This is a genomic window from Mesorhizobium sp. B2-4-14, from assembly GCF_006442155.1.
Taxonomy (GTDB): Bacteria; Pseudomonadota; Alphaproteobacteria; order Rhizobiales; family Rhizobiaceae; genus Mesorhizobium.
The window spans coordinates 113,939-170,409 of the sequence record NZ_VFVA01000009.1; the positions used below are offsets into that span (position 1 = coordinate 113,939).

At 62.9% G+C, this 56,471-nt stretch carries 54 protein-coding genes (2 of these 54 running past the window's edge); 32 read left to right on the forward strand and 22 right to left on the reverse strand.

Annotated features, from left to right (window positions below; all coding sequences use genetic code 11):
- Positions 1-977: the 5' portion of a S9 family peptidase gene (locus FJ938_RS10885; RefSeq protein WP_140693556.1), read on the reverse strand. The gene continues 1,147 nt to the left of window position 1, outside the view; 977 of the gene's 2,124 nt are visible here — the first part of the coding sequence; it begins with the start codon at positions 975-977; its stop codon lies beyond the left edge, outside the window.
- 22 nt (positions 978-999) lie between these two features.
- On the opposite strand from FJ938_RS10885, the gene FJ938_RS29410 reads away from it, so the two are divergent.
- On the forward strand, positions 1,000-1,242 hold the full coding sequence (locus tag FJ938_RS29410; protein ID WP_181169058.1) for a hypothetical protein: 243 nt from the start codon (positions 1,000-1,002) through the stop codon (positions 1,240-1,242).
- A 347-nt stretch (positions 1,243-1,589) separates the two neighbouring features.
- A complete protein-coding gene (locus FJ938_RS10895; protein WP_010915014.1) occupies positions 1,590-2,015 on the forward strand; it encodes a MucR family transcriptional regulator in 426 nt (141 codons plus the stop codon).
- 84 nt (positions 2,016-2,099) lie between these two features.
- On the opposite strand, the gene FJ938_RS10900 is transcribed toward FJ938_RS10895, so the two are convergent.
- From FJ938_RS10900 to FJ938_RS10910, 3 genes are all read right to left on the reverse strand, one after another.
- Positions 2,100-2,528 (reverse strand): SufE family protein, encoded by a 429-nt coding sequence (locus FJ938_RS10900; protein WP_140611242.1) that lies wholly within the window; start codon positions 2,526-2,528, stop codon positions 2,100-2,102.
- 100 nt (positions 2,529-2,628) lie between these two features.
- Positions 2,629-2,979 carry a DUF5330 domain-containing protein gene (locus tag FJ938_RS10905; RefSeq protein ID WP_140611240.1) on the reverse strand — a complete coding sequence of 117 codons (351 nt, stop codon included), beginning with the start codon at positions 2,977-2,979 and terminating at the stop codon, positions 2,629-2,631.
- A 120-nt stretch (positions 2,980-3,099) separates the two neighbouring features.
- Positions 3,100-3,363 carry a hypothetical protein gene (locus tag FJ938_RS10910; RefSeq protein ID WP_140693560.1) on the reverse strand — a complete coding sequence of 88 codons (264 nt, stop codon included), beginning with the start codon at positions 3,361-3,363 and terminating at the stop codon, positions 3,100-3,102.
- A 149-nt stretch (positions 3,364-3,512) separates the two neighbouring features.
- Between FJ938_RS10910 and FJ938_RS10915 the strand changes: the two genes are divergently transcribed.
- The 3 genes from FJ938_RS10915 to FJ938_RS10925 all read left to right on the forward strand — a co-directional run bounded on the left by FJ938_RS10915 (position 3,513) and on the right by FJ938_RS10925 (position 6,448).
- The gene (locus FJ938_RS10915) at positions 3,513-5,261 is read left to right on the forward strand and encodes a HAMP domain-containing sensor histidine kinase (protein ID WP_140693673.1); all 1,749 of its coding nucleotides are present in this window, start codon (positions 3,513-3,515) and stop codon (positions 5,259-5,261) included.
- On the forward strand, positions 5,236-6,015 hold the full coding sequence (locus FJ938_RS10920) for a peptidoglycan-binding protein (protein WP_140693563.1): 780 nt from the start codon (positions 5,236-5,238) through the stop codon (positions 6,013-6,015). Before FJ938_RS10915 ends, FJ938_RS10920 begins: the two co-directional genes overlap by 26 nt.
- Positions 6,016-6,100: 85 nt before the next feature.
- The gene (locus FJ938_RS10925) at positions 6,101-6,448 is read left to right on the forward strand and encodes a DUF1491 family protein (protein ID WP_140693566.1); all 348 of its coding nucleotides are present in this window, start codon (positions 6,101-6,103) and stop codon (positions 6,446-6,448) included.
- Here the strand turns inward: FJ938_RS10925 and FJ938_RS10930 are convergent.
- The gene (locus tag FJ938_RS10930; protein ID WP_140693568.1) at positions 6,426-7,454 is read right to left on the reverse strand and encodes a hypothetical protein; all 1,029 of its coding nucleotides are present in this window, start codon (positions 7,452-7,454) and stop codon (positions 6,426-6,428) included. The two genes, FJ938_RS10925 and FJ938_RS10930, sit on opposite strands and share 23 nt — an antisense overlap.
- 212 nt (positions 7,455-7,666) lie before the next feature.
- Here FJ938_RS10930 and FJ938_RS10935 point away from each other — a divergent pair, with 212 nt between their 5' ends.
- The gene (locus FJ938_RS10935; protein WP_140611229.1) at positions 7,667-7,852 is read left to right on the forward strand and encodes a hypothetical protein; all 186 of its coding nucleotides are present in this window, start codon (positions 7,667-7,669) and stop codon (positions 7,850-7,852) included.
- Between the two features lie 49 nt (positions 7,853-7,901).
- Here the strand turns inward: FJ938_RS10935 and FJ938_RS10940 are convergent, their stop codons facing one another.
- From FJ938_RS10940 to FJ938_RS10960, 5 genes are all read right to left on the reverse strand, one after another.
- A complete protein-coding gene (locus FJ938_RS10940; protein WP_140611227.1) occupies positions 7,902-8,471 on the reverse strand; it encodes a DUF1254 domain-containing protein in 570 nt (189 codons plus the stop codon).
- On the reverse strand, positions 8,464-9,048 hold the full coding sequence (locus tag FJ938_RS10945; protein WP_140611225.1) for a DUF1214 domain-containing protein: 585 nt from the start codon (positions 9,046-9,048) through the stop codon (positions 8,464-8,466). The genes FJ938_RS10940 and FJ938_RS10945 overlap by 8 nt, the downstream gene beginning before the upstream one ends.
- A gap of 111 nt (positions 9,049-9,159) precedes the next feature.
- Complete coding sequence (locus FJ938_RS10950) at positions 9,160-11,313, reverse strand: penicillin-binding protein 1A (RefSeq protein WP_140693570.1); 2,154 nt, start codon at positions 11,311-11,313, stop codon at positions 9,160-9,162.
- 225 nt (positions 11,314-11,538) lie between these two features.
- Positions 11,539-12,471, reverse strand: a complete 933-nt coding sequence (locus tag FJ938_RS10955; RefSeq protein WP_140693572.1) for a dimethylarginine dimethylaminohydrolase family protein — start codon at positions 12,469-12,471, stop codon at positions 11,539-11,541.
- 35 nt (positions 12,472-12,506) lie between these two features.
- Positions 12,507-14,096 carry an amidohydrolase gene (locus FJ938_RS10960; protein WP_181169059.1) on the reverse strand — a complete coding sequence of 530 codons (1,590 nt, stop codon included), beginning with the start codon at positions 14,094-14,096 and terminating at the stop codon, positions 12,507-12,509.
- Between the two features lie 83 nt (positions 14,097-14,179).
- Between FJ938_RS10960 and FJ938_RS10965 the strand changes: the two genes are divergently transcribed.
- The 19 genes from FJ938_RS10965 (at position 14,180) to FJ938_RS11055 (ending at position 34,885) form a co-directional block, all read left to right on the forward strand.
- Positions 14,180-15,076, forward strand: coding sequence for a LysR substrate-binding domain-containing protein (locus FJ938_RS10965; RefSeq protein ID WP_140611217.1), 897 nt, complete (start codon positions 14,180-14,182; stop codon positions 15,074-15,076).
- Positions 15,077-15,215: 139 nt separating this feature from the next.
- A complete protein-coding gene (locus FJ938_RS10970; protein ID WP_140693576.1) occupies positions 15,216-16,310 on the forward strand; it encodes an ABC transporter ATP-binding protein in 1,095 nt (364 codons plus the stop codon).
- 67 nt (positions 16,311-16,377) lie between these two features.
- Entirely contained in the window at positions 16,378-17,493 is a 1,116-nt protein-coding gene (locus FJ938_RS10975; protein WP_140693579.1) for an ABC transporter substrate-binding protein, read from the forward strand.
- Positions 17,494-17,504: 11 nt separating this feature from the next.
- The gene (locus tag FJ938_RS10980) at positions 17,505-18,338 is read left to right on the forward strand and encodes an ABC transporter permease (protein WP_140611211.1); all 834 of its coding nucleotides are present in this window, start codon (positions 17,505-17,507) and stop codon (positions 18,336-18,338) included.
- 5 nt (positions 18,339-18,343) lie between these two features.
- Positions 18,344-19,147: an ABC transporter permease gene (locus FJ938_RS10985; RefSeq protein ID WP_140611209.1), complete on the forward strand. Its 804-nt coding sequence runs from the start codon at positions 18,344-18,346 to the stop codon at positions 19,145-19,147.
- 167 nt (positions 19,148-19,314) lie between these two features.
- Entirely contained in the window at positions 19,315-19,722 is a 408-nt protein-coding gene (locus FJ938_RS10990; RefSeq protein ID WP_140693582.1) for a DUF3168 domain-containing protein, read from the forward strand.
- Positions 19,723-19,895: 173 nt separating this feature from the next.
- The gene (locus FJ938_RS10995; RefSeq protein ID WP_140693585.1) at positions 19,896-20,195 is read left to right on the forward strand and encodes a hypothetical protein; all 300 of its coding nucleotides are present in this window, start codon (positions 19,896-19,898) and stop codon (positions 20,193-20,195) included.
- A 72-nt stretch (positions 20,196-20,267) separates the two neighbouring features.
- Positions 20,268-20,933: a response regulator transcription factor gene (locus tag FJ938_RS11000; protein WP_056563567.1), complete on the forward strand. Its 666-nt coding sequence runs from the start codon at positions 20,268-20,270 to the stop codon at positions 20,931-20,933.
- Positions 20,917-22,344: an ATP-binding protein gene (locus FJ938_RS11005; RefSeq protein ID WP_140693588.1), complete on the forward strand. Its 1,428-nt coding sequence runs from the start codon at positions 20,917-20,919 to the stop codon at positions 22,342-22,344. The genes FJ938_RS11000 and FJ938_RS11005 overlap by 17 nt, the downstream gene beginning before the upstream one ends.
- Positions 22,345-22,531: 187 nt before the next feature.
- Complete coding sequence (locus FJ938_RS11010) at positions 22,532-22,969, forward strand: hypothetical protein (RefSeq protein ID WP_140693591.1); 438 nt, start codon at positions 22,532-22,534, stop codon at positions 22,967-22,969.
- Between the two features lie 128 nt (positions 22,970-23,097).
- On the forward strand, positions 23,098-24,237 hold the full coding sequence (gene ccmI, locus FJ938_RS11015; protein WP_140693594.1) for a c-type cytochrome biogenesis protein CcmI: 1,140 nt from the start codon (positions 23,098-23,100) through the stop codon (positions 24,235-24,237).
- An 8-nt stretch (positions 24,238-24,245) separates the two neighbouring features.
- Positions 24,246-24,689 (forward strand): cytochrome c maturation protein CcmE, encoded by a 444-nt coding sequence (gene ccmE / locus FJ938_RS11020; RefSeq protein WP_140693596.1) that lies wholly within the window; start codon positions 24,246-24,248, stop codon positions 24,687-24,689.
- 32 nt (positions 24,690-24,721) lie between these two features.
- Complete coding sequence (locus FJ938_RS11025; RefSeq protein ID WP_140693599.1) at positions 24,722-26,707, forward strand: heme lyase CcmF/NrfE family subunit; 1,986 nt, start codon at positions 24,722-24,724, stop codon at positions 26,705-26,707.
- Positions 26,704-27,171 (forward strand): cytochrome c-type biogenesis protein, encoded by a 468-nt coding sequence (locus tag FJ938_RS11030; protein WP_140611192.1) that lies wholly within the window; start codon positions 26,704-26,706, stop codon positions 27,169-27,171. Before FJ938_RS11025 ends, FJ938_RS11030 begins: the two co-directional genes overlap by 4 nt.
- A 147-nt stretch (positions 27,172-27,318) precedes the next feature.
- Positions 27,319-28,863, forward strand: a complete 1,545-nt coding sequence (locus FJ938_RS11035) for a Do family serine endopeptidase (RefSeq protein WP_140693602.1) — start codon at positions 27,319-27,321, stop codon at positions 28,861-28,863.
- A gap of 366 nt (positions 28,864-29,229) precedes the next feature.
- Complete coding sequence (locus FJ938_RS11040) at positions 29,230-29,904, forward strand: response regulator transcription factor (protein ID WP_181169060.1); 675 nt, start codon at positions 29,230-29,232, stop codon at positions 29,902-29,904.
- Between the two features lie 8 nt (positions 29,905-29,912).
- A complete protein-coding gene (locus FJ938_RS11045) occupies positions 29,913-31,394 on the forward strand; it encodes a HAMP domain-containing sensor histidine kinase (RefSeq protein ID WP_140693607.1) in 1,482 nt (493 codons plus the stop codon).
- Complete coding sequence (locus tag FJ938_RS11050) at positions 31,394-34,357, forward strand: bifunctional [glutamine synthetase] adenylyltransferase/[glutamine synthetase]-adenylyl-L-tyrosine phosphorylase (protein WP_140693609.1); 2,964 nt, start codon at positions 31,394-31,396, stop codon at positions 34,355-34,357. The genes FJ938_RS11045 and FJ938_RS11050 overlap by 1 nt, the downstream gene beginning before the upstream one ends.
- A gap of 51 nt (positions 34,358-34,408) precedes the next feature.
- Positions 34,409-34,885, forward strand: coding sequence for a hypothetical protein (locus FJ938_RS11055; RefSeq protein WP_140693612.1), 477 nt, complete (start codon positions 34,409-34,411; stop codon positions 34,883-34,885).
- 45 nt (positions 34,886-34,930) lie between these two features.
- Here FJ938_RS11055 and FJ938_RS11060 read toward each other — a convergent pair whose 3' ends face one another.
- Both FJ938_RS11060 and pepN read right to left on the reverse strand, forming a co-directional pair.
- Complete coding sequence (locus FJ938_RS11060) at positions 34,931-37,252, reverse strand: PAS domain-containing sensor histidine kinase (protein ID WP_140693614.1); 2,322 nt, start codon at positions 37,250-37,252, stop codon at positions 34,931-34,933.
- 206 nt (positions 37,253-37,458) lie between these two features.
- A complete protein-coding gene (gene pepN / locus FJ938_RS11065; RefSeq protein WP_140611178.1) occupies positions 37,459-40,104 on the reverse strand; it encodes an aminopeptidase N in 2,646 nt (881 codons plus the stop codon).
- A 230-nt stretch (positions 40,105-40,334) separates the two neighbouring features.
- Here pepN and FJ938_RS11070 point away from each other — a divergent pair, with 230 nt between their 5' ends.
- Positions 40,335-41,300, forward strand: coding sequence for a DMT family transporter (locus FJ938_RS11070; RefSeq protein ID WP_140611176.1), 966 nt, complete (start codon positions 40,335-40,337; stop codon positions 41,298-41,300).
- Here the strand turns inward: FJ938_RS11070 and FJ938_RS11075 are convergent, their stop codons facing one another.
- From FJ938_RS11075 to FJ938_RS11085, 3 genes are all read right to left on the reverse strand, one after another.
- Positions 41,301-42,113 carry a helix-turn-helix transcriptional regulator gene (locus FJ938_RS11075; protein WP_140611174.1) on the reverse strand — a complete coding sequence of 271 codons (813 nt, stop codon included), beginning with the start codon at positions 42,111-42,113 and terminating at the stop codon, positions 41,301-41,303.
- 118 nt (positions 42,114-42,231) lie between these two features.
- Positions 42,232-43,152, reverse strand: coding sequence for a uracil-DNA glycosylase (locus FJ938_RS11080; protein ID WP_140611172.1), 921 nt, complete (start codon positions 43,150-43,152; stop codon positions 42,232-42,234).
- Between the two features lie 50 nt (positions 43,153-43,202).
- Entirely contained in the window at positions 43,203-43,847 is a 645-nt protein-coding gene (locus tag FJ938_RS11085) for a hypothetical protein (RefSeq protein WP_140611170.1), read from the reverse strand.
- 220 nt (positions 43,848-44,067) lie between these two features.
- Here FJ938_RS11085 and FJ938_RS11090 point away from each other — a divergent pair, with 220 nt between their 5' ends.
- Complete coding sequence (locus FJ938_RS11090; RefSeq protein ID WP_140693617.1) at positions 44,068-45,747, forward strand: electron transfer flavoprotein-ubiquinone oxidoreductase; 1,680 nt, start codon at positions 44,068-44,070, stop codon at positions 45,745-45,747.
- Positions 45,748-45,849: 102 nt separating this feature from the next.
- The gene (locus tag FJ938_RS11095) at positions 45,850-46,446 is read left to right on the forward strand and encodes a DUF922 domain-containing protein (protein WP_140693620.1); all 597 of its coding nucleotides are present in this window, start codon (positions 45,850-45,852) and stop codon (positions 46,444-46,446) included.
- Between the two features lie 42 nt (positions 46,447-46,488).
- Here FJ938_RS11095 and FJ938_RS11100 read toward each other — a convergent pair whose 3' ends face one another.
- The 4 genes from FJ938_RS11100 to FJ938_RS29415 form a co-directional block, all read right to left on the reverse strand.
- A complete protein-coding gene (locus FJ938_RS11100; RefSeq protein ID WP_181169064.1) occupies positions 46,489-47,499 on the reverse strand; it encodes an endonuclease/exonuclease/phosphatase family protein in 1,011 nt (336 codons plus the stop codon).
- 131 nt (positions 47,500-47,630) lie between these two features.
- The gene (locus FJ938_RS11105; protein WP_246671561.1) at positions 47,631-49,091 is read right to left on the reverse strand and encodes an AMP nucleosidase; all 1,461 of its coding nucleotides are present in this window, start codon (positions 49,089-49,091) and stop codon (positions 47,631-47,633) included.
- 116 nt (positions 49,092-49,207) lie between these two features.
- Positions 49,208-49,402 (reverse strand): hypothetical protein, encoded by a 195-nt coding sequence (locus FJ938_RS11110; RefSeq protein WP_140611161.1) that lies wholly within the window; start codon positions 49,400-49,402, stop codon positions 49,208-49,210.
- A gap of 41 nt (positions 49,403-49,443) precedes the next feature.
- Entirely contained in the window at positions 49,444-49,599 is a 156-nt protein-coding gene (locus FJ938_RS29415) for a hypothetical protein (RefSeq protein WP_181165678.1), read from the reverse strand.
- 995 nt (positions 49,600-50,594) lie between these two features.
- Here FJ938_RS29415 and FJ938_RS11120 point away from each other — a divergent pair.
- Positions 50,595-50,789, forward strand: a complete 195-nt coding sequence (locus FJ938_RS11120; protein ID WP_140693625.1) for a hypothetical protein — start codon at positions 50,595-50,597, stop codon at positions 50,787-50,789.
- Positions 50,786-51,046 (forward strand): DUF982 domain-containing protein, encoded by a 261-nt coding sequence (locus FJ938_RS11125; RefSeq protein ID WP_140693628.1) that lies wholly within the window; start codon positions 50,786-50,788, stop codon positions 51,044-51,046. The genes FJ938_RS11120 and FJ938_RS11125 overlap by 4 nt, the downstream gene beginning before the upstream one ends.
- 60 nt (positions 51,047-51,106) lie before the next feature.
- On the opposite strand, the gene FJ938_RS11130 is transcribed toward FJ938_RS11125, so the two are convergent.
- On the reverse strand, positions 51,107-52,033 hold the full coding sequence (locus FJ938_RS11130) for a hypothetical protein (RefSeq protein WP_140693629.1): 927 nt from the start codon (positions 52,031-52,033) through the stop codon (positions 51,107-51,109).
- Positions 52,034-52,440: 407 nt separating this feature from the next.
- On the opposite strand from FJ938_RS11130, the gene FJ938_RS11135 reads away from it, so the two are divergent.
- Together FJ938_RS11135 and FJ938_RS11140 are read left to right on the forward strand one after the other, a co-directional pair.
- The gene (locus FJ938_RS11135) at positions 52,441-53,694 is read left to right on the forward strand and encodes a DNA cytosine methyltransferase (RefSeq protein ID WP_140693631.1); all 1,254 of its coding nucleotides are present in this window, start codon (positions 52,441-52,443) and stop codon (positions 53,692-53,694) included.
- Positions 53,691-54,872 carry a hypothetical protein gene (locus tag FJ938_RS11140; protein WP_140693633.1) on the forward strand — a complete coding sequence of 394 codons (1,182 nt, stop codon included), beginning with the start codon at positions 53,691-53,693 and terminating at the stop codon, positions 54,870-54,872. Before FJ938_RS11135 ends, FJ938_RS11140 begins: the two co-directional genes overlap by 4 nt.
- Positions 54,873-54,893: 21 nt before the next feature.
- Here the strand turns inward: FJ938_RS11140 and vsr are convergent, their stop codons facing one another.
- Both vsr and FJ938_RS11155 read right to left on the reverse strand, forming a co-directional pair.
- Positions 54,894-55,304 (reverse strand): DNA mismatch endonuclease Vsr, encoded by a 411-nt coding sequence (vsr, locus tag FJ938_RS11145; RefSeq protein WP_140693635.1) that lies wholly within the window; start codon positions 55,302-55,304, stop codon positions 54,894-54,896.
- A gap of 1,030 nt (positions 55,305-56,334) precedes the next feature.
- A protein-coding gene (locus FJ938_RS11155) for a hypothetical protein (protein ID WP_140693638.1) crosses the window boundary here: on the reverse strand, positions 56,335-56,471 show its 3' portion. The gene runs 193 nt beyond the window's last position; 137 of the gene's 330 nt are visible here — the last part of the coding sequence; the start codon falls outside the window, past its right edge — the gene reads right to left on this strand; the stop codon is at positions 56,335-56,337.

Below are 56,471 nucleotides of genomic sequence, written 5' to 3' on the forward strand. Positions count from 1 at the left end.
TCCAGCCAGTTGGCGCGGACCGGATCGCTTGCCGGCGCCGTCATGATCTTGAAGTCCTTCGCGCCATCGGCATTGGTCAGGATGAAGAAGATGTCGCCGCCTTCTTCCAACTCGTACTGAAGACCGGTCTCGCGCGCCGAAACCAGCTTGGGTTCGGCAAACGGATCGCTGGCGCTCAACAGGCGATATTCCGAGGTCTCGTGATCGTTGATACCGATCATGATCCATTGGTTGTTACGGGTGCCGTCGACATTCATAAAGAAGCCGGGATCGCTTTCCTCATAGATCAGGCGGTCGTTTTCAGGGGCCTGCCCCAATGCATGGAACAGCACCTTCGACGGCCGGTGGTTGGAGTCGAGACGCGTGTAGAAGAAACCGTCATTGCCCGCGTCCCACACACCCGAACCGCCGGTGGCGGCAATCTGGTCCGCCAGGTCCTTGCCATCGGCAAGATCGCGCACGCGCAGTGTGTAGAATTCAGAGCCCTTGTCGTCGAACGCCCACAAGAGCTTGCGGTGATCGGCCGAATGGTCGACGCCGCCAAGCCGGAAATAGGCCTTGCCCTCGGCTTCTGCGTCACCGTCAAGCAGGATCTGTTCTGCGCCGCCGTCGCGCGGCATGCGGAAATAGCGCGGCTGCTCGCCGCCGAGCTTGAAGGAAGAACCATAGGCATAAGGTCCGTCCTTCATCGGCACGGAGGAATCGTCTTCCTTGATGCGCCCTTTCATCTCCTTGAAAAGCTGCTTTTGCAGGTCGACCGTGTCTGCCATCAGCTTCGACTGGTAGGCGTTCTCGGCTTCGAGTTCGGCGCGGATCGCGCCATCGAGCAAGGAAGGATCCCTGAACATCTCCTGCCAGTTGTCGGCCCTCAGCCAGGCATATTCATCGGTTCGCGTGATGCCGTGATGCGTGTCGAAAACCGGCCTTTTCTCGGGTGTTGGCGGGGTGACGATCGGAAATCGGGGGAGCTTGGTCATTGCGTCTCGCTCTGGAAGTCTTTTGAAACCTGTTCGATATCGCCAACCAACCAGCATTGGGCAGCAGGCGGTTCGTTATCGCTGGCGTGAGGTCTGGCACGATCCGGTCAGGAAAGGCAACTTCGTCACCGTCCGGCCCTATGGCAAGTGCCCCGTGTTGATCGACCGGCATCGGTTGGCCCTGAGGCAGGCGGCGGACAGACATCGTAAGTTTGCTTCCGCAAGAAAAATCGATGGCAACCTGCGGTTTCGTGAAAAGATATGAACAACCAAGTTTGTCGGCGCGATGGCCAAGCAAACCGGAGCATTGAATGCCCGATCTGTGAGTTATCGCGAATGTAACGGTGCACTGACGCCACGTCAGCCCTTGCCGATCTGGCGGGCGAAATATCGAAAAATTACGCGATGCACGAAAGATTGAAGCTGATCCGGGAATAGTTGATCAACATCCCTGAATATAATGCAAAGAGCGAATTGACTTACTTGGTCCATGGTCGCATTGATATGCTCGCGACACGAATCGCAGAAGCTCTACCTGCACAAAATTCGCGCGATGCCCTACCTGTAAAAAAGGGCGTAGACCGACGTAACTCTTGTTGGGGCCTGAAGACCATGGATATTGTCGAAACACCTTCCAGAAACAATGATGCGCTGATCGAGCTGACCGCCGATGTGGTGGCCGCCTATGTCAGCAACAATCCCGTGCCGGTCGGCGAACTGCCGAACCTTATATCGGATGTGCATGCCGCTCTCGGGCGTGTGGGTGGAACCGCCGAACAGCCTCCTGCCGACAAGCAGAAGCCGGCCGTAAACCCGAAGCGCTCGGTTCACGACGACTACATCGTCTGTCTTGAAGACGGTAAGAAGTTCAAGTCGCTGAAGCGTCACCTGATGACCCATTATGATCTGACGCCGGACCAGTACCGCGAAAAGTGGAACCTTGACCCGAGCTACCCGATGGTTGCCCCGAATTACGCGGCGGCCCGCTCGCAGCTCGCCAAGAAGATGGGCCTTGGCCGCAAGCGCAAGGCGCGGTAACCCGCTCCTCGCAGACTGACATCAACGGCGCCTTCGGGCGCCGTTGACTTTGCGGGACGGCCGCATGGTACAGGATCAAGCTTGTCAGGCTGTCCGTTCGAGTGCCATCTCGGCATCGCGCTTGATGCGCTTGACCATAGAGCGAAGACCATTGGCGCGCTGGGGCGACAGGTGCTCGTCCAGCCCAAGCGCCTTCAGCGTCGCTTCCGCATCGGTTTTCTGGATTTCGCTGGCGGACCTTCCGGAAAACAGCGCCAGCATGATCGCGACCAGCCCGCGCACGATATGGGCGTCCGAATCGCCCGTGAAGGTGATGACTGGATCACTGCCCGGTCCCCGCTCGGTGGTCAGCCAGACCTGACTGACGCAACCTGGCACCTTGTTGGCGGCATTGCGCTCCTCGTCGGGAAATGGAGGCAGCGCTTCGCCGAGCTCGATCACGTAACGATAGCGGTCCTCCCACTCGTCAAGGAAGGAAAAGTCGTCTCGGATCGTCTGGATCGTGGTCGTCATCACCCGGATATAGTCACGCGGCGGCGTCGCGTCACGGAAAAAACAGGGACACCGCGGGCGTCGAGAGGGCAGACGGTCCGCGATGCGCCGTCGAGGCGGCTTAATTCCTTACTGGCAGGTTGACGGTCTCCGGCAGGACGATTTCGTCCGCCACGCTGCCGGTCGTCGTCGAGGTATCGGGACCGGCGGGCTTGTCGTCCAGCATGGCGGCGGCGATCTTGGCGGTCTCCTTGGCGCGTGCCGTGATGGTGTGCATGGCCGACTTGCCGGTTTCGCAGACATCGGGCTTGCGCTCGCAGATGCCGGCGATGTCGCCCACCGCGTCACGTGCCGCAAACAAGGCCTGGATCGGCCCGACGCTTTCCTGCCCCGGCTCGTCGGAACCGACGCTCAGCGGCAGCGCCAGCAGCACCAATGAAAACCAGAAAGCCATTCTTATCAGAAAGAACATGCCTTGCCTCTTGTCGTGACCGGATCATGCGTCACATGGCATGACCTCTTTTATGGGCAGGATCTTGGCATACGGCCACAAAGGACGGCTTGCAGGTTAGACGAAAATTTTCCTCAAATTTTAGGCAAATTCGAAACGAAGCGTTTTGCCGTGGATTTGTTTCACATCGGGTCGATTTTCGTTACCCTCTGATAACCATTTATCGGATTGTTTCCATTGTGGTTTTGTTGAATTCAGGCGGTTCTCTTCCCGCCGATGGTCCGCTGCCGCCAGGCGTTCCCGGATAACTCTCCATTTACTATGGCGGCATTTGCCCGGGTTTTCGACCGTCGCCATCCCGATATTTGCCGCGGGCCAGGCTTTGGTCGCCCCTGCCTTATCCATTCCTTAAACGCTGGATGCGAGTTTCAGAGCCAACCAAGATAATCTGCAAAAGCAGAGCTGTTCACGACGAGTGCGAGTGCGTTGAGTTGATGCCGATCAAGGCCAGATACGCTGAATTGCCCGGCGCGATTGCCGCCGGTTGCGAACGTATGGTCCATCCCTCCCTTCTCGAACAAAGCGACCGCGAGCGCCAGCGCCGGTTCATTGGCGTCATGCTGGCCGCGCCGTTCTTCGCCGCCGGTGCCGCGGTCACGCTGGTTACATCAGGCATGGGCGCCGCCGTGACCATCGCCGCCATCTTCGCGGCCTTCGGTCTGTGCTGGTTCGTCGCCTTGCTGGTGGCGGCGACCGGAAGGATGGTCGCGGCAGCACGGATCGCGCTGGTGATGGCGTCTGTTGCACTTGGCGGTCTCATCGCCGCCGCCGGCGGTTTGAGCTCACCTGTCGCCATGCTTGCCGTGGCGCTGCCATTCGAGGCCTGGTGGATCGGCGCCACGCGGCGTGCGGCACTTTTTGGGGCTGTGGCGGCCATCGCAGCCATTGCCCTTCAGCCTCTGGCCGCGGCCTTCTTGCCATTCGCGGGCGCGCAGATCGCCGCCTGGCATTGGCTGGTCCCGCTGGCCTGGGCGCTGACGCTTGTCCCGCGCATGTCGGCTTTTCCTGATAGCGTCGGTGCGGCCGATGCGGTGGATAGCGGCGATCGGCTGGAAGACATTATCGATGCGATGGTCCTGCGCGTCGCCCGCCACGGCGAGGTCCTGGATGCGTCCGCCAAGGCGCGCACCCTTTTGAAACTGCCGCCTGAACTGCTTTCGGGAACCGGCTTCTTCGACCGCGTCCATCTGTCGGATCGGGTCTCCTATCTCAGCGCCCTGGCCGACATGCGTGATGGCGCCCTGTCGCGCCGCGTCGAACTGCGCGTCAGGCTGCCCCAGAACGGCAACGGCCAAAATGACAACCGCCTGACGGCCGACAACTATCGGCCGTTCTTGCTCGAGCTGGTGCGCGGCGAGGAACAGAGCGACGTCTTCACGCTTGTCCTGCGCGAGAACGACGAGACCGCCCGGCTGCGCGAAGACCTCGCGAAAGCCAATGAGGCGGCGGCCGCCGCCGAGGTGGCCAAGGGGCGGTTCCTGGCGGTGGTCAGCCACGAACTGCGCACGCCGCTGAATGCCATCATCGGCTTCTCCGACATGCTGCTGCATGAGATGTTCGGCGCCTTCAAGGATCCGCGCCAGAAGGAATATGTCGGACTTGTGCGGGATTCGGGCCAGCATCTGCTGGCCGTCGTGACCTCCATTCTCGACGTATCGAGGATCGAATCGGGGGCCTACGCGACGGAGCCGGAGCCCTTCCGGTTCATGGAGGCCGTCGAAATGTGCCAGTCCATGATGCGGCTGCAGGCGCAAGCCAAGAACATCCACCTGCAGACGCAGATCGCACCCGACGCGGGCGACATCAATGCCGATCGCCGCGCCGTGCAGCAGATCCTTATCAACCTCGTCTCCAATGCGATCAAGTTCACGCCCGATAGCGGCGATGTCGTCGTCGGCGCCAAGCGGATCGGCTCGCGTCTGCATTTCTGGGTCAGGGACACCGGCATCGGCATTGCGGAGGAGGATTTCGCCAATCTCGGCAAGCCCTTCATGCAGATCCAGAACGACTATACGCGCCGGTTCGAGGGGACCGGCCTTGGCCTGTCGCTGGTGAAGGGGCTGGTGGCGCTGCACGAAGGCACGATGTCGATCGAAAGCATGCCGGGCGAGGGCACCACGGTGACCATCAGCCTGCCGGTCAATGGGCCGAAGGGGCGCCCGGTGAACCAGGCAGGGGTGCTGACAATGCCGGTGACGAGGGCGAAAGGGGACGGAAATGGCTCGCTCCGCAAAACAGGCTAAAGCGGTCAAACGCCGCAGCAACGCATTTCAGGACGGCGCCATTGCCATTGGCGGGATGATTTCGCGCAATCCTGTCCTGGTGGGCGGATCGACGGCATTCCTGGTGACGCTGTTTTATGTCTCGGCGAACGCGCTGTGGTATCAGCCTTTCCCGCATGCCGGGGCATTCTTCGCCACCCGCAACTTCCAGGGTTTTCCGCATACCGCCGACGAGCCGGAGACCACGATCAATATCGTTCGGCCAAATTCGGCGCCCGCACCGATGAAGGGCGATCCGGTGGTCGAGCAGGTGCAAGGCATATTGAAGGACCTCGACTTCTATCCCGGCACGGTCGACGGGATTTCCGGCCCCAACACGCGCAAGGCCATACAGGCCTATCAGCAGAAGGTCGGTCTCAACGCTTCCGGCGAGATCGACGCGTTGCTGCTGGATCAACTGGGCGCAACGCCGAAGACCGCTTCCGTGCCCAAACCGCAGCCGCGTCCCGACATGCCACCGGCCGCCGTTCCGGTATCCTTGCAGACGGGCGGCGAACAGATCAACGCCGCATTGCAGGGGCCTGATCCCCGCATCGTCAAGATCCAGGCGGGTCTGAAAGCCTTCGGCAATGACGACATGCAACTCGACGGCAAGGTCGGCGCCCGCACCAAGGCGGCGATCAAGGAGTTCCAGTCGCTGTTCGGCCTGCCGCAGACCGGCGAGCCCGACGAGATCGTCTACGTCAAGATGCGCGAGATCGGCCTCACCAATTGAGCTCCGACCGACAAGGCCCGAAACGACCGCTCGCCCAGCGAGGGAAATATCGATAGATAGCTCCGCCACGCTTTGCGGAGTTTTCATGCGCGTCACATCGGATCTGTGGGTCTCGGCCCTGTTGCGCCGGGTTTTCGGCGCCGGCGGATTTGCGGCCGTGGTCAATCGCGGCGCGACCGAGGCCGGCGCTGTTTTCGTGCTGGCGCGGGGCCGGCTGGGTGAAATGGCCCTTTACGGGCCGGCGCCGCAGACAAGTTACGATTCGGCCAAGCCGGACGACCGCTTCTTCAGCCTTCTTGCCGCGGGTAATGACCCAGCCGTGCTCGATGCCCGTCTTGAAAGGGAAAAGAAATTCGATCCCGACATCTGGGTGGTCGAGATCGAGGCGGGGACTGTTCCTGTCGAGGAGCTTATTTCCGTGAAGACGCCCTGAGGCCGGGCGCCTCGGCTTCGTCGCTGTTCGAGGCCTTGCGGCGGTCGCTGTTTGCCGGCGCGCCTTCGCGCACTATCTTGGACACCGCTTCGGCTTTCCATGCTCGCACCCTGTCCAGAGCCACGTCACGATGCAGCAGACGGTAGCGGTCGAGATAGGTGCGGATGGCCTGCGGATGCGGGAACAGGCTGGGATAGACGGCGACCGTGATCAGAAATGCCCGGTCTTCGCTCAGATCGAGCGAGCGCAGCGCCTCAAGCAGCGGGGCATAGTTCTGGTTGGCGGTCAGCGATCGCGCGGTCGAGAAATCCATATCGAGGGCATCGGCGAGCGCCGTCTGGAAGAACGCGGCGTTTCCCGTCAGCGCGGTTTCGCGCAGCTTGACATAGGTATCCGAGCCGGGAAACGCATCGACCTTCGCCGCCAATGCTTCGTCGCCGGTGCGCATCATGGAGCGCAGCCTGCGCCGCGCATTCTCGGCTGCGGTGCCGGGGGACTGTTTCGCGTGGTGTTCGGCCGCTTCCGCATTTACGGTTGCGACGGTTGGTGGCATGGCGATTTGCTCCTCCGGATCCCGCACCCGCACCAATGTCGGCCTTTCGAGCGCCCTGATCAGATCGGCGATGGTCGGGTTCAGGTCCCTGCGACGCGCGATGGCCCGGGCATGCGGCAGCCCATGCCGGCCGATCAGCGCGATCAGGTCGATTTCGCTGACGGCACGCGAGCGGATGAGCAACGGCGCGGCGATGTCGACCGGCTCCTCGCACAGGCGACGCACCAGCGCGGCCGGCGCATATTCGCATTCGGAGAGGGCGGCTGCCACATAGCGTCGCGATTCGACCGACACCTCGTCGAACAAAGGCAGCGTCAAATCCTCGAGCTGGCCGATCTCGCGGCGCGACGGACGGGTAAGCGAGCAGAACGCCGACACCGCGGCGCGGAACAGCCTCTCGGCCTTTCCCGATTCCGTTCGTATCGCGATTTGCCTGAAGTCCGAAGATGACACGAAGGATACGCCTGATAACAGATACACAGTCTTGATCATGCTCAACCGGGACCGTGTCGGTTTAGCGATTGCCTCGGTCAGAACTTTCTGGCCTGGGAACAAAGATCAAGTTAGCGGCGATCCGTTAGCGCTCCGTTAACCCTCTGCCGGCCTTAATGATATTTGGAGGCGTTGCGTTGTGCTCCGGGGAAACCGAGAGGAATGCGCGAACCATGGGCATGGTACTGTGTTTCGTGCCGCGTGCGGCACCAACCAATCGAGCCAAGCGAACCACCGAAATACCGGCGGCGGTGATCATCTTTCCCGGCATCCGTTATGAACGGTCCAATGCCGGGGAAGCGCGGCCAGCCGGGCCCGACAAGCCGGGGACGCCACGGACGCCGGCGCCGCATCACTGAGCTTTGCGAAAGCTGCGGCCTCGCCTGTCACGCTGGCCACGATCATGGCCTAGAAATCCTGCAGCTCGCAGGAACTCTGATCGAGAAAGCGTGACACGATCGGCTTCCAGCTGGCGTCCGGCACGAAGCTGCGGATGACGAAGATGCCTTCGTCTATGGGCGCTTCGACGAAGATCGCACCCTGCAGATTTTCGGGCAGGTCCCTGCGCACGTCGATCATCTGCGCCGGCGTCAGCACGACGGCATCCAGCTTGCCGCCCGTCGCCGTATGGTCGTTGAAGGAATAGACATTGTGGCCATTGCGGTCATAGACCGACACCGACCAGAAGGGCACGTTTCCCGGCGCCTTGATCCGGACCATGCCTTCCTCGAGGTCGAAACGGCAGGCCGCGGCATAAAACAGCGGATCGACCGATTTCACCACCGGCGCGCCGCCCGCCTCCGCATCGAGCCGGTTCATCCTGTAGAGGTCCGAGGCCATCGACAGTCGCGACCAGGCGTCGCGTTCGGAAAACTCGGGCACCAGAAGCAGCACGACGATGTGCACGATGCCGGCGCCGACGAGGCCGAGCAGGACGGCATGGAAAAGACGGCGTAGTGCGGCCCGGAAATTACGCATCACAGCCGGCCTTCACGATCCTGGGCAGCGAAACGTCCGACAAGCCGGTGCTGCTGGCGATCGGTGTGTCGTAGAAGGTCAGGACGAAATACATCCTTCCGGAACCGTTGGTCAAAAGCCAGTTGCCGGGCATCGGGTGATGGCCGACCGAAATGATCACCGAATTGTCGGGCTTGCGCAGCACCTCATAGGACTGAAGCGCGGCAAGTCTCGGTTTGCCGGTCTCGACGACGCCGAGCGATTGATCGGCGGCATAGAGTGTCCAGAACCGGGCGGTCGGAAATCCGCCCTCGATCTTGTAGGCGCATTCCCGCTTGAGCTGGTTGCCGGCGGCATCATCCTCCGCGACGAAGGACAGGCCCTCGGCGCGGCCGAGCGCAAGCACGCCCTCGCGCGCCACGCGCGCCTTGGAGTAGGGATCGGCGGCCGGGGTGCCGATGTCGGGGAAGGCGGTCCATTGGCCGATCCTGATCGCGCCGACGCCGTCCTGGACCTTCAGCGCATACCATACGCTGGCGCCCCCGCCGCCAATGGCTATGGCAAGCGAAAGCAGCATCAGGAAGGCGTTCTTGAGCATGAAGAGCCGGGTGCATGAAGGATTGCCGTTCGGGGATATCGCGACGCGGGGCCTCGTGGCAAGCGGGCGTGATGGATTTGCCAGTTCGCCTCGCCGGCGCTCGAGTCGATGTCACAGCGCCGAAAGCGTTTCGGGCGCGGGGGGTGCGTCGAGCTTGGGTGCCGCCTGGAACAGCTGCGTCATGTCCCTCAGCGTCTGCGTGGTCCGGCTGGACAGCACTGGCGGCCTCTCGGCGGCGTCGTCGGCCGCGGCCTGGTCCTCGCTCTTCTTCTGCGCTTCTGCCGCCTTGGCCGCGGTCTCCTCGTCGACGAATGGTTTGTCGATGCCGGGTATCGGCTTCAGGTCGATGTTCTGGTGCGCGTAGACCATCAGGCGCTGCCACACCATCGCCGGCAGCGAGCCGCCGGTCATGTTCTTGGTCGGGGTGAAATCGTCGTTGCCCAGCCACACCGCCGCCGTGTAATTGCCGGTGAAGCCGACAAACCAGGCGTCGCGATAGGATTGCGTGGTGCCGGTCTTGCCGGCGACGACGACGTTGGGAATTTGCGCGCGCCGCGCCGTGCCCATCACCGGCACGGCCGCCAGCATGGTATTCATGGATTTCAGCGCCTGCTCCGAGAGCACCCGGTGCGGCGGTGGCGCGTCCTTGGTCCAGTCATACACCACTTCGCCGGTGCGGGTGACGAGCTGGGTGATGCCGTGCCGGGAACCGACGAAGCCGTTCTGGGCGAACACGCTGTAGCCTGTCGCCTGGTCCATCACGGTCATGCCCGAGGTGCCGAGCACCATCGTCTTGTGCCCCTCGAGAGGGGACTCTACCCCCATGGCCTCGGCCATCGCCTTGATCGGAGCGATGCCGAGATGGTCCTTGGCCAGCCGCACCGGCACCGTGTTGATCGACTTGGCCATCGCCATCAGCAGCGTGATGTTGCCCGCCGACTCGCCGCTGTAATTGTGCGGCGACCAGTTGCCCCAGCTGATCGGGCCACCTGAGATGACGGAGTTGGGCGTGAAGCCATGCTCCATCGCCGTGGCGTAGACATAGGGCTTGAACGACGAGCCGGTCTGGCGCAGCGCCTTGGTGGCCCGGTTGAACTGGCTGGCGCCGTAGTCGCGGCCACCCACTATGGCGCGGACCGCGCCATTGGTCTCGATGACCACCACGGCGCCCTCGGTGACGTTATACTCCTTGCCGAACTGGCGTAGGTGGAACTCGACCGACTCTTCCGCCGCCTTCTGGATGTTGGCATCGAAGGTGGTGTGCGCCACCAGCGAGTGCTGGCCGGGCTTGGCGATCTTCTTGACCTCGTCGAAGGCCCAGTCGAGAAAATAGTCGGGGCTCTTCTGTTCGCCGCGGTCGACGACGTCGGCCGGATGCAGCCTTGCCTGCAGCACCTGGCCCTCGGTCATGAAGCCGGAATCGACGAGGTTGGACAGAACCACATTGGCGCGGGCGCGCGCTGCCGGCAGGTTGATGTGCGGCGCGTATTTGGTCGGCGCCTTGAACAGGCCGGCCAGCATCGCCGCCTCGGCGAGATTCAGGTCCTTGACGCTCTTGCCGAAATAGAAGTCCGCCGCCGCCTCGATGCCGAATGTGCCGCCGCCCATATAGGCGCGGTCGAGGTAGAGCTGCAGGATTTCCTTCTTCGACAGATTGGCCTCGAGCCACAGCGACAGGAAGGCTTCCTTGATCTTGCGCTCGAACGTGCGCTCATTGCTCAGGAACAGGTTCTTGGCCAATTGCTGGGTAATGCTGGAACCGCCCTGGACGACAGAGTTCGCCCGCACGTTCTCGAAGATCGCGCGCGACAGGCCGAGCACGTCGATGCCGTAATGGTCGAAGAAGCGACGATCCTCGGTGGCAAGCACCGCCTTGATGACATGATCGGGCATCTCGTCGACCGGTACGGAATCGCGCTGGATGATGCCGCGCTGGCCGATCTCGTTGCCGTAACGGTCGAGAAAGGTGACGGCGAAGTCGCCCTGGGCGCGCCAGTCGCCGGCCGTATCCTGGAAAGCCGGAATGGCCAGCGCCAGCATCACCACCATGCCGCCGGCGCCAAGCGTGAAGCCCTCGCTCAAAAGTTCGATGATGCCGCGGCGCCAGCCCTTCAGCCGGAAGCGCCGCGAGAAGATCGTCGCTGCTTCCCAGAACTGGCGCGCCTTGAAGCCGATCTCATAGAGCGAGGAATCGAGCCATGCGTCCAGCGCCAGAAGGCGGGAGGCGATCGGACCTCTTCTCTTGCGCGGTTCAGGACGGACCATTCAAAAACTCGGCTCGGCTGTGACGCGACCTGAAAACCGCAAGCGGGCAATTTCAGGGCGGCGCCCTGTCCCGACTATTCGTCCATTTTGCGCACGCTCACAAGGGCGGCGAGGACACAGCTGCAAGGTTTATCGATGGAAAGGGCAGGGCAGCTGCCAAGCGGAGCGCCCGCCCGCCAGATTCTCGATCCGGCGGGCGGGCGTGGTTCTGCCGTTGCCGGGCTGTCAGGCCGCTTCGCGCTTCAGCGCCTGTGCCATGCAATGGATGCCGCCGCCGGTCTTGGAGATTTCGCTCATGTCGACGGCCGCGACCTCGAAGCCACGCGCCTTGAGCTGGCCGATCAGCGTCTTGCTGGAGGTCGGCGCGATCACGCGGTCCTTGCCGAGTGACATGAAGTTGCAGCCGAGCGCCATCGTGTCCTGGAAGGGAACGTCGATGATCTCGTGGCCCTTGCCCTTCAGCCAGTCGACAATGCCGGGCTCGGTGCAGGCCAGGCACACTGCGGTGAGCTTTTCGGCGATCGGCACCACCATCAGGTCGATATGGACGTAATATTCGTCGATGAAGGCGATGCGCGTCTCCCAGCCTTCCTTCTGGAACCAGGCCTGCACCTGGCGCGCGCCTTCTTCTTGCGTGCGGGCGCCGCCGCAGCCGATCAGCACCACGCCGTCCTCGATGACGTTGAAGTCGCCGCCCTCGAAGGTGCCGGCGGTGACCATGTCGTAGATCGGGATGCCGAGCTTTTCATAGGTGCGGATGGCGGCGTAGTTCTCGCCGCGCCGCCACCAATTGGCCATGGCGGTGATGATCGCGCCATAGGGCGTCATGACGCTGGAATCGCGGGAATAGACCTGCATCGGGAGCTCCGGCGTCGGCTCGTGCCAGTGGACGTTGACGCCGAAATGCTCATAGGCGGCAACCAGATCCTTGTGCTGGGCCTGCGCGATCTGGATGTTGCACGGCGCTTCGCGCAAATGCTTGCGCGACAGCGAGCTGGTCGACAGATGACGCAGGAAATTCGGCGAGCCGAGCAGAACGTCGGTCAGCACATCGGTTTCGTTGGCGAAGCCCCAGACGGTGAGCGGCTTGGTGCCGCCGGCCGGATTGCGGCGCTGCAGCGAAAACGGTTCGGCGACGATGCGGTCATGAACGGTCATGGGTTCTCCTCGTGCGTTCTCAAGAGTGGATCGGGTCATGCATTGCTTGGGATCCACCAGTCGCGGCCGCGCGCCGTGGTGACATACTCCGGCCAGCGGAAATTGGTCGGCGGTTCGTAGTCGCAGAGCGGCGCGATCCAGTTCGCGCCACCAACACCGCCGCCGGTGCGGGTGGTAAATTCGTTCATTGCCTTGTCGCGGGCGGCTTTGTCCTCGAGCAGGCGGAGCGCCGCCAAAGCCACCGTCTTGGCCGCGCAGGTGACCATGGGGTCGATCGTCGCCGGAATGCCGCCCAGCGCATTCATCACCCAGGCCGGATAGGGGTGGCCATCTGCCGAACGCAGGGCCGGTCGGGCGACGTAGAACCGCGCTGTCGGCGCATGCCAGCTCATGTCCGTGTAGTCGTCGGAGGTCGAATTGACCTGTGATGGCGGCAGGTCGCGGCGCAGGATTGCCTCGGCTTGCCTGGGGTCCACCAAGCGCTCCAGCTCATCGATGAACGGATTCTCGGTCGCGGTGCCGCCGGCATTGACCTGGATCTCGCGCGCGATCGCCCTGGCGGCCTCGTCCCAGCGTGGCGGACGGACCGTCGACAACGCATCATAGGCGATCTCGGCCATGGCGTGATTAGCCAGCCCGGGGCGCGACTTCGACACCCAATGCCGCTCGTAGCGGCAGCCGCTGATCGCGGCCGCAGCCTGCGCATTGCGGTCGAGCACGGCGGTGACCTGTTCGGCCATGCCGATGGTCGGCACGCGGATCATGTACTGGATCTCGGCCAGCCCCGCCGGCAGATTATCGGCGGTGGCCTGGCCCGCGGTCAGGATCGCCTCGCTGATCGACCAGCCGCCCTGGTGCGGCAGCATGGAGTCGCGCAGTGCCTTGGAGGCCATGTACATCGTCATCAACGCGTCGTTGGCGCCGGGGGCGCGGACCGCCGAATGCGCCTGCGGAATCGGTGCGCCGTCGCTCGCGGCGCGTGCCCAGTTCTGAGGCTCGTCGCAGATGAAACGGTAGATCATGGCGTAGGCCGCGCCGCAATGCGTGTCCCAGCGGGCCGTGTTGCAGAGCGGCAGCATGTAGAAGGGATGGAAGGATATCATGCCGGCAAGGCCATCATAGTAGCCCCTGGCTGCGTGGATCGGCTTCGACCCTCGCACTTTCTCGGCCGGCTCGCCGGTGAAGCGCAGCGTGCCTGGAATGCCGTGTCGCTGCATGGCGGCCTTGGTGGCAAGCAGGCCACCGAGGCTTGCCATGCCGAGCCCTGAATGCGGGTCGGTGTGCCCGCCGGCCTCGACGCCAAGGCCGGGCCGGGGCTGCTTGACCGTCATCGCATCCTGGCAGTTGCCGGGCACGGCGTCATATTCGGCATACATGCCGATCGTCGGTCCGGCGCCGTTCGTCCAGTGGGCGCAGAACGCGGTCGGCATGCCGCCCGAGCCTTCCTCGACGGAAAAGCCCTCATGCTCCAGCCGCGCCACATACCAGGCGGCCGACTGGTATTCGCGCCAGGCGGTTTCGCCGAAATCGAAGATCGTGCGCGTCCAGGCCGACAGCAGCGGCTGGATGCTGTCGATGCAAGCGAGCGCGGTTTCTTGTGCTGACGTCGTCACGGATTTCTCCATGGGCCCAAGAAAGCAGTGAAGCGGCTTATCAAAAAGTGATATGTTTTCCCGGCTCGTGCAAATTCGGTTCACCTGAGGTCCCTTTGCGAATACCTTCGACGCAGGCGCTACGCGCCTTAGACAGCTTCGCCCGTCACGGCAGCATGTGGCGCGCCGCCGACGAACTCTGTTTGACCCGCAGCGCCGTCTCGCATCAGCTTCGGCTGCTGGAACGCGACCTCGGCTTCGATCTGCTGCAGCGCATCGGCAAGGGCGTGGCGTTGACGCCGCGCGGCCAGCGCTACGCCGCCGACGTGCGCAAGGCGCTGACAGTGCTCGGCGACGCGGGCACGCAAAACAGCGGCGCGGGCGTCGGCGGCTCCTTCGCCATCTCCTGCCCGCCGGGCTTCGCCTCGATGTTCCTGTGCTCCCACATCGGCGAGTTCCAGCAGATGTATCCCGACGTTGCGCTCTCGGTGCTGACGCCGCGGCGGCTCGACGACGTCAGCAATGCGGAAGCGGATGCCTTCATCGCCTTCGGCGTCGGCAACTGGCCTAACCGATCGGTGGAGCTGCTGTGCGAAGTCTTCTTCACGCCGCTCTGCAGCCCGACGCTGCTCAACAAGGTCGGCGGCTTTTCCAAACCCGCCGACGTGCTGCGCGCCAACCTGCTCCATCTCGGCGACACCGAGGACTGGGCGCGCTGGTTGGCGTTGTCCAAGGTGGAAAACCCCGACACCGAAGGCGGCATCTTCTTTTCCGACATGAACCTCGTGTTCTCGGCGGCGGTTGCCGGCCAGGGTATTGCCATGGGTGACGAACTGACCGGCCGCCGGGCACTGAGCGAAGGCCGGCTGGTCAAGCCGTTCGAGGCGTCGGTCCCCTCGCCGCGGTCCTACTATCTGGTCTTCGAGCACGCCAAGGCCGGCCATCCGGTGCTCAATGCCTTCAGCGACTGGCTCAGGGCGAAGCTGTCGGAAAACAGACTGGCGAAATATTGAGGCGGGGCGTTGAAACCGCCGACCGCCACCCGCCCATCTACCAGACGTGAATCAAATTTGCCGATCAGGCGAAAACTATTCGGTTGCGGTGAGCCGCGCGCCTGCCTACGATTTCATCCGGGACTGAGGAAGAGGCAGGATGCAGCAACCCGGCCGGGCGGCGGAAATCAAGGCGAACGGGATCGGCAAGAGCTTCGGCTCGTTCCGGGCGCTGGACAATTTGACGCTCGATATCGGTCGCGGCGAGTTCCTGACGTTGCTCGGCCCCTCCGGCTCGGGCAAGACCACCTTCCTGATGATCCTGGCCGGCTTCGTGCAGCCGACCGAGGGCAGGCTTTTCAGCGACGGCACCGACATCACCGATCGTCCGGCCGAACAGCGCGCTGCCGGCATGGTGTTCCAGGGCTACGCGCTGTTCCCGCACATGAGCGTGGAGCAGAACATCGCTTTCCCTCTCAAGGTTCGCAAGAAATCAGCCGCCGAGATCAAGAAGCGCGTCGGGGAGATGATCGAGCGCGTCGGTCTGGTCGGTCACGAGAAGAAATTGCCCGCGCAGCTCTCCGGCGGCCAACAGCAGCGCGTGGCGCTTGCCCGCGCACTGGTGTTCGAGCCGGGCGTGCTCCTGCTCGACGAGCCGTTTTCCGCCCTGGACAAGAGCTTGCGCGGCCAGATGCAGGCCGAGATGAAGCGCCTGCATCAGGAAACCGGCACCACCTTCGTTTTCGTCACCCACGACCAGAGCGAGGCGCTGGCGCTGTCGTCGCGCGTCGCCATCTTCAACCACGGTAAATTGCTGCAGGTCGGCGCGCCGGACGAGGTCTATGACCGGCCGGCCAACCGCTTCGTCGCCGAATTCCTCGGCGAGATCAACATGTTGCCGCTGAAAGGCGTGCGCCGAGCCGACAACGGCGCCACCGGCCTGTGCGAGGACCGCGCCGTCAGCCTGCGCGGCAACCCCGGTTCCGTCGGTGGGAACGCCATACTGGCGATCCGGCCTGAATACATGTCCATCGCCGGCGAGGCTTCGGCCGGTGAGAACGGCGTCGCCGCGACAGCAACCAACTCGACCTATCTCGGCGCCGCGACGCGGCTCGATCTGACGACAAGGCAAGGCGCCAAGGTCACGGTGTCGGTGCCCAATGAAGTCGCCGCCGCCGCGCTCAGCAAAGGCAATTCCGTGTGGCTGACCTGGCCGGCGGAAAAGGGTTTCCTCCTTCCGGACGGAGGGCAATGACGATCGGTGTGGCGAGACGTTCGCACACCACTTTCCGGTACTATCAACGACAATAAGGGGAACTGACATGACCAACGACACCAAGAAACAAGCTATCGCGAGCCTGTCCGCCAGGGCAGGCCGTGGCGAGATCTCGCGCCGGCAGTTCACGCAGTTTGCAGCACTTGTTCTGGCCGGCACGCCGATGCTCTTGCGCTCGACCGGTGCCTTCGCCGCCGCGAAGGAACTGGTGCTGGTGAACTGGGGCGGCGACGCCATCACCGCCTATGACGCCGCCTATGGCCAGGCCTTTACCAAGGAAACCGGCATCGTCGTCAAGATGGACGGCTCGGGCCCGACCGAGGGCGCTATCGCGGCGCAGTTCAAGAGCGGCGCGCCGACCTGGGATCTCGTCGATGTCGATCCGTTCTCGGCCATCACGCTCGGCGGCCAGGGCATGCTCGAGCCGATCGACTACACCGTCGTCGACAAGAAGAAGATGCGGCCGGGTTTCGGCTGGGACTATGCCGCCTCGACCTACTTCTTCTCCTACATCATCGCCTATGATTCCGAGAAATACGGCAAGGACGCGCCGACCGGCATGGCCGATTTCTTCGACGTGAAGAAGTTCCCCGGCAAGCGCTCGCTCTACAAATGGGGTGTTTCGAGCTGGGAGGCTGCCCTTCTCGCCGACGGCATCGCGCCGGCCTCGCTCTATCCGCTCGACCTCAAGCGCGCGCATGACAAGATCGCCGCTTTCAAGGAAAACGTCGTCGCCTATTGGGGCGGTGGCGCCGAGAGCCAGAGCGTGCTGCTCAACGGCGAGGCCTCGATGGCTATCGTGTGGTCGACACGCGCCTCGCTGATCGAGCAGGACTCCGGCGGCAAGATCAAGTTCATCTGGGACCAGGGCTTGATCTCGCCCGGCGCGCTTGCCGTCCTCAAGGGCAATCCGGGCGGCAAGGACGCGGCCATGAAGTTCATCGCCAGCGCCCAGGATCCGCAAAAGCAGCTGATCATGTTCGACAAGCTCGGCCAGGGTCCGGCTAATCCGGCCACCGACGCTCTGATCCCCGCCGACAAGAAGCGCATCAACCCTGTCGACCCGGAAAACATGAAGAAGCAGATTCCGCTCGACATGGACTGGTACGCCAAGAATTACGGGGCGGCGCTCGACGAATACACCAAGATCATCTCCGCCTGATCAGGGCAGGGATGCGGTCCTCTCTTTCCGACAGGACGGGCGCGGCGCTGTTGATGGCGCCGCTGCTCCTGTTCCTTGTGCTGGCCTATGCTTGGCCTTTCCTTGGCGTCGTCAAATGGAGCTTCACGCTGCCGACGCCGGGGCTCGGTCAGTATGACGCGCTGCTCACCGACGATCTGGTGCAATCGGTGTTCGTCAGGACGCTGCGCATCGCGGCAATCGTCACGGTCGCCTCGGTGGCCGCCGCCTATGCCATCACCCTTATCTGGGTGCGCGGCACGCCGGCGCAGCGCCTTATCGCCGAGTTCTGCATTCTCGTTCCCTTCTGGATTTCCGTGCTGACCCGCGCCTTCGGCTGGGTGGCGCTGCTCTCCAATCGCGGGCTGATCAACACCTGGCTGCAGGCGATCGGCTTCATCTCCGAACCGCTGACCCTGGTGCGCAATGAATTCGGCGTCATCGTCGGCATGACGCATTTCCTCATCCCCTTCGCCGTCTTTCCACTGGCATCGGCCATGCGCAGCCTCGACGACCGCGTCCTTCTGGCGGCGCGCGGTCTCGGCTCCAGCCGCATGCGCACCTTCTGGTCGGTCTTCGTGCCGATGACCCGCTCCGGAATCATCGGCTCGGCCCTCATCGTTTTCGTCTTTTCGCTGGGCTTCTTCGTCACGCCGGCGATCCTCGGCGGCGGCCGCAGCGTCATGGTGGCCGAACTCATCTATCTCAGGATTTTCCAGAGCCCGGATTGGGGGCTGGGCGCTGCGATCAGCGTCGTGCTGGTGCTGTTCGTCGGCGCGCTGATGGCGCTGCTGTTCCGCTATATCAGGCCGAAGCAATTGGTGTAGCCGAGATGCCGACCTATCGTCCCGGACCCGTCTCGCTCGTCATCGCCGCCTTCGTGGCGCTGTTTCTGCTGATGCCGCTGCTGGCTGTCATCCCGGTGTCGCTGACGCCAAGCCGCATGCTGGCGATGCCGACGGGTGAACTGTCGCTGCGTCACTACCGCTCGCTGATCGAGGATCCGCGCTGGATCGACTCGATCCTGCTCTCTATCCGGATCGGCGTGGTCAGCAGCGCTTTCTCCACCGTGTTGGCGCTATGCTTCAGTCTCGGCGTCTGGATGTTCCAGCCGCGCTTCACGGCAGCGCTCGTCGGCTTCGTGCTGCTGCCCATGGTGGTGCCGCCAGTGGTCTCGGCGATCACGCTCTACTTCCTGTTGACCTCGATCTCCGGTTTCAGCTCGTTCTTCGGCTATGATACCTGGCTTGGCGTCGCCATGGCGCACTCGGTGATGACGGTGCCTTTCGCCACCGTGCTGATGCTGGTGTCGCTCAGTCAACTGGACAGGCGCATCGACTTAGCCGCTCGGGGCCTCGGTGCCACCGTGTGGGAGCGCGCCACCCGCGTCATCATGCCCAACATCAAGTTCGGCATCATCACCGCGGCGTTGCTGTCCTTCGTGCTCTCCTGGGAAGAGATCGGCGTCACCTTGTTCATCACTTCGGTCAACGCCATAACGCTGCCCAGGCTGATGTGGATGGGCCTGCGCGACAATATCGACCCGGCGATCGCTGCATTGTCCGTGATCCTGATCATCATCACCGTGCTGGTGCTTGCGGTGCGCAGCTTCATCGTCAGGCTACGCACGCGCTGACGGGTGTGCCGGCGAAGTCGTATTTTCGAGATCATCGGCATTCATGATCACGGTGACGAATCGCCATCGCCTTCGCGTGGCGAACCGCTATATCTGGCAAGGCATGCAGACATGGACAGGCTTCGGAAAAGCATTGTCGATGGCGCAACGATTTGAGGAAAAGGACGATGACCGCGCCCGGCGATTTGCAGCAGGCCCTGTTTCTGAGACTGAAAAGCGATGCATCGCTGTCGGCGTTGCTGGGCGGTGCCGGTCTGCTCGAACGGGCGGCCGACAACGCCGCTTTCCCGTATGTGACCTGTGGCCAGACCAGTGCCTTCGACTGGGATACGGGCGTCGAAAACAACGACGATCAGTTGATCACGCTGCATGTCTGGTCGAAAGCTCATGGCGATGCCGAAACGCTTGCCATCATGGACGCCATCAAGGCACGCCTTGCCGACGCGGTGCTGGTGATAGGCCCTCGCGGCCAGACACGGCTGTCGCTTGAGTTCACCGAAGCCCGCTATGACGAGGAGCTCCTTGTGCATCACGGGCTGCTGCGGTTTCGGGCGCTGACGCAGGAAAATGCCTGAGGCGCTTTCAATATGACTGAAACGGAGTCTAGACTGGCGTTTCCGTGATTTTGTCGGGTTGGGGCGTCCAAATCGCGATCGGTCGTCGCGCGTTTCAGGGGTGTAGCGGACATGGTTTTTGTATCGATCACCGTTCATTTCACGTTCAGCACCGAAGCGTTACAACGCCGGTCATGAAAACGCTCCGCTCCCATTTCCGAACCGCGACCCTGGCGCTTTGTGCCGCCGGGATGTTTGCGTCGCAGGCGATGGCGGTGCCGGCCATCGCGCCCGACCAGGCCACCCCGATCGTCCTGGCAGCGTCGGATTGCTACGCGATCGGCCTGCAGGTGGCCTCGCAGAATGGCGGAACGCTGGCCAAGGCCTCGCAGTCGACACGTGGTGGCCAACCGGTCTGCGTCATCGTCGTGCTGGTGCCTGGCAAGGACGGACAGCGACCGCGCCGTTCCGAGATTGTCGTTCCGCAGAACTGACCCCGCCGTTTCCCAGGCCGCGGGAATCGGCCTATATCTGAGCCGAATACTTCAACAGGTATCGATCTCCGCATGCGCGTACTGGTCGTCGAGGATGACAAGGATCTCAACCGGCAGATAGCGGACGCGCTGGTCGACGCCGGCTATGTCGTCGACCGTGCCTTCGACGGCGAGGAAGGTCATTTCCTCGGCGATACCGAACCTTACGACGCCGTCGTACTCGATATCGGCCTGCCGCAGATGGACGGCATCAGCGTCGTCGAGCGCTGGCGTCGCGGCGGCCGCAAGATGCCGGTGCTGATCCTGACCGCGCGCGACCGTTGGAGCGACAAGGTCTCCGGCATCGACGCCGGCGCCGACGACTATGTCACCAAGCCGTTCCATATCGAGGAGGTGCTGGCGAGGGTCAGGGCCTTGATCCGCCGCGCCGCGGGCCACGCCTCGTCCGAACTGACATGCGGGCCGCTGCGCCTCGACACCAAGGCCTCGAAGGCCGATGTCGACGGGGTGCCGCTGAAGCTGACCTCGCATGAATTCCGCCTGCTTGCCTATCTGATGCACCATATGGGCGAAGTCGTATCGCGGACCGAACTGGTCGAACATCTCTATGATCAGGATTTCGACCGCGATTCCAACACCATCGAAGTCTTTGTCGGGCGGTTGCGCAAGAAGATGGGCATCGACATGATCGAAACCGTACGCGGTATGGGCTACCGCATGCGTGAGCCGGAGGCGTAACTCGGAACCGCTCAAACCAACCGCAAGGACGCCGCTTTCGCTGCGTTTGTGGCCGCGTTCGCTGACGTTCCGCGTGATCGCCTTTTCCACCGTGTGGGCGATCCTGACCCTTGTCGTCATCTTCACCCTGATCACCACGCTCTATCGCCAGGCCAGCGAACGCGGTTTTGACAGCCTGCTTTCGGCGCATCTGTTCAACCTGATCGGCTCCGTCGGTGTTTCCGACACCGGCGCTCTCACCGGCGCTCCCGACCTCGGCGACCTCAGGTTCTCGGAGCCGAATTCGGGCTGGTACTGGTCGGTCGAGCCCGCTTCGGAAGGCGTGCATGGCGACCTTCATTCGTCCTCGATGACCACATCGATCCCGTCGCCGAGCGTTGCTGAAGTGCCGTTCAACGCCAGCTTCCAGCGCAGCTATGCGGCCGAAGGCATCGACGGCGAGCAACTGGTGGTGTTCGAGAGCGAGTTCGTCCTCGATGCGAAGAACCGCGCCGCGCGCTTCCGCGTCATGGGCAACAAGACCGAACTGGAGCAGGAGATAAGCACCTTCCAGCGCCGCTTGCTGACCTATCTCAGCCTGTTCGGCATCGGCATGATCGCCATCAACGCAATCGCCATCCTGCTCGGCCTGCAACCGCTACGCAGAGTCCGCAACGCCCTTGCCATGGTGCGCGAGGGCACCGCGCAGAGGCTTGACGGCCGCTTCCCGGCCGAGATCGAACCATTAGCCAACGAAACCAATGCCTTGATCGAAAACAACAAACGCATTGTCGAGCGTTCGCGAACCCAGGTCGGCAATCTCGCCCACTCGCTGAAGACGCCGCTCGCGGTGCTGCTCAACGAAGGCCGCGCGCTTGGCGGCGCCAAGGGACAATTGATCACCGAGCAGGCCGCTTCCATGCAGATGCAGGTCGACCATTACCTGCAGCGCGCCCGCGTCGCGGCGCAACGCGACAGCGTCGTCTATCGCACGCCGGTGGCGCCGCTGGTGCAGCGCATAGTGCGGGTTCTGCAGAAGCTCAACCCGCGGACCAGCCTGTCGCTGTCGCTGCCGGCCACCGAGATCGTCTTTGCCGGCGAGCGCGAGGACCTCGAGGAACTGCTCGGCAATCTTCTCGAAAATGCGATGAAATGGGCGAAGAATGCCGTCGCGGTCTCGGTCGTGCCCTTGGTCAGCAAGGATGAGAGCCTGTTCGAGATCAGCATCGAGGATGACGGGCCGGGCATCCCCGAGGACAAGGCGCGCGAAGCCCTGAAGCGGGGACGCCGCCTCGATGAGACAAAGCCCGGGACAGGTCTGGGCCTCGCCATTGTCGCCGACCTTGTGAACGAGTATGGCGGCGTCCTGGCGCTGGAACGGTCCGGCATGGGCGGATTGAAGGCGGCGGTGCGATTGCGGAGCCTTCAGTGATGCTTTCCATGGCCAATCGACACCGATGGGCGGCGCATGGTATGGCGGCGTATCGATTGATCCCGGAGTGGCCGGCAGTGGCCAAATTTCCGACAAATATCAACGCTATGGCCACGCCCACTTCTCCGATGACGCGGCCCCCGGCGCATCCATGGCAGGCTCCAACTCAAGAGAACCGGTTGTTGGCATGAAGATTCGCGTCGCGCTTGTTTCCGCACTGCTGGCCGTATCCGGCTGCACCACCTTGAGCAGCAAGGGTCCTACTGTCGCGCCGACGCCAGCCTCGACGCCTCCGTCGGCCGGCAAGGTCACCAAGTCGATCATTTCGGCGATGGGCGGCGGCCTCGTCGGCGGGTCGATCGGCAATAGCCTCAGCGACGCGGAGAAGCGCAGCGCGCTGGAGGCAGAATACAAGGCGCTCGAATACACGACGAGCGGTCAGAAGGTGACGTGGAAGGGTGATCAGGCTTCGCATTATGGGGAGGTGGTTCCAGCCCAACCCTATCGGGTCGGCTCGCAGGACTGCCGCCAGTACACGCAGACCGTCTTCACCGGCGGAGCGGGCGTCACGGCCCACGGAACAGCATGCCGCAATGCCGACGGCAGCTGGACACCGCTGACCTGATATCCCGACCGGCCCCGGTGGGAAGCCGGCCGGTTGATGTCGATCAAGGACATTCGGCGCGCTTGCCGTCAAAGCGTCGCAGGATGTCTGTGTTGGCAGGGCACGGCTCTGCCGTTATTGGAAGAACCATGCTGTTCTGGGTCATAGCTGCAATACTGACGCTGGGTGCGAGCCTGGCGGTGCTGCTGCCGCTGGCCGGCGGGTCCAGGGGCGCGTCGTCGAGCGGCGACCACGATCTGGAAGTCTATCGCGATCAATTGTCCGAGCTTGACCGCGACGCCGCGCGTGGCTTGATCCAGCCGGCGGAAGCGGCCGAAGCGCGCGCCGAGATCGCGCGCCGCATCCTTCGCCTCGACAGTGCGGATCGAGCCGGCAAGACATCAGACAGGCAGACGTCCGTCACGGCAAGGCTGATCGCGACCATGGCCGTGCTGGCGGTGCCGCTGGTCAGCTGGGGTCTTTACAGCCAGATCGGTTCGCCCGACCTGCCATCGCAGCCGCTCGGCGAGCGGCTGACCAAGAATCCGGCCGACAGTTCGGTCGACGAATTGGTGGCACGGGCCGAAGCCCACCTTGCCGCCAATCCTTCCGATGGCAGGGGATGGGAGGTTCTGGCCCCGGTCTATCTGCGCATGCAGCGCTTTTCCGACGCGGTGGCCGCCTACCGCAACGCCATCCGCCTCGACGGCGACAGCGCCGTCCGCCAGGCCGGCCTTGGCGAGGCAGTCGCCGGTGCAGCCGGTGGCGTTGTTTCCGCCGATGCCCAGGATGCCTTCGAGGCGGCGCTGAAGCTCGATCCGGCCAATGCGAAGGCCCGCTTCTATCTCGCCATGGCTTTGGCGCAGGAGGGGCGCAACAAGGAGGCGATCACGGCTTGGCAGGCGATGCTGGGCACGTTGCCACCGGATTCGCCATGGCGCGGCGCGGTCGAACAGGCACTGGCCAAATCCGGCACGCCTGAAGTTGCTTCCAGCGCCGCCGCGAAAGGCCCTGATGCCGCGGAGATCGACGCCGCGTCCTCCATGTCGCCGCAGGATCGGGAAGCGATGATCAACACGATGGTCGCAAGCCTCGACGAGAAATTGCGTCAAAATCCGCGTGACGCGGAAGGATGGATGCGGCTCGCTCGTTCCTACGTTGTGCTGGGCAAGGCCGATCAGGCGCGCGATGCTCTGGGGCGCGCCATCGCCGTCTTTGGCGCCGGCAGTGACGAGGCCAAGAAATTCACCGCCTTTGCCGCGTCGCTCGGCCTGACGGCGACGGAGTAGAACGTGTCATGACACGCAAGCAGAAACGATTGTCGGTCATCTTGGGAGGATTGGCTTTCCTGGCCGCCGCCACGGGACTGACCTTCTACGCGCTTGGCCAGAAGGCCTCCTATTTCTACATGCCGGCCGATCTCACCACCGCCAGCGTCCAGCCCGGCCAGCGCATCAGGCTGGGGGGGCTGGTCGAAAAAGGCACGATCCAGCGCGGGCAGGGCGCGACCGTCGCCTTTTCAGTCACCGACACGCATAGATCGGTCAAGGTCACCTATACCGGCATCCTGCCTGACCTCTTCCGTGAAGAGCAGGGCGTCATCACCGAGGGCACCTTCGGTCCGGATGGCGTATTCGTTGCCGATAGCGTTCTGGCCAAGCATGATGAGCGTTACATGCCCAAGGAAGTTGCCGACGGCCTCAAGGCCAAAGGTGTGTGGCAGGAGAGCAAGAGTGAGTAGCTCCGGCAGCAGAGCAAGAGTGAACTGCGCGCATGGTTGAAACCGGACATTTCGCCCTGGTCCTGGCGTTTGCGCTTTCCTTGGTGCAGACGATCGTGCCGCTCTTTGGCGCGCGCCTGAACAACCAGCGCCTGATGGCCGTCGGCGGCCCCGTCGCGGTGACCGGCTTTGCGCTGACGGCGCTGTCCTTCGCAGCATTTGCGAGTGCCTACGCGAACTCCGATTTCTCGGTGGCGAACGTCTGGGAAAACTCGCATTCGCTGCAGCCGCTGATCTACAAGATCACCGGAACCTGGGGCAATCACGAAGGCTCGATGCTGCTCTGGGTGCTGATCCTGACCTTCTTCGGCGCGCTTGTCGCAGCTTTCGGCTCGAATCTGCCAGCCACGCTGCGCGCCAACGTGCTTGCCGTTCAGGGCGCGATCGGTGCCGCCTTCTTCCTCTTCATCCTGGTCACGTCCAATCCTTTCATCCGGCTGAATCCAGCGCCGATCGAGGGTCGCGACCTCAACCCGGTCCTGCAGGATCTCGGCCTCGCCATCCATCCGCCGCTGCTCTATCTCGGCTATGTCGGTTTCTCGATCTGCTTTTCCTTCTCGGTCGCTGCCCTCATCGAGGGCCGCATCGACGCCTCCTGGGCGCGTTGGGTGCGGCCGTGGACGCTGGTCGCCTGGATGTTCCTGACCGGCGGCATCGCCATGGGATCATACTGGGCCTATTACGAACTCGGCTGGGGCGGCTTCTGGTTCTGGGATCCGGTCGAGAACGCCTCTTTCATGCCGTGGCTAGCGGGCACCGCGCTTTTGCATTCGGCCATCGTCATGGAAAAGCGCTCGGCCTTGAAGATCTGGACGCTGCTGCTCGCCATCCTCACCTTCTCGCTGTCGCTGCTCGGCACGTTCCTGGTGCGTTCGGGCGTGCTCACTTCAGTGCATGCCTTTGCCACCGATCCGACGCGTGGCGTCTTCATCCTGTGTATCCTGACGCTGTTCATCGGCGGCTCGCTGGCGCTGTTTGCGCTGCGTGCCTCGAGGTTGACGGCCGGCGGCCTGTTCCACCCGATCTCGCGCGAAGGCGCGCTCGTGCTCAACAATCTATTCCTGACCACGGCGACCGCCACCGTGCTGGTCGGCACGCTCTATCCGCTGGCATTGGAGGCACTCACAGGCGACAAGATCTCGGTCGGCGCGCCGTTCTTCGATCTGACTTTCGGCCCATTGATGCTGCCGCTTCTGGTCCTCGTGCCGCTCGGGCCGCTGCTGGCCTGGAAGCGCGGCGACGTCATCGCCGCGTCGCAGCGCCTGATGGCCGCCTTCGCCCTGGCGCTGGCGGCGATGCTGGTCACCGGTCTGTTCATCGACGGGGCGTCGGTATTCGCCGCACTCGGCATCGGTCTTGCCGTCTGGCTGGTCGCCGGCGCGCTCACCGACCTTGCCGTCAAGTCGGGCGTTGGATCGGTTGCCCCGGCCGTTATGGTCAGGCGCCTCGCCGGCCTGCCGCGCTCGGTGTTCGGCACGGCATTGGCCCATCTCGGCCTCGGCCTGACTTTGCTCGGCATCGTCGCCACGCTCTCCTTCGGTACCGAGAAGATCCTGACGATGCGTGCCGGCGAGACCGTGGAATTGTCAGGCCATACGCTGCGTTTCGTCGGGCTTTATCCGGCGCAGGGGCCAAACTACAGCGAGGATCGCGGCCGTTTCGAACTGATCGGCATCAGTGGCAGCGCTGTCGGCGAAATCAGTTCCGCCAAGCGTTTCTACCCGGTCCGGCAGACGACGACGACCGAGTCCGGCATCAAGACGCTCGGTCTTTCCCAGCTCTACATCTCGCTCGGCGACGAAGGCAAGGACGGTTCGGTCGTGGTGCGCCTGTGGTGGAAACCGCTGGTGACGCTGATCTGGGGCGGCGGCCTGATGATGATGGCGGGTGCGGGCATGTCGCTGATGGACAGACGCCTGCGCGTCGGCGCGCCCTCGCGGCGTCGCAAGCAGGCGGTGGCGCCGGCGGGCCTGCCATGAAGCCCAGGCTTTCCCTGACCTCGATTGTCCTGCTGCTGGCACTGCTCTTCGCCGGTGCCGCGCACGCGGTGAAGCCCGACGAGATGCTGGCCGATCCGGCGCTCGAGACGAGGGCCCGGGCTCTGTCGGAAGGCCTGCGCTGCATGGTCTGCCAGAACCAGTCGATCGATGAGTCCGATGCAGACCTTGCCCGCGACCTGCGCATCCTGGTGCGCCAGCGCCTCGTCGCCGGCGATAGCGACCAGCAGGTGATGGACTATGTGGTTTCGCGCTACGGCGAGTTCGTGCTGTTGAAGCCTCGCTTCGACCTGCGCAACGCGCTGCTTTGGGGCACGCCTGTTCTTTTGCTCCTGGTGGGCGGCATGTTTATCGCGCTGAACGCCCGCTCGCGTCGGAAGCTGGCGACAAAATCCCTCTCGGCCGACGAACAGGCAGCGCTGGACGCGATCCTGCGCCGCGACTGACAGGCAAGGTCGTCTGGCCGCCAGGCAGCCCGCCAACATTACCAAAGTTTCATGCGTCGGAAATGGCGTTGTAATGTGCGCCGCTCTAATTCTCCTTCTTGAGGATGCCGATCAAGGCGCGTCCCTTTGAAAGAGGATGAAAGACCCATGAATATTGCCCCCAATTCATATTCCCGCACCCGCAAGCGTCTTCTGGCTGCCGTCGCGTCCGTTGCGGTTGCCGGCGCGATCGGCGTTGGCGCGCTGACCAGCGGAACGAGCCCTGTTCTGGCCGACGCGGTGCGCGTCGAGGCCCCGCAGGTTCCGAGCTTCGCCGATGTCGTGGAGCGCGTTTCGCCCGCCGTGGTCAGCGTCAAGGTCAAGGCGAAGGTGCAGTCGACTGCGGACGACGGCTCCGACGGTCAGGACGGTTTCGACAATCTTCCCAACAATCCGCAACTGCGCCGCTTCTTCAAGGAGTTCCGCGGCTTTGGCGACCAGGGTGGTCAGAACGACGAAGGGCACCGCCGCTTCGGGCACCGCAACAATGACCAACCGCGTCCGGTGGCTCAGGGTTCCGGCTTCTTCATCTCCGAGGACGGCTATCTCGTCACCAACAACCACGTCGTCGAAGAGGGCACCGCTTTCACCGTGGTGACCAATGACGGCAAGGAACTCGACGCCAAGCTGATCGGCACCGATCCGCGCACCGATCTCGCAGTGCTCAAGGTCGAAGGCGGCGGCAAGTTCACCTATGTCGACTTCGCCGACGATGCCAAGGTTCGCGTCGGCGACTGGGTCGTGGCCGTCGGCAATCCGTTCGGTCTCGGTGGCACCGTCACCGCCGGCATCGTGTCGGCGCGCGGCCGTGACATCGGCGCCGGCCCCTACGACGATTTCCTCCAGATCGATGCCTCGGTCAACCGCGGCAATTCGGGTGGTCCGACCTTCAATCTCAACGGCCAGGTGGTCGGCATCAACACGGCTATCTTCTCGCCCTCCGGCGGCAGCGTCGGCATCGCCTTCGACATTCCCGCCTCGACCGCCAAGCAGGTCGTCGACGATCTGATGAAGAGCGGCACCGTGCAACGCGGCTGGCTTGGTGTCGAGATCCAGCCGGTCACGTCGGACATCGCCGAATCGCTCGGCCTGAAATCCAACAATGGCGCCTTGGTGTCCAGCGCCCAGGACAATGGCCCCGGCAAGAAGGCCGGCATTGCCGCTGGTGACGTCATCACCCAGGTCGACGGCAAGGACGTTGCGTCGCCGAAGGAACTGGCCCGCCTGATCGGTGCCTATTCGCCGGGCAAGTCTGTCGATGTCACCGTGTGGCGCGACGGCAAGAGCCAGACGGTCAAGGTCGATCTCGGCAAGCTGCCGGCCACCGACAAGCAAGCTTCGAACGACCAGCAGCAGCAGCCCGCCGCTCCGGCAAAGCCCGACACGCTGGCCGATCTCGGCCTGACCGTCACCAAGTCGGAAAACGGCAAGGGTTTGGTGGTGACCGACGTCGATCCAAACAGCGATGCCGCTGACCGCGGCATCCAGCCTGGCGACGTCATCACCGCGGTCAACTCGACCGAAGTGAACGGTACCGAGGACGTCAGCAAGGCGATGACCGAAGCGGTGAAATCCGGACGCAAGGCGGTGCTGATGCAGATCACCCGTGACGACAACAACCGCTTCGTCGCGCTGCCGGTCGCCAAGGGCTGAAAACGACTTTTCCAATGCGGCGGTTTCAACACCCCCGAGCCACCGCATGGGAAAGCATGGAGCCGGGTACGTAGTCAGTCATCGTGCTCTCCTCCAGCGGCAGCGGGCTTCCCATCGCCCGCTGCCGCGCCCATTGTCAGCTTTTCGGAAGCGTGCCGCCGCGCCCGATCCGCTAGCGCGTGACTTTGGAGCAAGACGTCCGGGATTTGGCATATCGGGGGACTTGGCATGTCCGGCGTAACGACGCCGGACAACAAGGATTTCATTGCGCGCCCCTGGGTCGTCTTGATCTCGATGCGCTTAGGCAAAGGCTGAATGCACATGCCGGCTACTCAACCTTCCAGCGAAATCGCGTATAACGATCCTATGAAGATTCTCGTCATAGAAGATGATCGGGAGGCTGCGGATTATCTGCAGAAAGCCTTTACCGAAGCCGGTCATACGGTGCATGTCGCCGGTGACGGCGAGACCGGCTTCGCGCTTGCCGACGCCGGCGATTATGACGTGATGGTCATCGACCGGATGATGCCGCGTCGTGACGGCCTTTCGGTCATCGCCGGGCTGCGCTCAAGGGGCAACACCACGCCGGTGCTGATCCTGTCGGCGCTGGGAGAGGTCGATGACAGGGTCACCGGCTTGCGCGCCGGCGGCGACGATTATCTGACCAAGCCCTATGCATTCTCCGAACTTCTGGCCCGCGTCGAGGTGCTGAACCGCCGCGCCAGCGCCAAGGAGGCCGAAACTGTCTACCGGGTGGGCGACCTTGAACTCGACCGGCTGTCGCATTCGGTCCGCCGGGCGGCGCGTGAGATCACGCTGCAGCCGCGCGAATTCCGCCTGCTCGAATATCTGATGCGCCATGCCGGCCAGGTGGTGACGCGCACCATGCTGCTCGAAAATGTCTGGGATTACCATTTCGATCCGCAGACCAATGTCATCGACGTTCATGTGTCGCGGCTACGGGGCAAGATTGAAAAAGGCTTCGACAAGCCCATCCTGCATACGGTTCGCGGCGCAGGCTACATGCTGAAGGGCGGCTAGGCGGCAGCATGGCCCTTTCCGTGCCCGCCATCATGAAGACGACGGCCGCGCGGCTTTCGGCGCTCTATCTTCTGCTGTTCGCGCTTTGCGCCGTGCTGCTCGTTTTCTACATGACCTCACTGTCGGCACGCATGCTGACGACGCAGACGCAGGAGACCATCAACGACGAAGTGCTTGGTCTCGCCCGCGCGTATCAGCGCGGTGGTCTGCCGGTACTGGTGCGCGTGGTCGAGGCACGCTCCCGACAGCCCGGCGCCAACCTCTATCTGATCGCCGACGCCAATGGCCAGATACTGACCGGCAATGTGCAGAGCCTGGAACCGGGGGTGATCGACACCGAAGGCTGGACAACCCAGCCCTTCTCCTACAAGCGCTTCGGCGAAGGCGAGCTCGACCGCCTGCGCAGCGGAACGTCCGATCAGACGACGTCTCCTTCAACCGGCGAGAACGCGGCGCCGCAGACCGAAGGCGAGAAAGGTCATAACGCCATCGCGCTGGTGCTACGGCTGCCCAATCAGATGATCATGCTGGTTGGCCGCGATCTTGGCGAACCGGAGCGCTTTCGCGCCGTCATCCGCCGCGCGCTGACGTTGGCGCTTGGCATGATGGGCCTGGGCGGCATCTTGATCTGGTTCTTTGTCGGCCGCACCGCGCTGAAGCGCATCGACGGTGTTTCGGAGGCCAGCCGCCGCATCATGGGCGGTGATCTCTCCGGCCGGCTGCCGGTGACCGGGGCCGGCGACGAGTTCGACAGGCTTTCGGAAAACCTCAACGCCATGCTGGCCAGGATCGCCACGCTCAACGAGGGCCTGAAGCAGGTATCCGATAATATCGCGCATGATTTGAAGACGCCGCTGACCCGGCTGCGCAACAGGGCCGAAGCAACACTTTCCAGCAAGAACAAGCCTGCCGATTATCGCCAGGCGCTGGAAGGCACCATCACCGAGTCCGACCAACTCATAAAGACCTTCAATGCCATCCTGATGATCTCCAGGTTGGAGGCGGGCTATTCTTCGGAGCACACCAACCGCGTCGATCTGGCGGCGGCGGTGCGCGATGTCGTCGAACTCTACGAACCGGTGGCGGAGGAGGCCGGCGTTTCCCTCGAAGCCGAGGTGAACGGCGCCTTTGTCGTCAACGGCAATCGCGAACTGATCGGCCAGGCGCTGTCCAACGTCGTCGACAACGCGATCAAATATTCGACCGACTCGACGTCCAAGCCGGCGGTCCGTGTGACGCTCGAGCGCACGCATGGCGAAATCAGGCTTTGTGTCGCCGACAACGGGCAGGGCATTCCGGATGACGCCGATCGAGCCCGGGTGACCGAACGTTTCGTGCGGCTGGAGAAGAGCCGCTCGCAGCCCGGCTCCGGCCTCGGCCTGAGCCTCGCCAAGGCGGTCATGACATTCCACTCTGGAAGGCTTGATCTTCTGTCTGGAAATCCGGGACTGTCCGTGGTCATGAGTTTCCCCGCACGGGAGGATCACTGATGGCTGCGGTTGCGAAACGGAGGCTCACGGACTTGCTGCTGAAGCCGTCGATTGGGCTTGTCCCTCTCGACGAAGGCCGGGCCCGACAGGAACTGGCCGAAGTTGCCGCCGTGGCACGCGAAGAAGGGCTGGCGCGGCTGGCCGGGTTTCTGGGCGGCATCGGGGAGGGCCAGGCTTTTCTGGCCGCTGTCTTCGACCTCTCGCCATTCCTGCGCGATACGGCGCGACGCCGGCCGCAGATCCTGGACGGTCTGTTCGACCAGCCGATCGAGGCTCGCCTGAAAGCGATCACCACGGCGATCGATCAGGCGCCGCTGGCCGAGGCGGTTTCCGAATCCAGCCTGATGATGGCGCTGCGCCAATGCAAGGCTGAGGCGCATTTCCTGATCGCGCTCGCCGATCTCTCAGGTGAAGCCGAAACGTCGCTGACGGTGCGGCGGCTGAGCGATCTTGCCGAAGCTTGCACCCGTGCGGCGGTGGACTTCCTGCTGCGGGACGTGCATGCCCAGGGCAAGCTCAAGCTGCCGGACCTCGGCAACCCGTCGCAGCAGTCCGGCTGGATCCTGCTCGGCATGGGCAAGCTCGGCGCGCATGAGCTGAATTTCTCCTCCGACATCGATCTCGTCGTTTTCTTCGATCCTGAAGCGGCCGCCGTGGTCGATCCGCTCGACGCCACGGAGCTGTTTTCGCGCCTGACGCGACGGCTGGTGCGCATTCTGCAGGACCGCACAGAGCACGGCTATGTCTTCCGCACGGATCTCAGGCTGCGCCCGGATCCGGGTTCGACTCCGCTCGCGATCCCCGTTGAAGCCGCGCTGCGTTACTACGAAGCACGCGGCCAGAACTGGGAACGTGCCGCCATGATCAAGGCCCGTCCGGTGGCCGGCGATCTGGCCGCGGGCGCTGCCTTTCTCAAGGAGTTGCAGCCCTACATCTGGCGCAAATACATGGATTACGCTGCGATTGCCGACGTCCATTCGATCAAGCGCCAGATCCACGCCCACAAGGGCCATGGCGAGATCGCCGTGAAGGGTCACAACGTCAAGCTCGGCCGCGGTGGCATCCGCGAGATCGAGTTCTTCGTCCAGACCCAGCAGCTCATCGCCGGCGGCCGGTTCCCGGAACTGCGTGGCCGTGAGACCGTGCCGATGCTCGGCCAGCTTGCCGCGCGCAGCTGGATCACCGCCGATGCGCGTGACGCGCTTGCCCGCCAATACTGGTTCCTGCGCCGCGTCGAGCACGCCGTCCAGATGGTGGCGGACGAGCAGACGCACACGCTGCCCGAAGACGATGAAGGGCTGGAGCGGATAGCCCGCATGCTGGGCTTTGCCGATGCGGCCGGATTTGCCGGAGCGTTCCGCGCCTCTCTGCAGCAGGTCGAACGCCACTATGCGGCGCTGTTCGAGACCGCGCCGGAGCTTTCGGCGGGCATCGGCAATCTGGTCTTCACCGGCGACGTGGACGACCCCGATACACTGCGCACCTTGCACGGCCTCGGCTTCCAGCGGCCGAGTGACATCTGCCGTGTCATCCGCGGATGGCATTTCGGGCGCTATCGCGTCACCCAGTCGGCCGAGGCGCGTGAGCGGCTGACGGAACTGACACCGGCCTTGCTCAAGGCCTTCGGCCAGACGCGTCGCGCGGACGAGGCATTGGTCCGCTTCGACGAGTTCCTTGCCGGCCTGCCAGCCGGCATCCAGCTGTTTTCTCTGCTGCAGTCCAATCCGGCCTTGCTCAAGCTGATGGCGACAATCATGGGCGCCGCGCCCCGGCTGGCGGCGATCATCACGCGCCGGCCTCACGTCTTCGACGGCCTGCTCGACCCCGCCCTCCTGACCGAGCTCCCCGACCGTGCCTATCTTTCGGCGCGGCTGTCCGCCTTCCTCGAAGGCGACAGGGCCTATGAGGAGGTGCTCGACCGGCTGCGCATCTTTGCCTCGGAGCAAAAGTTCCTGATCGGTGTGCGGCTGCTTGCCGGCTCGATCGATCCGGCCCGGGCCGGCCGCGCCTTTTCCGATCTCGCGGACCTCACCATCGAGGCAGCCCTGCGGGCGGTCATCGCCGAATTCGCGGTGCACCACGGCACGATCGCCGGCGGCGTGGTTGCGCTGCTCGGCATGGGCAAGCTCGGCAGCCGCGAATTGACCGCGGGGTCGGATGTCGACCTCATCCTGCTTTACGACCACGATGCGGATGCTGACGAATCGGACGGGGAAAGGCCGCTGGCCCCCTCGCACTACTACACCCGAATGACGCAGAGGCTCATTTCCGCCGTCTCAGCGCCGACGGCCGAGGGAGTGCTCTACGAACTCGACCTGCGGCTGCGGCCGTCGGGCAACAAGGGGCCCGTGGCCACCCATATCGATTCCTTCAAGAAATACCAGCGCCAGGAAGCCTGGACCTGGGAGCACATGGCGCTATCGCGGGCGCGCGCCATTGCCGGCGATGCCGGCCTGTGCGCCGAGCTCGAAGCGGAAGTCGCCGCCGTGCTTGGCCAGCCGCGCGACGCGGCAAAGGTGAAGGCCGAGGCCTGGGATATGCGGGCCATGATCGAGACGGAGAAGCCGCCGCGCGACCTCTGGGACATCAAGCTGATCCCCGGAGGACTGATCGATCTCGAATTCATCGCCCAGGTGGCTGTCATCACCGGGCAGGTCGAGGCCGGGCCGCGTGCGACCGGCACAGCCGAGATACTGGCCCGGTTGGCACCTCGCTTCGCCGATGATGCCGGGGTCAGGCAAGAACTCGGCGATGCGTACAGCCTCTATCTGGCGCTGACCCAGATGACGCGGCTGTGCCTCACTGGGGCCTTCGAGCGGGACGACGTTCCGCCGGGGCTGTCGGATCTGCTTCTGGCGGTCACCGACCTGCCGGATTTCGGTGTGCTGGAAGCACACCTCAAAGAGACGTCGCAAAAGGTCAGAAAGGACTTTGACCTTTTGCTTCGTGCCGGACGACCGTGACGAGAGGTTTTCCGGGCCGCATCGGGGGTGACGATGCAACAGGAGAAGACCATGAAAAAGTCAACCAAGCTTGCCCTTGCCTTCGTAGCTCTGGCCGGAGCCGTCGCCACCACGGCCTACGCGGAAAACAATGCCAGCGCAAAAATGCGCGAAGGCATGATGGCGCGCCTCGACAAGGCAATGAGTGATTCAGGTGGCGCCATCACCTTCGACCAGTTTTCCAACGTGATGGACGCGCGACTGAAGAAGCTCGTTGCCGATAATGGCGGCAAGCTGACCGTTGCCCAGCTCGCGGACGCGCTGGAGAAGGCGCGTTTCGAGCGGATGGCCAGGCGCATCATCGCTCGCTACGACACCAAGGGCGACGGTACTCTGACCGCCGATGACATCGCCGGTCGCCAGAAGAAGGTGTTCGCCCTGCTCGACAAGAACAATGATGGCAAGATCGATAAGAGCGAACTGCCGAAGGGCGGCCGCTTCGGCCGTCACCACCGATGGGATGACCAAGGCAACGACGGCATGCAGTGAAACTGTCTGACGCAGGCTTCGGTAGTATCATCCGAAGCCTGTCGTTCAGGCCGCTGCCTTGACCGTTGGCGGTGCCTTCTTCACCGGGATGCGCACGGAAACGATCGTGCCGACACCTTCGGTCGAACGGATTTTCAGCGCGCCGCCCTGGAGTTCGGCTAGCGAGCGCGAGATGGCGAGGCCGAGCCCCGATCCGGCATGGTTCTTGGAGAACTGGTTCTGCACCTGTTCGAAGGGTCGTCCAAGCTTGCCGAGCGCCTCCTTCGGGATGCCGCAGCCATTATCCTCGATGGTCAGCACCAGCGCGCCTGATGTGTTGCGGGCCCTGACCGATATGTGGCCGCCTTGGCCGGTGAATTTCACCGCATTGGACAGGAGGTTGATGACGATCTGCTTGATGGCGCGGCGATCGGCGAACAAGGTCAACGCGTCGGCGATGCGTGTCTCCACGGTGATCGCCTTTTCTGCCGCCTGCAGCGAGACGACACGTACCGTCTCGCTGATCAACGGCCCGAGGTCGATCTGTTCCTGGTCCAGCGAGAACTGGCCGGCCTCGATCTTGGACATGTCGAGGATGTCGTTGATGACACCGAGCAGATATTTGCCGCTGCTGTTGATGTCGGTGGCGTACTCCTCGTAGCGCTCCGAGCCCAGCGGGCCGAACAGGCCCTGTTCCATCAGTTCGGAGAAGCCGATGATGGCGTTGAGAGGCGTGCGCAATTCATGTGACATGTTGGCCAGGAATTCGGATTTGGCCCGGTTCGCCGCTTCGGCGCGCTCGGTTTCCTTCATGTATTTTCGGTTGAGGTCGACCAGTTCGCGCGCCCGTTCCTCTTCGGCCCGGCGAGCGAGGCTCAGATCATGGATCGTTGCCATCAGCCGACGCTCGCTGTCGACCAGCTTCTCCTGGTGCAGCTTGATCTGGGTGATGTCGGACCCGACCGAGACGGTGCCGCCGTCCCGGGTCCTGAGCTCGTTGACCTGCAGCCAGCGGCCATCTGACAGCTGCCGCTCGAACGTGGCGCCGCCTTGCGAACCATTGGTATTGGCAAGCCGGCGCTCGGACGCAAAGGCCAGCATCCGCTCTTCCAGCGACACGCGCGTCACACCAGGCATCACGTCGCGATCCGAGAGCCCGTTGTCCTGCTGGTATTTGGAGTTGCACATGATCAGGCGCTGGGCCGAATCCCACAGCACGAAGGATTCGTTGATGTTCTCAATGGCGGTCCTGAGACGAAGGTCGGCCGCCTCCGAGCGCAGCGCCAGATGGCGCTGCTCGGTGACGTCGACGGCGATGCCGATCAGCTGGATCTCCGGAGCTTCGGGGTCCATGACTTGCGCCCGGGCGCGCATCCACACCCATTGACCATCGGCGTGGCGCATCCGGAACACCTGGTCGATGTGATCGATTTCGCGGGCGACAATCCTGTTGGCAAGCTCGAACAGGTCACCATCCTCGGGGTGGATGATCTCGTCGACCTCGCCGAAGGACAGCATCGTCTCGCAGGGCTCGTAGCCCAGCATGTCGTACATCGAGCGTGACCAATACATCTTGCCGCGCACCATGTCCCAGTCCCACAGGCCGCAGCGGCCGCGAACCAGCGCCATGTCGATGCGCTGATGCGCTTCGAGATAAATACGGTCGGCTGCCTGCGCGCGCGCCGCCTGTCCGAAATAGGCATAGAGGATGACGATCAGCACGCCTGCCGTCAGCACGAACAGGGTGACGTTCAGCGAGACGGTCTTGCGCCATGTGTCGAAAACCGCTTCCTGCGGCACGAGAGCCGCAGCAGCGCCCTTCCTGTCCTTGGCCAGGCTGACCGCGGCATACCAGTCCTGCCCGCCGATGTTGACCTCCATGACGCCGGCACGGTCGCCGAACATGAACAGAGGCTGCCCGCCCTGGACGAGGCCGTCGAGCGAATGGCCTTGCCAGGGTATCGAGCGCGGCGTCACCGCGGTGATCTTGAAGGCGCTGTCGGTGATGACGAGCACATGGCTGCGGCCCATGGCGCCCTGACGGCTGGTGGTCTCCAGCAGGTCCTGGATGGCGCCGGGTACGGTATCCGAGGTGGCGGCGAGGGAACTGGCGAGCTGTGCCGCCGCCAGCGTGAGGACCGCCTTGGCGTCACGCTCGACATCGTCTCGCTCGTTCATCAGCGACAGGACACGTAGCGCCGCGATGACGACCAGGAAGATGATGATGAGGGCCGGTATCGAGCGGCGCAGCAACGGCTCGGCGGCCAGAAGCCGCTTGTAGGTCGGTTCGGCGATGAGCCGCGTATTCCCGGCAAGGCCGTCGCTTCGCGTTTCGCGCCGCGCAAAAGCCATCCCTCCGGGCGCGCCCCACGCGTCCGCCTTCGCCATAAATGGCACTCCCCGATTTCAGTATGCCCGCATTTCTATGTGCTGGTGATCCGGCAAACACCGCACTTCCGAATCGCCATTAAAGAATCAAAGGTGATTCGCCTTGTCCAGTGGCCCGGCGAAAAAAGATTAAAATTTGATTGAAATATTGGCTTCTGGACGTACGGCGCCTCCGCCTTCTCCCATGGGAGAAGGCTGGGAAGTGGCTACGCCAGCGTGCGCTCGACGATATCCCTCAGATCGGCTGACAGGTTTTCGGCTCCCGCGATCGCAAGCAGTGCCTCTCTCGCCTTGACCTGCCGGCCCGGCTCGAGTGAACGCCACGATCTCAGTGCCGTCGCCAGCCTTGCCGCCACTTGCGGGTTGCGCTTTTCGACCTCGAGCACTGTTTGTACGAAGAACCGGTAGCCTTCGCCGTCAGGGCGATGGAAGCCGGTCTGATTGGCGCCGGAGAATGTACCGATCAACGAGCGGACCCGATTCGGATTGCTCATCGAGAAGGCCGGATGAGCGGTCAGGACGCGAACCGTGTCCACCGCCTGGGGCCCCGGCACGCTGGCCTGGATCTGGAACCATTTGTCCATGACCAGCGGGTCAGCGGCATACTTCTTTTCGAAGGCCGCCAGCGCTGTATTAGCCTCCGGCGAAGCGTGGTGACGATGCGCGAGCACCGTCAAGGCGGCCGCACGATCGGTCATGTTGCTAGCGGACTGAAAATGCACGACGGCAAGGGCCGCGCCACCTGGCAACAGTGAGAGATAGTCCAAAAGGATGTTGCGCAGGGCGCGCCGGCCAGCACTTGTCGCGTCAGGACTGAACGCGGCCTTGTCCGCAAGGCGGTCATACAGCGGGGCGAAGAGTTCCCGATTGGCTGTGGCGATGGCGAGCGCAAGGGCCTGTCGAGCCGCGTGGATGGCGTCTGGATCAATGTTCTTGCCGATGTCGCGGGCAATGTCGGCATCGGCGGGCAGCGCCAGAGCCAAGGCCCGGTAGGCGGGCTCCAGCGTCTCGTCGCCGGCGATGCTGCCGGCAAGTTCGGTCAGCCGTGGTGCGAACTCGGGCTGCTTGCCGCCGAGGGTTTCACGGAAGGCAACGATCAGCGCGTCGGTGAGCAGCGTGTTGAACGCCTGCCAGCGCGAGAAGGCATCACTGTCATGACGGGCAAGGAAGAACTGGTCATCGGCCTTCTGCTCGACCGCGAGCGTCACCGGCGCCGAAAATCCGCGGTTGAGCGACACCGCCGGGCGTTCGGCAACGCCTGAGAAGCGCACCAGATGTCGGCGCTTGCGGACATGGATGACGCCGTCCTCAACGCTGGCGCCCTCGACGCCGCTATACGTGACAGGCTCGCCGCCGGCGCCAATCAGGCCGAAGGCGAGAGGGATATGCATCAGCCGCTTGCGGCTTTCCGAAGGTGTTGGCGGCACCGACTGCTCGATCTCGAGCGTGAATTCCTGCGCCGCCGGATTGTGCGTCGAACTGACCGTAAGGTTTGGCGTGCCCGCCTGATGGTACCAGAGCGCGAACTGCGACAGGTCGCGGCCCGACGCCCCTTCGAACACCTTGATGAAATCCTCGATTGTCGCGGCTTCGCCGTCATGCCGTTCGAAATAGAGGTCCATGCCGGCGCGAAAGGCCTCGGCACCGAGAATGGTGCGGATCATGCGCACCACTTCGGAGCCCTTTTCGTAGACGGTCGCCGTGTAGAAATTGTTGATCTCGCGGTAGCGGCGCGGCCGCACCGGATGCGCCAGCGGGCCCTGATCCTCGGGAAACTGGTGCGCACGCAGCGTGCGCACTTCGGCGATGCGCTTGACCGCGCGCGAGCGCTGGTCGGCGGAGAACTCATGGTCGCGGAAGACCGTCAGCCCTTCCTTCAGGCAAAGCTGGAACCAGTCGCGGCAAGTGATTCTGTTGCCTGTCCAATTGTGAAAATACTCATGCGCGATGATCGCCTCGATATTGGCGAAATCGGCATCCGTCGCGGTCTCCTGGTCGGCCAGCACATATTTGTCGTTAAAGATGTTGAGGCCCTTGTTCTCCATTGCGCCCATATTGAAATCGGATACGGCGACGATGTTGAAGACGTCGAGGTCGTATTCCCGTCCAAACGCCTCTTCGTCCCATTGCATCGACCGCTTCAGCGCGTCCATCGCATAGCCGGCAAGCTTCTCCTTGCCGGGCTCGACATAGATGCCGAGTTCGACCTTGCGGCCCGACATCGTGACGAAACTGTCGGCGACCTTGCCGAGATTACCGGCCACCAGTGCGAACAGGTAGGACGGCTTGGGGAAGGGATCGTGCCAGATGGCATAGTGCCGGCCGTCGCCGAGGTCGCCCTTGTCGACCGGGTTGCCGTTGGACAGAAGTAGCGGCGCCTCGTCGCGCAGCGCTTCGATCCGCACGGTGTAGACGGACAGGATATCGGGGCGATCGAGGAAATAGGTGATGCGGCGAAAGCCCTCGGCCTCGCATTGCGTGCAATAGACGTTGTTCGAGCGGTAGAGACCCATCAGGGCTTCATTGCCGGCCGGCGCCACTTCTGTTGCGATCAGCAACCGGAAGCGGCCCGCTGCCGGTGGCTTGAGAATGGTCAACTGGTCGGGGCCGACCAACAGATCCGCCGGCTTCGCTTTCTTGCCGTCGATCTCGATGCGTTTGAGCGTCAGCCCGTCGCCGTCGAGCACCAGCGGCGCCGACGCGGCAACGCCCGCCCGACGCTCGATCGTCAATATTGCGGTGACGATCGTGGCCTGGGGCGAAAGACGGAATTCAAGGTTCGTTTCCGGAATGAGGTAGTCGCTGGGGCGATAGTCTTCCAGTTTGAAGACCTGGCCTGTGTCAGTGCGCATTCCCTGGCTTTTCCTGTCTTTCCGGGGACCAGACATGGTCTGACTGGTCCAAAAAATTCGAAGCCCGCGCTCTTTACACGAAACAGTCCTTCGACAAAACTGTGAGAAGGCCGATTTCCAGGCGCTCCTTCCCAACCATCACGAGGCAGTCATGACCGTCGGGCCGAAAATCGGGACGGGCGGACAACGCGGGGACGGATCTGAGCAATGATCAAGGACGCATCGATAGCGTGACATCAGGAGTGAGGGCGCAAGCAGAGACCACCGGCGGCCACGGCACATCGAGGGGCATCGCGCTGAAGATCGTCTCCGTGGCGGTTTTCGTCGGCATGCAAACCTGCATCAAGGCCGTCGGCGACGTGCCCGCGGGCCAGATCGTCTTCTTCCGCTCCTTCTTCGCCATCTTCCCGATCATTGCTTTTCTGGCATTCAAGAGACAGCTGTCCACGGCATTCGTCACCAAACGACCTTTCAACCATGTCACGCGCGGCATCGTTGGCGTCGGCGCCATGGGACTTGGCTTCTTCGCGCTGACCAGGCTGCCGCTGCCGGAGGCGATCACCTTGAACTATGCGCAGCCGCTGCTGGTCGTGGTGTTCTCCTCGATCTTCCTCGGCGAGACGATCCGCGTCTATCGCTGGAGCGCCGTTGCCGTTGGTCTTATTGGCGTGCTCATCATTTCGTGGCCGGAACTGACCCTGCTCAACTCGGGCGAGGGGCTCGACGATCAGGAGGTCCTGGGCGTGGTGGCCGTGCTGGTGGCCGCGGCCATCTCGGCTGTCGCCATGCTGCTCGTGCGCAATCTCGTGCAGACCGAGAAGACGGCGACCATTGTGCTATGGTTCTCCTCGACGGCGAGCGTGCTCTCGCTGCTGACGCTGCCTTTCGGCTGGCAATCGCTGACGCAAATGCAAGCCGCGCTCCTCGTGCTGGCCGGGTTTTGCGGCGGCCTCGGTCAGATCCTGATGACGGCGGCTTACCGGCATGCCGAAGCGTCGGTCGTGGCGCCCTTCGAATACACCTCGATGATCCTCGGCGTCGTCGTCGGTTATTTCGTTTTCGGCGATGTGACCTCGCTCAGCACCCTGGTCGGTGGTGTGATCGTGGTGGCCGCCGGTATCTTCATCATCTGGCGTGAGCGTCAACTCGGCCTGGAACGCACGAGGACGCGAAAGGCGGCCTTGCCGCAAGGCTGATCACGACCGTTCGGCCCGTTCCTTCGTCAGCCGCACCAGCACCGCTCGTGTCTGTTCGTCCGCCGGGAAAAAGGATTCGATCGCCAGCTCCGACAAGGTCACGTCGAGCGGTGTGCCGAACACCGTTATGGTGCTGATGAACGACAGCACCTGATCGCCATGGGCAAGTCTGAGCGGATGCGCGATGGCATTCGGCTCGACGGGCGCCGGCCGGCTGCCCATGAGGCCGGAAGGGTAGCCACGCAATTCGCGCTCCAACTCGATCAGAACCGGGTCGTCGGTGGCATCGTTCTGGTGCTTCAGGCGCTGGAGCAGATGCGTGCGCCATTCCTGGAGGTTGACGATGCGCGGCGCGATGCCGCCAGGGTGAAGGCTGAGGCGAAGCACGTTGACAGGTGGTGCCAGCAAGGAAGCCTCGCTGACATCGGCGAGCAAGGGCGCAATCGCGGCATTCGCCGAAACCAGGTTCCAGTGCCGGTCGACAGCGAGCGCCGGAAAAGGCTCGTGCCCCTTGAGCACGATCTCGACCGCCGCCATCGCCGGTGCCAGCGTCGCGTCGCTGAGCGGCCGTTCGCTGAAGCTGGGCGCGAAGCCCGCCGCCAGCAGCAATTGGTTGCGTTGCCGAAGTGGAATCGAGAGCTGCTCGGCAAGATGCAGCACCATGTCGCGCGAGGGCGCGGCGCGTCCGCTCTCGACGAAGCTCAGATGCCGCTGCGAAATCTCGGCCTCCGTGGCGAGGTCGAGTTGGCTCATGCGGCGGCGCGTACGCCATTCCCGGATCAGACTGCCGGCGGAGGGCTGGGCTGTTGTCATGGAGGGATGGTTAGGCCGAGGCCAGGCGCATTTCAATTACCTGAGAGGTTATCGCTGGAGCAACTCCAGGAAAAGTGCGTTGCGGTTTTCCGTCCGGAATTGCGTAAGGACAAAGAGTCTAGGACAGCGCCCGCAGCTTCGCCTTCACTTCGAGAAAATCCCGCCAGGCCAGCTTCTTGTGGGCCGGTGTTCGCAGGAGATAGGCCGGGTGCAGTGTCGGCATGGCCGGAATGGCGGTGCCGGAGGCCGTTGTGTGGACGCGCCAATTGCCGCGCAGCCTGAGGATGCCTTCGGAGGTGTTGAGCAAGGTCTTGGCCGACGGGCCGCCGAGATTGACCAACACCTTGGGATTGACCAGCTCGATCTGCCGCTCGATGAAGGGCCGGCAGATCTCGGTCTCATGCGGCGTCGGCGTGCGGTTGCCCGGCGGCCGCCACGGAATGACGTTGGCAATGTAGACGGATGTGCGGTCGAGCCCGATCGCGGCCAGCATGCGGTCGAGCAACTGGCCGGAACGGCCGACGAAGGGTAGCCCCTCGATGTCCTCGTCACGGCCCGGCGCTTCGCCCACCAGCATGACCGCGGCCTCCGGATTGCCGTCGGCGAACACCAGGTTCTTGGCGGTGGCCTTGAGATTGCAGCCGTCGAACGCCGCCATGTGCTGGCGCAGCTCTTCGAGGGTGGAAGCGCGCGCCGCGATTTGCCGGGCGAGGGCGGCCTGCGCCTCGTCGGGCACGGCGGCGGCCACGGTACGCGCCGGCGCATCCGGCACCTTGCTTGCATCCAACCCGGGCGATGCCGTTTGCTGACCTGCAGCTCTGCTTTGGTCGCCGCGGGGGGCCAATGAGGGCCGCTCCTGGGGTCTGTTTTCGTGGGCGGGCGCGACCGGTGCAGGCGCGCGCTCGGATTGCTTCGGACGAGAAGCTTCGGCGAACCGGTTGATGGGTGTGTCCTCCAACGCCTCGTCGACGCCCGTGCTGGCATAAAAGGCGAGCAGCTCGGCGACTTCGGCTGGGGTGTTGGGGGCGGTGGCAGTCATGGCGCCACCATCGTCCGCGCGACCATGATTTGCAAGTTGTTCAGACCGCGCTATCCCGTCGGTATGCGTGGGTCCTGCACCAGATAGAAGGTCCATCGCGGCGTGTAATCGGTCATCAGGAATTCGAAGCTGGCGGTCTTCAGCGGGTCGACCTTGCCATTCCTGAACAGCAGCCGGTCATAGGGTTCGAAGTCGCGGTCGAAATCGGCGAAATTGCTGGACCAGATGTTCTCGGGCGTCTTGTTGCGCTGGTCGAACGAAAGTCCGTCTCCAAACACGCTTGGCTGATCCAGTATTTCCTGAAGCTCGAACTGGAACTCGATCCAGGCCTGGCCGCTGTTGTTGAGCACGTCGATGCGCATATACATGATACCGTTGGCGAACTCACCCGCCTTGCCGAATGGCTGGATCGGCTTTGTCGTGCGGATGGTCAGCGTCACCGGTGTCGCTGAATTCAGCTCTTCGGTGATGACCAGCGGATCGTCCTTCGTTCCGATGCCTGAGGCTCCGGTGATGCGGAAGCCGCCAAGCTCGTCGGAGAAGGAGTAGGCGCCTGTTGCCCAGACCTTCACCTCGTTCGGGGCGGCGTGACCTGGTGCCAACGTCAGAAGAGCAAGAAGAATCGCCCGGCTGGCCCGGCCGGGCGTCGATGGAAAGCGCGTCGAAGAAAAGCCGGCTGGCCCGGGAATGCGCATGGCGGGAAGTATGGCCGATAAGCAAGTCGTCGAACAATAAAAAACGCTGGGTTGGCGGGCCGCGCTGTGCAGAAACGGCTACGATGCCGCAAGATGCGCGACTTTTTGGCCAAATCCGCATTGTCACGCATGCGCCGGTTTCCTGTCGTCAATTGATGCGCTATGCAGCGCAGGAGCCAGCAAGATGCGCGACCAGCGGCAAGCCAGTGCGGAGGGGTTGATGAGCGATATCGAACGCGAAAGCATGGAATTCGACGTGGTCATCGTCGGGGCCGGACCGGCCGGCCTTGCCGCGGCCATCCGACTCAAGCAGGTCAATCCCGAGCTTTCCGTCGTCGTGCTGGAAAAGGGCGGCGAGGTCGGCGCCCATATCCTCTCCGGCGCCGTCGTCGATCCGATCGGCATCGACCGGCTGCTGCCCGGCTGGCGCGAAGAGGAAGGCCACCCTTTCAAGACGCCCGTCACCGCGGATCATTTCCTCGTGCTCGGCCCGGCCGGCTCGTTCCGTCTGCCCAATTTCCTAATGCCGCCGCTGATGAACAACCACGGCAATTACATTGTCTCGCTCGGTAATGTCTGCCGCTGGCTGGCGACCAAGGCCGAGGCGCTTGGCGTCGAGATCTATCCGGGCTTTGCCGCCGCCGGGCTGCTCTACAATGAAGAAGGCGCCGTCACCGGCGTCGTCACCGGCGACATGGGCGTCGAGAAGGACGGCACGCATGGCCCAGGCTTCGCGCCGGGCATGGCACTGATGGGCAAATATGTGCTGATCGGCGAAGGCGCGCGGGGCTCGCTCGCCAAGCAGCTGATCGCCAGATACAAGCTTTCCGACGGCCGCGAGCCCGGCAAGTATGGCATCGGCCTCAAGGAACTCTGGCAGGTCAAGCCGGAGAACCACCGGCCGGGCCTGGTGCAGCATTCCTTCGGTTGGCCGCTCGACATGAAGACCGGCGGCGGCTCGTTCCTCTACCATCTGGAGGACAACCAGGTGGCGGTCGGCTTCGTCGTCCACCTCAACTACAAAAACCCATATCTGTCGCCCTTCGAGGAATTTCAGCGCTTCAAGACCCATCCGGCGGTCGCGGGTACGTTCGAAGGCGCAAAGCGTCTAGGCTACGGCGCGCGCGCTATCACCGAGGGCGGCTGGCAATCGGTGCCGAAACTGTCCTTCCCAGGCGGCGTGCTGATGGGTTGTGCGGCAGGCTTCGTCAACGTGCCGCGCATCAAGGGCTCCCACAATGCGGTGCTGTCGGGAATGCTGGCGGCCGAGCATGTCGCCGAGGCGATCGGCGCCGGCCGTGCCAATGACGAGCTTTCCTCCTACGAGGCGGCGTGGCGCGCGACCGACATCGGCAAGGACCTGAAGAAGGTGCGCAACGTCAAGCCGCTCTGGTCGCGCTTCGGCACCATCGTCGGCGTCAGCCTCGGCGGCCTCGACATGTGGCTGAACAGCTTGTTCGGTTTCTCGCCCTTCGGCACGCTGAAGCATGGCAAGGCCGACTATGCCACACTCGAGCCCGCCGCCCAGCACAAGAAGATCGCCTATCCGAAGCCGGATGGCGTGCTGACATTCGACCGCCTGTCCTCGGTGTTCCTGTCCAACACCAATCACGAAGAAAACGAGCCGGTGCACCTCATCGTCGGCGACATGGCGCTGCAGCAGCGCTCCGAGCACGATGTCTTCGCCGGGCCTTCCACACGCTATTGCCCGGCCGGTGTCTACGAATGGGTCGACAAGGATGGCAACGCAGCTGCCGATCCCTCGGCCAAGGACGTGCGCTTCGTCATCAACGCGCAGAACTGCGTCCACTGCAAGACTTGCGATATCAAGGACCCGAACCAGAACATCAACTGGGTGCCGCCGCAGGGCGGCGAAGGCCCGGTCTACCAGAACATGTGAGTGGCGGCCGATCTGCTGCCGCCATCGCTGGCGGCTTCGCTCAAGCCCGTTGAAGCGCCTCGCCGAATGTGGTCTGCTTGGCTGCCGACAAAGGAGGCGGACATGCGCCTGACCAGCCTGACGACGCTTGCCGCGGCCTGTGCGCTGTCCTGCGTGTCGGCCGCATCGGCGGGCACAAAGATCGTCGTTCATGTCCGTAACTATGATGTTGCCGGAAAGACCGGGGCCGAACTTGTCGAGGCGATGGACCGGCAGGGACCCAAGCACGGCTATATGACACGTGCCATCGCCGAAACCGGTTACACCGTGCATTGGGATCTCGATATCAGCCGCCAGGATGGGATCTGTCATTTGCGGCAGGCCAATGGCACGCTCGACCTGACCTACACCTTTCCGCGGCTCTCACCGGCAAGCCCCGGCCCGCGCAAGCGTTGGGACCGGTTCATGGCTGGCGTCCGCGAGCATGAGCACACGCACGGCAGCATCGCCAAGGCGATGATGCGCGCGACCGAGACCGCGCTTGCCGGCCTGGAACGCCCGGACAACTGGTTCTGCACGGGCACACACTTTGAGGCGAGACGGCGCATCAACGCCATCTATGCCGAATACGAAGCCAAGCAGAACGCTTTCGACGCGCGCGAGCACCGCAACGGCGGCCATGTCGAGCACCTTGTCGACGCTTTGGTGGGGAAGCCCTGAAGGCACGACCCAGTCGTGATCCTGGAGAGGACGAAGGCGCGCTCAGCCGCGCGGCGTGGGAATCGGATTGTTCGACGCCAACGCGCTCTCATGTTCGTCACGAGGCTGCTTGTCGTCGGGCCGCAACGTGAACTCGACCAGGACCGGCAGATGGTCGGAGCCGGTGTCCTCCATTCGCGTCGACGACAGGATCGTCAACGCGCCCTTGCTGAACACCTGGTCGATAGGCAGGCCCGCATAGCGGCGCAGGACGTCGGGCAGCGTCCGGTGGATCCAGGTCGGGCCGGCCGAAGGCATAAGTGTCAGCCCGCCGAGAGCCGCGACCCGCCGCACAGCCGCGCTCCACGGCACGGCGTTGCAATCGCCGGCCAGGATCGCGGTCTCGCCGAGCGCGACCAGTGGTTCCGTCAGTTCGCCGATCTGCCAGTATTGCTCCTTCGGCCAGGGCCAGCTCAAATGGATCGCGGCGACGTCGACACCGATCCCGCCGAAATCAATGGTGGCGGTCGCCATCGCGCCCCGCGGCTCGCAACGCGGCGCGGTGCCGGCGACGAATGGCCGGCGCGACAGCAGCGCTACGCCGAACATGCCGTTGGGATAGTCGCAAAGAATGCGGTAGGGGTAGGCGCTGGCGATATAGCTGAACTCGGTCGCCCACATCGCCGAGACTTCGTCGAGGGTGATCACGTCCGGATTGGTGCGGCCGATCAGGGAAAGCACTTTCTTCGGTGTCGGGTTGTTGAAGCGCAGATTCATCTGCAACAGGCTGTAAGTCATTTTATCCGCCGGTTTGGCGACGGCCTGCTGCGGCCAGAATCTGGGCAGCGCACTTGCCGTCGTCGCGAGGCTGGCGACGGCAAAGAGTAGGGCCGCCGCGGCCTGCAGCCGAAACGAACTGGCCAGCAGCGGCAGGGCAAGCAACGCGACAAGCACGCCGAGGTGCATGCGGAAATGCGAGAAGGAATCGAAAGCGGGGTGCAGCGAGCCGAAGAAACCGGCCAACAGGGCCGCCGACAAGGCCATCATCGCCAGGAATGCCAACCCAGCAGTCATGTTCGAGCGCGCGCCTGTTGTCATTGGGGTCATATCTGCCGAATGCCGCCTGACGATCGTTCGATCTGCTTATGGGCCAAATCGCGGCCCGGGCAAGACGACGAATTGCCTCGCCACGGCTTCACGATCGCCTACTGGAATGCCGTCTCGGAAAAGCTCCGGAGCTTGCGTGAATGCAATCGCTCCATCGGCATCTCGGCCAGCTTCTCCATTGCCCTGATGCCGATTGTCAGGTGTTGCGCCACTTGGCGCTTATAGAACTCGGTCGCCATGCCGGGCAGCTTCAGCTCGCCGTGCAGCGGCTTGTCGGAAACGCACAGCAGCGTGCCGTAGGGGACGCGGAAGCGGAAACCATTGGCGGCGATCGTCGCCGATTCCATGTCGAGCGCGATGGCGCGCGACTGCGACAGGCGCTGCACCGGTCCGCGCTGGTCGCGCAGTTCCCAGTTGCGATTGTCGATGGTGGCGACCGTGCCGGTGCGCATGATGCGCTTCAAATCGTAGCCGGACAGGCCGGTGACCTCGGCAACCGCTTCCTGGAGCGCGACCTGGATTTCGGCCAGTGGCGGGATCGGCACCCACACCGGAAGATCGTCGTCGAGCACATGGTCCTCGCGCACATAGGCGTGCGCCAGCACATAGTCGCCCAGCGCCTGGGTGTTGCGCAGCCCGGCACAGTGGCCAAGCATCACCCAGGCATGCGGCCTTAGCACCGCGATGTGGTCGGTGATCGTCTTGGCGTTGGAAGGCCCAACCCCGATATTGACCATGGTGATGCCGCCATGGTTCGGCTTCTTCAGGTGGTAGGCAGGCATCTGCGGCAGGCGGGCGGGTGGGGTGCCCTCGCTTGCCGCGCCGGCGCCGGCCCGGGTCACGACATTGCCCGGCTCGACGAATTCCACATAGCCGCCGCCGCCATTCTCCATCAGGTCGCGCGCGCGGGCGACGAACTCGTCGATGTAGAACTGATAATTGGTGAACAGCACGAAATTCTGGAAATGCTGCGGGCTGGTGGCCGTATAGTGCGTCATGCGGTGCAACGAATAATCGATGCGCTGCGCGGTGAATGGCGCCAGTGGCCGAGGCTCGCCGAAGGCGACCTCGAACGTGCCGTTGGCGATCTGATCGTCGGTGCCGTCGAGGTCCGGCACGTCGAACAGGTCGCGGATCGGCCGCTTGATGCGTTCGGCCGCCGCGCCGTCGACATAGGCGCCCTCCAGGAAGGCGAAATGCAGCGGGATCGGCGTGGTCGATTCCGAGACCGTCACCGCCACACCGTGATTGCGCATGATCAGGCGAAGCTGCTCGACGAGGTAATTCTCGAACAGCCGCGGCTGGGTAATCGTGGTGGCGAAATGACCGGGCGTCGGCATATGGCCGTAGGCCTGGCGTGAGTCGACCTGGGTGAACGAACTCGTGGTGACGCCGATCTCGGGATAGAAGGCGCGGTAGCGCTTGCTGCTGTCGCCGCCGGCGGCAAGCGCGGCGAAGGAATCGCGCAGGAATTTGGTGTTGCGGTCGTAGAGCATCTGCAGTGCTGCGACCGCTTTTTCGGCGCTGTGAAAGCTTTGCCGGCCAAAAGGCTCCGGCATGACGACAGATTCGATGGCTTGGGGGTAGATTCGCTTTTCCATGGCTCAATATAGAGACTTGGACGAGCGGTTGGGAGGGGGCTTGCCGCCGAAGCCGCTCAAAGCTGCATTTTTCTTCATCCCCGCTGCAGGCTGACCAGCAGAACCAACCCCACGCCGGACTTCTTCAGCGCCGGCGCCTCGATCGTCGACCCGGTATCGGCGCGCATCATCGGCACGGCCAGGACCGGGGCGGCCAGAAGTATCAGGATGAGCGCCGCCCGCGGCAGAAGCCGAAGGGTCTTGAGGGCGTTGGCGGTGATACGGTCCATGATGTCCGAGCTTTTCTTTTCGAGGTCCGGATACTCTGGTTTCAATGGCGAAGGTTGGTCGGGCAGGCGAGGCGGCAGAGTCTGGTGGCTTCGTCCCAGGAGCGCGCCGGACGGCCCACTTCGGCGACGAGGATGGCGAAGAACATTCCAAACAGGCTCATCAGCAGGCAGACGATGGTGAAGCGGCGGGCGAGCATGGGGTGGTGTCTCCTTCAATGCGCGGGAGAATGCTCTGATGCCTCTGAACCGGCTCTGATGCCGGCGTTCATCTGCGGTTCAAATTGATTGACGGGATCTCGTCTGGCCGCCGCCTTCGGACGGCGGCAGGCCGCGCATAGAGCGCCGGCGCCAGCGCATCGATCAAACGAAAGCGGGGCCCGCCAGGCCCCGCTTTGAGGTCACAAGGAAATAGTCGATCAGAGCTTGTGCCAGGAATGACTTTATCTTTGCAGATGGAACCAGGAGTATGATGCGTCGCATGGTCGTGCGGGATAGGACCGGGACGGTGAGTGTCCCTGAGGGGCTACGGGGAAAACAGGCCTCGCCGCAACACGTAAATACCGAAACAGATTTTTCGCAAAAAGGCGCAGGATTTCTCTCGGTGACCCTTGGACGGTAGGGGGTTTAGAGGCGCCGTCGCTTGGTGAGGGCCCGCCATAGCTCCGTCTCGTCCGTGATGCCTAACGTGAAAACGCCGATAAGTTCCGCAGCCAAGCCCTCCCGCTGCTCCTTATCTTTGTTAGCAAGGCGACGCTCGGCACACAGCCGATCGAATACCCGCTTGAGCAAGCCCAGATCAGCAGGATCGTACGCTCCAGAGTAGCGCGACAATGGCATTTTGCCGCCCCCCAATGCCCTCGGTGGCATCTCAGATAGAGAGCTTGACGGCCGGAGACGACATGCCTCTGGCGCCGCCCGATACGATATTGCAGCCAGTTGGTGGTCAAGACAAGTGGGAGTAGCCACCTTGTTTCGCCCCAGATCGAGGATGGTGCAGCCGCAGATTTCCTCCAGAGTAGGGCTCGGAATATTTTACGAGATTGTACCAGGCGTACGACGGAAGGGAGACCCGCGACGGCCACAGGGTCTACGGTAGAAGCGTCAGTTCGCCGAACACCCCCTACGGGGGGAACCGGGGCCTCGGTGTATACGTAAAAGGTGAGACGAATTTTTTCTAAAAAGGTTCGGCGTCATGGCTCAGCAACGCTACGATCTCCGAAAGGAAACTGATGGTACATGGACGGTGTTCGACGTGTTCACGGGGCAACCAGCAGAAATCGAGGGCCAGCCAGTCACTGGGCTGGACTTGGAATACGCTGATGATCTGGTCGATCTCCTCAACATTGCCGACGTGAAACGCAGGTTGTCCCGAGGTGATATCGTATGAGCATCCTGTGGTGGAACGGCAGGGTCCCCGTGAGGGGAGAGCGTCCTGGACTGACCATGATGGTCGGAGATGTCCAGAAGGCCTCAGAGATACTCCTGAGATGGAACCTCAAGGGTCCAAGGTGGAAGCTTGCGGTTAAGGCCTGCGTGGATGCCATGGAGGGCCGGATCGCACCGGACGAAGCTCGGGATGCCTTTAGGGAGGCTGCAGCCGAGCAGGGCATGTACCTGCCGGACCTTGAGGTTGGTCCTCAGTAAGATTGCAGTAATCGGCCCAGGTCTTCAAAGAAGCGTAAGGCGACCCGCATCTACCAATGATTAGCGCTGGACCCTACCTGTCTCCGCGATGATTTTGGCGTTGGGGCCAACGGATATGGTATAGCTAAAGTTCGCTACGCCTTTGGCCTGTTTGTGTCTCGGGAGGCTTCGCACAACCCAGTCATATACGCCCGAGACCATGCACTGGTCGTTGGCGCATGTGACCATGATGCTATTGTCGTGGACACTGTATCCCCGCTCGGGCCAGCGCTGGAAGTAGTTCCGCTTGTCCTCGATGATGGTGTCCAGGTCAGTCCACTTCCCATAATAGTCGACAGAGGCAGCGTAGGATGCCTGAACCTGGGCGAGAGCGAGCGCGGTGTTGTCCCCGTGGTGTTCGATGAGGCCTTTGATGAACGCTGCCGCAGCGCTCTCCAGCTGTTGCTTGGCGGCAGCATTTGGCGCAGGCGCGGGACCGGCATCGTGTCGCGACGGCACCTGCGAGGCACCCATCGGCGACTGGGTCGCGGCAACGTTGGTCAACTTCAAGTCAGCCATTTCGCTGGCCGACAGGTATCTCATGTCTGACCTGTCATAGCTCAAGGCCATTTGCATAAGTCTGGGGTCCACGCCCATCTCGGTCATGTAGGACATGATCTGGGCGGTCACCGCCTGGACACCGGCCACGGCTTCGTCGGCGGACATTCCACTATCTGGCGCAAACGAAGACCGATGAACGCCAATGGAGCCAGGATCGGCGGCGCGTAGGACACCGCCCATGAAAGCCAGTGAACATGCCGAAGCGCACTGCAATTGGCGAAGCTGTATCGTGTCCAGTCCGGCTGCTCGGATCATCCGGCCTATCTCCATCGCGCTGCCGACACTGCCGCCGGGAGAGTCAAAAACGATGGCCTTGGCCCCACTACTCGCAACGGCGTTGCTGAAACCGGTCAAAGGTTCATCGACGCCAAATTCACCGGAGATCACGAGGAAAGGCTGCTGGCCCGGAGACGTGACCGGAGTGTACTCCAATGCCTCGACCCGACATGTCGCCGCCGCGACAATTAAACCAGCCCCCAGAAATAGAGAAGATATACGCACGATCTAATAGAGCCCCACCAACCCGCTGCAATAAGAACCTGTTAAGGGGGCTGTTTCAAGAGTCTTGTTGAGTTCGGGTTAATTTGCGGGACGGAGATCAGGACACGGGGGGTGTCGTGGATGGGGCACAGCGCATTGGCTGTTAGGTCGGGGAAACTGTTGCGAGCAGTGAGCGCGGACGAGACTTCCAATCCCGGCCGTCCCGCTTCAGCCAGTCTTCCACCTGAAACAGGACGGCTGGACACGATTCCTTAACCTCCCTACTGTTCCCATAATGTTCAGGGGAACCATCTATGAGAGATTCGATTCGGGGAGGCGCTCAGCGCCGCGAAGTTTGGTCGTTTTTCTCAGGCGCAATGGGGTTGGACCTTGGCCTGGAGGCGGCTGGCTTGCCGGCAACACTTGCGAATGAGATTGAGCCAACGTACTGCCGCACCATACGGGCGAACAGGCCGAATCTCGATCTGGTGGATTGTGATGTTTCCTCGTTAACGGGCGATGGTCTCAGAAGGAGACGCAAGTTTGACGGGGAGGTCTTTCTGATGGCCGGGGGGCCACCTTGCCAACCATTTTCCTCTGGCGGCAGACGGGCAGCGCTAAGTGATCCGCGCGGGAACCTGATTTACGAGTACTTCCGGCTGATCTCCGAAATCAGGCCACGCTATTTTGTGCTGGAGAATGTTGCGAACCTGACGACCGCTGCGCTCCGTCATCGTCCGATTTCAGAGCGACCGGGGAAACACTGGAGCTTGAAGCGTTATTCCGGGAACCTCAACCGTGACATCGATGGTGTCCGCGCGTTGGATGAAGAGGAGATGTCGGGAAGCGCGCTCCGCCAAATCATCAGTGATGCAACTGCCCTCGGCTATCATATTTCCTTCGGCGTGGTGGATGCCGCTGACTATGGGGCTCCTCAACATCGGCTCCGCTTTGTCATGCTTGGATCGCGCGACCATCCTCCGGCGGCACTCCCTCCCGTTTCCTTTGGTTTGGCTGACCAGCCCTACCGCACCGTTCGGGACGCAATCTGGAAACTCAGGAAGGCGCCGGGCGCTCACTCCATTTACACGCCCGAGGTCCGCAAGTTTTTTGCTATGGTCCCCCAAGGAGGCAACTGGAGAGCGCTTCCTCCGGCCGTGCAGAAGGCTGCGCTGGGTGGATCCTATGAAAGCGGTGGCGGCAAGACCGGCTTCTTTCGACGGTTGGCATGGGACCGACCTTCACCCACTATCACAGGTCGTGCAAACCGTAAGGGAAGCGCCCTCTGTCATCCGGACCAGGACCGCCCCATATCGGTGTCGGAGGCTGCTGCACTTCAAGGCTTCCCTGCCGACTGGATCTTCGATGGCGCGATGAACGCACGATACATGCAGATCGGCAATGCGGTGCCGGTCCCGCTCGGCGAAGCTATCGGCACAGCGATTGTCCAGCATGACAGCAGCAAGAAGCGGGATAAGGTGCGTCACCCCGACATGGAAACGATGATGGCAAGCGCCGTTGCTCGCCTTAGAGCATCGGCTCGAAACCGAGTTGCGAGAGCAGCTTGAGTAGCGTCGATCTGATAGAGTTCCTGCCGCCAAAACATCCTGCCCAACGCGTGGGCGAGGCTTTCAAGGCTGATCTCATTCGCGCGCAGCGGTCCATTATTGGCCGCGCGTTCCCCAACGCGGGGGCGTTCTGTCTTCGTGTTCTTGACGATCTGAAGCTGGCAATCACGGTCCCTAAGGAACTGTTCGACCGTCCCGTCTCCGATGTGGCTGACCTCGATTTTGGGGACCTCAGTGACATGTTCCGCAACCTTGTGAAGGCCGCTGGCATCCCAGATTCTGCCTCGCAACTACACGCTCAAAATCTTTCGAGGCGGGCGCAGTTGCTGCGGGCGTTTGAAGACCCAGACGCCGTCCTGCAATGGGCGACCCGAAAGGTCACGAGAATCATAGGCGATCTCCCCAAGACTGCGGCAGACATTGAAGTAGGGCGAAATCCTGGCGACGTTCTGGACCCCTATTTGCTCGCCGCGACCCAAGCCCTGTTGTGCGAGGGGGACTTCCGGCAGGCGATAGGTGCGACGGTCTCTCACAAGGCTCTCATGATCTTGGAAGGGCTTATGGGACACCTCCATGAGGAGGTTGTTGGACGCATGCGGGGCAACGTGAAAAACCCAGAACCACGCGCCGAGAACTCCGAGTTATTTGACTTCCAATTCAATCCATTCCCCGGCGTGGACGTTGTGCAGCCACCCGCCGAAGCCGGTCGACCGTTGCGGCTCCATCAGGTTAAGTCGAAAACGGGAACGCTGAATAGCAGCGGAGGCATGCGTTTGGCTGAACAGATGCGACAGCTTCGCATGGCCTATCCAGGCGCCGAACTCTATTCGCACTCACTGGTTGGCAACACGCTCCGGGGACACCGCTCGATGGGTGGAATGCTGCGGGTTGAGCCTGCTTTGATAATCATGGTGGGCGACGCTTCCTTCAAGGTGCTGACGGGAAGCGGGAACGGCGCTGAACTTCTGGTGCGAATCTACCAAGCTGCCTTCGAGTTGGCGGCGGCGGAGACCGGCTACAGCGTGGAAACCATGACCACGACAATATTTGAGAAGTTCAAGGAGCGGGCCGAGGAGGCCGGTGAAGGCTACATTGAGGCGGTGGTCCATCAGTCAACACGTGGGGAAGCGGCTAATCTCGACAGCAGGACATACGTCGGGAGACGAGCGCGGACTTAACCCTCTCATCTTCGTCGCCGCTCATCTCGACAATATTGCTTCGATCTCGCTGACCAGAACCGCTTCGTCGGTTGTCTGGCACTCCCATATTACTCCTACGTGCCAGCCACTTGCTGCCAGGGCATTGATAGCGGCGGCGTCCCGCTCCACATTGCGTTTGAGCTTCCGATCCCAATAGTCTCGGTTTGATTTCGGTCGAGAAGCGCGCTTGCACGCGGCATGCTGATGCCAGAAGCAACCGTGAACGAAGATGGCAGTCCGGTACTTTGGAAAGACCAAATCTGGCTTGCCTGGCAGGTCCCTTCGGTGCAGCCGGAATCGAAGCCCCATGGAGTGAGCAGCTTTGCGAGTGCGCAGTTCGGGCGAGGTATCTTTCCCTCTGATGCGGGCCATATTTGCTGAGCGACGTTCAACAGAAATCCGGTCACTCATTGGGCGTGCTTCTGTTAATCAATGAGACTTCTTCAACATCCATCAAGGCGTCGCAGCGTCGAGTTAGGGCAAGGCTTAGCCCGTTCAAGAACAAGATTTGGATCGTCATGCTGCTTGCGCCCATGGAGAGTCGTCTTGTTAAGAAGCGCACCAAGGGCGCGGAGTGGGTGGGCAGCTTGTTGCGCCGCAGACAAATGGCACGGCCAACCCCTCGGAAATAAGCACGTCACCCACGTCTTGGCCATTGGCAAACAGTGAGCCGCAGCTTCTCCCGTAGTTGCAGCGGTCGGTCCCCTCGGTCCCCGAGGGACACGAGCAGGGGACCATCCGCAATTCCAGCTTTGCAGAAGACACCAGTTCTGTGAGACGCGACTTGGCGCGGCGGCCGAGGTCTCCTTCAACGGCGCACCTTGGCTCGATGCTCTCGGGAGCGTTGCAGCCAACCAGTCGGGTTCCTTTGGCGGTGCCGTCAAGCCGGATGGTGTCACCGTCAGTTATGGTGAACTGGGTTCTCGCAATCGGCACCCTATCCCCGGCGCTCGGCTTCGCGAAAGTTGGCAGAGTTGGTAATCTGACGTGCCCGCCTTGCGCCACGTATGAGTAAATCAGGGACCCGACGATCAGTGCCAGCACGACTCCAAAGGTCCTGGCAAACCTGCCTGCCAAGTACCTGGCCTCACGGTAGAGCGGACTGCGCCAGCGGCGTGGTCGCCAGCGCGGCGATGATTGAGTCTTGTTCGGGTGCGACGGCGCAGGCACCATTGGCGGTGCGGGGCCGACGATCTCATAGAGCTTAGCCCACTGTTTTGCGCTCAGCCGTGTCCGTGGGCCGTACTTGACCAGCCGGTCGCGCATATCGAGCAGGAATTGCGTTTGCCATTGGCTAAGTTGACCGCGAACGAGTGCAGCCTCGATACGGGACTTTAGGTTGTCCTCAGGCTCCACTCTTTTGCCCTACACCTTCTCCATGGTACTGGGCAGGTGAAGCGTGGGCAATCCACTCGTCCCGCTCCAGAGGATGCAGACGGACTTAGCCGAAGGAGAAGGTAAACGGCTTGCCACCCAGGGTACCCGTGCCGGTCCCCCGCATCCCTGTAGAAACGAAGTTGAAGGGGCCACTCGATCCATCACTGCACGTGAACGTTCCGCTACCTTCTCGGTTGTTCA

Coding starts and splice junctions, on each gene's coding strand:
- FJ938_RS10895 (WP_010915014.1), top strand. CDS start 1,590: ATGGATATTGTCGAAACACCTTCCAGAAACAATGATGCGCTGATCGAG.
- FJ938_RS10900 (WP_140611242.1), bottom strand. CDS start 2,528: ATGACGACCACGATCCAGACGATCCGAGACGACTTTTCCTTCCTTGAC.
- FJ938_RS10905 (WP_140611240.1), bottom strand. CDS start 2,979: ATGTTCTTTCTGATAAGAATGGCTTTCTGGTTTTCATTGGTGCTGCTG.
- FJ938_RS10910 (WP_140693560.1), bottom strand. CDS start 3,363: ATGGATAAGGCAGGGGCGACCAAAGCCTGGCCCGCGGCAAATATCGGG.
- FJ938_RS10915 (WP_140693673.1), top strand. CDS start 3,513: ATGGTCCATCCCTCCCTTCTCGAACAAAGCGACCGCGAGCGCCAGCGC.
- FJ938_RS10920 (WP_140693563.1), top strand. CDS start 5,236: ATGGCTCGCTCCGCAAAACAGGCTAAAGCGGTCAAACGCCGCAGCAAC.
- FJ938_RS10925 (WP_140693566.1), top strand. CDS start 6,101: ATGCGCGTCACATCGGATCTGTGGGTCTCGGCCCTGTTGCGCCGGGTT.
- FJ938_RS10935 (WP_140611229.1), top strand. CDS start 7,667: ATGGGCATGGTACTGTGTTTCGTGCCGCGTGCGGCACCAACCAATCGA.
- FJ938_RS10940 (WP_140611227.1), bottom strand. CDS start 8,471: ATGCGTAATTTCCGGGCCGCACTACGCCGTCTTTTCCATGCCGTCCTG.
- FJ938_RS10945 (WP_140611225.1), bottom strand. CDS start 9,048: ATGCTCAAGAACGCCTTCCTGATGCTGCTTTCGCTTGCCATAGCCATT.
- FJ938_RS10950 (WP_140693570.1), bottom strand. CDS start 11,313: ATGGTCCGTCCTGAACCGCGCAAGAGAAGAGGTCCGATCGCCTCCCGC.
- FJ938_RS10955 (WP_140693572.1), bottom strand. CDS start 12,471: ATGACCGTTCATGACCGCATCGTCGCCGAACCGTTTTCGCTGCAGCGC.
- FJ938_RS10960 (WP_181169059.1), bottom strand. CDS start 14,096: ATGGAGAAATCCGTGACGACGTCAGCACAAGAAACCGCGCTCGCTTGC.
- FJ938_RS10970 (WP_140693576.1), top strand. CDS start 15,216: ATGCAGCAACCCGGCCGGGCGGCGGAAATCAAGGCGAACGGGATCGGC.
- FJ938_RS10975 (WP_140693579.1), top strand. CDS start 16,378: ATGACCAACGACACCAAGAAACAAGCTATCGCGAGCCTGTCCGCCAGG.
- FJ938_RS10980 (WP_140611211.1), top strand. CDS start 17,505: ATGCGGTCCTCTCTTTCCGACAGGACGGGCGCGGCGCTGTTGATGGCG.
- FJ938_RS10985 (WP_140611209.1), top strand. CDS start 18,344: ATGCCGACCTATCGTCCCGGACCCGTCTCGCTCGTCATCGCCGCCTTC.
- FJ938_RS10990 (WP_140693582.1), top strand. CDS start 19,315: ATGACCGCGCCCGGCGATTTGCAGCAGGCCCTGTTTCTGAGACTGAAA.
- FJ938_RS10995 (WP_140693585.1), top strand. CDS start 19,896: ATGAAAACGCTCCGCTCCCATTTCCGAACCGCGACCCTGGCGCTTTGT.
- FJ938_RS11000 (WP_056563567.1), top strand. CDS start 20,268: ATGCGCGTACTGGTCGTCGAGGATGACAAGGATCTCAACCGGCAGATA.
- FJ938_RS11010 (WP_140693591.1), top strand. CDS start 22,532: ATGAAGATTCGCGTCGCGCTTGTTTCCGCACTGCTGGCCGTATCCGGC.
- ccmI (WP_140693594.1), top strand. CDS start 23,098: ATGCTGTTCTGGGTCATAGCTGCAATACTGACGCTGGGTGCGAGCCTG.
- ccmE (WP_140693596.1), top strand. CDS start 24,246: ATGACACGCAAGCAGAAACGATTGTCGGTCATCTTGGGAGGATTGGCT.
- FJ938_RS11025 (WP_140693599.1), top strand. CDS start 24,722: ATGGTTGAAACCGGACATTTCGCCCTGGTCCTGGCGTTTGCGCTTTCC.
- FJ938_RS11030 (WP_140611192.1), top strand. CDS start 26,704: ATGAAGCCCAGGCTTTCCCTGACCTCGATTGTCCTGCTGCTGGCACTG.
- FJ938_RS11035 (WP_140693602.1), top strand. CDS start 27,319: ATGAATATTGCCCCCAATTCATATTCCCGCACCCGCAAGCGTCTTCTG.
- FJ938_RS11040 (WP_181169060.1), top strand. CDS start 29,230: ATGAAGATTCTCGTCATAGAAGATGATCGGGAGGCTGCGGATTATCTG.
- FJ938_RS11045 (WP_140693607.1), top strand. CDS start 29,913: ATGGCCCTTTCCGTGCCCGCCATCATGAAGACGACGGCCGCGCGGCTT.
- FJ938_RS11050 (WP_140693609.1), top strand. CDS start 31,394: ATGGCTGCGGTTGCGAAACGGAGGCTCACGGACTTGCTGCTGAAGCCG.
- FJ938_RS11055 (WP_140693612.1), top strand. CDS start 34,409: ATGAAAAAGTCAACCAAGCTTGCCCTTGCCTTCGTAGCTCTGGCCGGA.
- FJ938_RS11060 (WP_140693614.1), bottom strand. CDS start 37,252: ATGGCGAAGGCGGACGCGTGGGGCGCGCCCGGAGGGATGGCTTTTGCG.
- pepN (WP_140611178.1), bottom strand. CDS start 40,104: ATGCGCACTGACACAGGCCAGGTCTTCAAACTGGAAGACTATCGCCCC.
- FJ938_RS11075 (WP_140611174.1), bottom strand. CDS start 42,113: ATGACAACAGCCCAGCCCTCCGCCGGCAGTCTGATCCGGGAATGGCGT.
- FJ938_RS11080 (WP_140611172.1), bottom strand. CDS start 43,152: ATGACTGCCACCGCCCCCAACACCCCAGCCGAAGTCGCCGAGCTGCTC.
- FJ938_RS11085 (WP_140611170.1), bottom strand. CDS start 43,847: ATGCGCATTCCCGGGCCAGCCGGCTTTTCTTCGACGCGCTTTCCATCG.
- FJ938_RS11090 (WP_140693617.1), top strand. CDS start 44,068: ATGAGCGATATCGAACGCGAAAGCATGGAATTCGACGTGGTCATCGTC.
- FJ938_RS11095 (WP_140693620.1), top strand. CDS start 45,850: ATGCGCCTGACCAGCCTGACGACGCTTGCCGCGGCCTGTGCGCTGTCC.
- FJ938_RS11100 (WP_181169064.1), bottom strand. CDS start 47,499: ATGACTGCTGGGTTGGCATTCCTGGCGATGATGGCCTTGTCGGCGGCC.
- FJ938_RS11105 (WP_246671561.1), bottom strand. CDS start 49,091: ATGCCGGAGCCTTTTGGCCGGCAAAGCTTTCACAGCGCCGAAAAAGCG.
- FJ938_RS11110 (WP_140611161.1), bottom strand. CDS start 49,402: ATGGACCGTATCACCGCCAACGCCCTCAAGACCCTTCGGCTTCTGCCG.
- FJ938_RS29415 (WP_181165678.1), bottom strand. CDS start 49,599: ATGCTCGCCCGCCGCTTCACCATCGTCTGCCTGCTGATGAGCCTGTTT.
- FJ938_RS11120 (WP_140693625.1), top strand. CDS start 50,595: ATGGCTCAGCAACGCTACGATCTCCGAAAGGAAACTGATGGTACATGG.
- FJ938_RS11125 (WP_140693628.1), top strand. CDS start 50,786: ATGAGCATCCTGTGGTGGAACGGCAGGGTCCCCGTGAGGGGAGAGCGT.
- FJ938_RS11135 (WP_140693631.1), top strand. CDS start 52,441: ATGAGAGATTCGATTCGGGGAGGCGCTCAGCGCCGCGAAGTTTGGTCG.
- vsr (WP_140693635.1), bottom strand. CDS start 55,304: ATGAGTGACCGGATTTCTGTTGAACGTCGCTCAGCAAATATGGCCCGC.